The organism is Alicyclobacillus kakegawensis NBRC 103104 (assembly GCF_001552655.1).
GTDB lineage: Bacteria > Bacillota > Bacilli > Alicyclobacillales > Alicyclobacillaceae > Alicyclobacillus_G > Alicyclobacillus_G kakegawensis.
In genome coordinates this window covers 1-57,671 of the sequence record NZ_BCRP01000016.1, presented here as the reverse complement: position 1 = coordinate 57,671, position 57,671 = coordinate 1, and the positions used below count along the sequence as shown (strand labels likewise).

Sequence of the window (57,671 nt, the reverse complement as noted above, 5' to 3'; positions counted from 1 at the left end):
CAAGGAGTCAGGGCGAGCACGCCGTCATATTTCCAGGCGCGGATGAACGTTGGGATATCCCTGTCATAGGGGATGCCGCAGGCCAGCGGCACACGCCCCAGCCGGGTCTGCAGGCAGCCTTTCCAGACCCGTGGCTGCAGGGCGGCGAGGCGCTGGACGCAAAACAGGCAGAATCGGCTGCCATCCGAACGCGCCGCATCCACCATCGCCGGGCCGGGCAACGGGCGGTGGCAAAGAGGGCAAATGGGCGAAGCATCCGGATACAACCACGACAATGCTGCCCGCATCAGGAGGCGTGCCCGAAAACGAGGTGTCAGGCGGGCCGGGGCACGCTCTCGCGACCTTCCCCAGCCCCCCGCGCGGCCACGAAGCAGGATGCCCGCCGGGCAACGCGGGAACCAGGGTTTGCCGGCGCTCATCGTCCATCCCACCGGGATGAGAGCCGCGGGTAATAGACCAAGGCGAGCACCCCCGGACCGGTGTGCGTGCCGATGACCGGGCCCAGTTCGCTAATGTCCGCCTGGATGTTGGGGTAGCGGGCGAGCAGGTCCTGTCTGAGCCTCTCCGCGTCTTCCAGACGCCGCGAATGCACCACCCCCACCTGGAGCGGGCGACCGTCCCTGGCATCCTCGTCAAAGCGCGCCAACATCCTCTCCATCGCTCGCCGGTGCGTGCGTACCTTTTCGAACAGGTCAATCCGCCCGTCGTTTATCGTTAAAATCGGCTTAATCTGCAGCAGCGCCCCGAATACCGCAGACGCTCCGCCAATGCGCCCGCCTTTGTGCAGGTATTCCAGTGTGTCGATGACAAAGTAAGCGTGCATCTCTTCCAACTCACGCCGCCAAAGATTCAGCACATCCTCTTTGCTGCCTCCCTGGCGTGCCAGCGCCGCCCCGTCCAACAGCGGCCCGGCGATGCCGTAACTGGCAATCCGGGAATCGACAACGGTCACGTCGCCTCCGACCTGCTTGGCCGCTATTTCAGCCGACTGCGTCGTGCCGCTCAGACCGCTGGAGAGCAAGAGGCACAGCACACTGTCATGGTCTTTCAGGAGCCGTTCAAACACCTTCGCAAACTCCCCCGGGGTCGGCTGTGAAGTGGTCGGCAGCTTGTCTGCCTCCGCCAGCCGGGCGTAAAACTCTTCTGCAGTCAGATCCACGCCTTCGCGGAACGTCTCACTGCCGAACAAGACGGACAGCGGCACCACCTCAATCCCATACTCGTTTGCCTGCTCTGGTGTCAGATACGCCGTGCTGTCGGTGACAAAAGCAATATTCCCCATGCATTGGACCTCCTATCTCCCCGAGACGGTGCGCCGGACCTGAAGACCCGCATCAGGGATGAAATTTCCATTGATGTATATATATTCTTTCCAATATAGGGCTAGGATTTCTCGTCAGTATCCTGTAAAATCCCATTAGTATTCTGTCTTCTATCTTGTATTCCTGAAGATTCTATCCGATCCGCCCCCACGGCCCGCCATAAACACACAAAGGAATACACAGAAAGAACACTCAAGAAAAACACTCAAGACATCGGCAAAGGGTTGGTGAACTTTTCCATGACCTCCATCGGCGCAAAGGTCCGTGAAATCCGGCAACAGCGCGGGATGACGCAGGCGGAGCTGGCGAACGGCATTGTCACTTCGAGCATGATCAGCCAGATTGAATCCGACAAGGCGCGTCCATCCTATGCCCTGCTGTGTCAGTTGGCCAATCGCCTGGGGACCTCGGTCGAGTACTTTTTAGGAGAACTGGGCGATCCCTACACCCCGACGGCGATGCTGCGCACCGCCGAGTACTGGTTGCTGGCCGGCCAGCCGAACAAAGCCCTGGAGACGCTGCACCAACTACCCGTGCCCAATCCGCCAGGATACGAGTACCTGGAATACCACCTGCTGCTCGTCCAGGCGAAACGCATGCTGGGCGATTACAACGAGGTTGTACCGCTCCTGGAGCAACTGCGCGAATACGCCCTGCAGACGCAGGAGCAGCGAGCCTTGCTGCGCATCTACAGAGAGTCCGGGCAGGTCGAGTATGCCATGAACAACCCGGACGGAGCAATTCATGAATGGGAAAACGCGGTAATCTTAGGAGAACGCTTAGCGAATAAATCAGAATACTCGCGCACACAGGTGGAGACGGACCTGACCGAGATCTACCTGTTGCTCTACCAACTGTTGACGGAGCAGGGACGGGAAACGGAAGCAGCCGCGTGGGTGGAACGCGCGCTCCGCCGATCCCCCCGTCTTCACCGCCTGCACAGGATGGCCGACTCGCTGGCGAAAGATGCAGACCGGGCTCTCGCCCGCAACGACCCAGGTGGGGCCCGCGCGCTCATGGACAAGGCGATTGCCTTTTTGGAAGCTGCGCGTCACCTGGAGGGCCAGATGATGTTGGAATCCATCGGAGGCCGGCAGGAGCGGTGGCCTTCCCCCTGGCTGCGCGCTGGTCTCACCATGGCCAAAGACGCCGAATCCCTGGTCAGGATAGAGGAACTCTTGATTCAACACTTGTTGGATGAAGGGCGGATTCAGGAAGCGCTGGAACGAACCGAGGAGTGTCTTGCGTCCGTGGTCGGACATGTGCCGGAAGAGGCGCCGGCTGAACGCAAGCCGGACCTGACCATCCGCTTGCGTCTGCTGCGGGCGCGAGCCTGGTATGAACTCGGAGACACAGACAAGGCCCTGCGCGAGGTCATGGAAGTTGCCCAGGCAGCCGAGGCGTGTGGGGACAACGACGGACTGCTCGACGCCCTCGACGCCTATGAATACCTGCTGACCTGGTTATCGAAAACCGAAGCCGATGCGCAGACGGTATTCGCATGGAGCGAGCGCGCGGACAAGCTGATTGACAAACTCAGTGACAACAGAATCGGATCATATCTTCTGTGACGTCCCGCAGCTTCCGAACCGCCCGCAAATCGTAGATGCAGCCGACAAACGGCTCGGTGAGGCAGGTCCGCGTCAAGATGCGGCGAACCTCGTCTTCAGTTTCCGCCCGCTGCCAATGGATGCAGTCACGCTCCTCGGCAAGGCGTTCGAGGATGAGTGGGGTATCATCCGCAGACGCCGAATCAATCACAAGCACCCGCCGGGGCCGCGCAGACCACGCTGTCCGCAGGGTTAGGGAGCGCAGCACGCCCTCGATGTGCGCCTCAGCATCTTGCACAATGAGGACAAACGTCAACGGACTGGAAGCCAAGCGGCGCTTGAGCCGCTGGCTCACCTGCCAGACGAGAACCACGGCCCCATACAGGGCAAGTCCCCAAAATACCAGGGCCTCCACCATGCCCTCACCCCCTGCAGCAATATATGCGGGGAGGGAAAAGGAGGAACCTTCCCGAAGGTCGGGAACTCGCAATCTTACGACGGAATCCAGCGCCGCTTCATGGCCATCACCACGGCTTGTGTGCGGTCGGTCACGCCCAATTTGGCCAAGATATTGGAAATATGGTCTTTGACAGTCTTTTCCGTGATGCCAAGGGCTTGCGCAATCTCTTCATTGGATTTGCCCTGCCCCAACTCGCGCAGGACATCCATCTCCCGATTGGTCAGCGTCTCTTTCCATTCGTCGCTGAGCAGGGCCAGGTCGTGAAACTGCGAAATAATGGTGTGCGTCACCTGCGGATGTACCATCCCGCGGCCCGCCGCGACCTCACGGATGGCGCCCACCACCTCGGTGACAGATCCGTCCTTGACCAGGTACCCGGCGGCGCCGGCCTTCAACGTCTCAAGCACGTAGCCTTCATCGTCGTACATGCTGAGGATGATGATCTTGAGATCCGGATGTGTGACCTGTAGCCGGTGTGTCGCCTCGACTCCATTCAGCACAGGCATGTTGATGTCCAACAGCAACACGTCCGGCTGCACGTGTTCCAAGCCCTCCACCGCGTCGGCACCGTTTTTCCACATGGCGATGACCTGGAGATCGGATTCGTAGCTGAGTACCTCGCGCAGTGTCTCGCGAAATTGGTCATTGTCATCCGCGATGGCCACGCGAATGGGTTGCTGCGTTTCCAACCATTCCCCCTCCTTCTGCCTGCACACGAGTGAAATCGCTGCGCCGCAGGGGCAGGTGAATGATCACTTCGGTCCCTCCGTTCTCTCGCCGCTGCACGTCCAGGCTCCCCTGCAGCAACTGCAAGCGTTGATTGACCATCGTCAGGCCAATGCGCCCCTCCTGCAGCCAGCCTGACCAATCGACCACCGCCAGACCCACGCCGTCGTCGCGCACACGCACCAACAGCGTATCCAGTCCGTAGACCACGAAGATGTCCACCTTTCGCGCGTGGGCGTGCTGTTCCACATTGTGGAGCGCTTCCTGAACGGATCGAAACACCGCCATCTTTTCTGCCGCCCCCAGAGGCACCTCAATGCCGCTGAGATGAATCTTGGCCTGGACTTGGGTCCACTCGGTCCACTGTTGGACGTATCGCTTAAGCGCTGGAATCAACCCTAAGTCGTCGATGAGCGGCGGACGCAGGTCAAACGCTACCCGACGCAGATCTTGGATCACCGCGCGCAGCTGCCCCTGCACCTCCTGCTTGATGTCGCCGTCCAAGTGACTATGGGCCTCCAGCCGCATGGCGACGCTGGCCAGCAACTGCATCGGGCCGTCGTGCAGCACCTGCGCCAAAAAGCGCCGTTCCTCCTCCTGCATCTGCAACATCTGGAAGCCCAGCAAAGTCTGCAGGTGGGCTAATTCCAGCGTAGTGGAGAGACCGGCCAGGCCGTTGGCGAGATAGTCGCGGACGTGGTCGAACTTCATCAGCAACGATTCGGCGTTGTGCAGGGTCACCTGCATAGTCTTCAACTGGCGGGCCAATTCGTCGCGCCGCCAGCGCAGGTTGGCCTCGCGTTCGCGCCAGAGCTTCAGGTCGGTCTGCGCGTTTTCGGCTGCCGTATAAGCCTCGCGCATCTTTTCCTCCGCCTCGGGTCCTTCCAGCCGGCTCATTTCGGCCAACCGTGTGCGCGCCCGGCGCGCTTGCATCTCGGCCTGTGCCACCTCGGCAATGGCCTTCATGCAGGCATCCTTCGCCTGCTCGTACTCCGACTCCAGGCGTTGCAGTTCCCGAGACGTGGATTCGACAATCTGCCCGACTTGCCCGCGCCCTTCGGAAACAGCTGCCAGGGTCTTGTCAATAGCCTCCTGCAGCGCAGCGAAATTGGGATTCAACTCACACGTCGCCCTTCCGTTCAGTGTGGTCTATCCTTGCGGACCTGTTCCCAACGGGAGAATCATAGGTACGAATCGCAGTGTATTATGAATAATTCTGGATACCTTTATGATTTTCCTGCTGAACTTTGGCGAACAAAAGCAAAAGATGGATAAAAAAGAAATGGCGTCGGCCGGGTTCCCAACCAACGCCCAAACATGGGGTAAGGGTGATGCTATATCCTTCGCGCTGGACGATCCGCTTGTGGGGGTGGGCTGTTGCCTCAAAGCGCTTGGCGCAACGCCTCCGCCTTGTCCGTCCGCTCCCAGGGCAAATCCAAATCCAGCCGCCCGAAGTGTCCGTACGCTGCCGTCTGGCGATAAATCGGCCGCCGCAGGTCCAGGTCGCGAATGATGGCGGCGGGCCGCAAGTCGAAGTGCTCGCGGATGAGTTCGACGATTTTTTCCTCCGAGACCACACCCGTCCCGTAGGTGTCCACCGAGATGGACACCGGCCGGGCGACGCCAATCGCGTAGGCCACTTGCACCTCGCACTTGCGCGCCAGCCCCGCGGCCACCACGTTTTTGGCCACGTAGCGGGCGGCATAAGCGGCACTGCGGTCGACCTTGGTCGGGTCCTTGCCGGAGAACGCCCCGCCTCCATGGCGCGCGTAGCCGCCGTAGGTATCGACGATGATCTTGCGCCCAGTGAGACCCGCGTCCCCCTGCGGGCCGCCGATGACAAACCGCCCGGTCGGGTTGATGAAGTACTTCGTATTGGCGTCCAGCCACTGTTCAGGCACCACATGAGCAATCACGTGCTCCTTGATGTCCCGTTCAATGGTTGCCAAGTCCGCCTCCTCGCCGTGCTGGGTGGAGACGACAATGGTATCGATGCGCACCGGCTTGTCCCCATCATACTCGACAGTAACCTGGGTCTTGCCGTCCGGGCGCAGGTAGGTCAACGTCCCGTCCTTTCGCAACTCACTGAGCCGGCGCGCCAACCTGTGGCTGAGCGAGATCGGCAACGGCATCAACTCGGGCGTTTCGTCACAGGCAAAGCCGAACATCAGGCCCTGGTCGCCGGCACCGATAGCGTCCAGCTCGGCGTCAGTCATGTTCTTCTCGCGCGCTTCCAGCGCCCGGTTGACGCCGGCCGCGATGTCGGGCGACTGTTCGTCAATCGACGTGATGACCGCACAGGTTTCAGCGTCGAAGCCAAACTTTGCGCGTGTATAGCCAATCTCCGCGACGGTGCGGCGGACGATTTTCGGAATATCCACATAACAAGTCGTGCTGATTTCACCGGAGACCAGCACCAAGCCGGTGGTCACCGCCGTCTCGCAGGCGACGCGCGCGTTCGGATCATCCGCGAGGATGGCGTCCAACACCGCATCGGAGACTTGGTCACAGATTTTGTCCGGGTGGCCTTCGGTCACCGACTCAGATGTAAACAACCGACGTGCCGCCATCATTGTTCCCCCTTTGCGGATGGTGGATCACGCCAACCAATCCGAAAAAGCTTCGGACTCTCGGAAAAAAACCGATATGGATCGCAATCCGTATCCAAAACAACGTAATGGTATTATATTTGGCTGTATCCGTCAATCAGGAACAGGCGAGACCGCTATGGGCCTCGCCTGCTGCAACAAAGTATGCCGTCTGTGTTACCTGCCGCCGGAGGCCAACACCTGCTCCGCGTAGGCGACCAAGCGTGCCGTGATGCGGCCGCCGACCGCGCCCGTATCGCGGCTGGCAATCTCTCCCCAATAATCTTCGCTGCCCTGGTATACAGGGATGCCGAGTTCGTGGGCTATCTCGTACTTTAAATCGTCGAGAGCTTTGTGGCAGCCTGGAACCACGTGCGTCTTGCTCATCCGCCAGCACCTCCCCAGAAGTGCCAGCCTTACAGGCCGGCGTGCCCCTAGGATTTGCCGCCGCGGCGGTGCGCACACGCTGCGAATCTTTCCTCTCCCGCCAGACGCGGGGAGCCTGTCCATTAGGACGCCTGACGCCGGCTTCGTATCACATGCCAGGCGAAGCGTGGCAACGCCAGTTGGCGGCGCCAGCGCGCAGGTTGACGCAGCAACCGGTACAGCCATTCCAAATTCATCCGCCGCACCCAGGCCGGGGCCCGCTTGATGGTGCCACCCCAGACGTCGATGCTGCCGCCGACCCCGATGCCGACACAGGCTGGCAGGTCGCGCAGGTGTTCAAAGATCAGTTTCTCCTGCCGCGGTTGTCCGAGCCCTACCAGCCACAGGTTAGGCCTGAACCGGGCCACCTCCTCCAGCACCTCGGGCAAATCCGCGGGCGCAAAATAGCCATGATGCCCGGCGAACCGGCACCCAGGATAGCGGCGGGCGAACTCGGCCAAACAGGCGCTCAGCGACGCAGGCGTTGCGCCGAGCACGAACACGCGCAGCGGCTGGTGCCGTTCGCAGGCGGCGGCGAGCACGTCCTCGACCAAATCGACGCCGCTCACCCGCTCCACGCCGCGCCGCCCGGCCCGCCGCGCCGCCCAGATAATCCCCACTCCGTCCGGCGTGACCAGGTCGGCCACATGGAGGATGCGCTGCAGGTCTACATCCGCCACCGCCTGCATGACCAGCTCCGGGCCGGCCGTGACCACCATGTGGCGGCTGCCTTCCGCCACCCACCCGAGGATTTGCTCCACGACGTGGGACCGCGGCATCAAGTCAAACCGCACACCCAACACGTGGACGTGTTCTGCCGCTCCCGTCGATGTGCCCAGCAACGCGTCATCCCTCTCCTGGAATCAGCCTGTCCGTACGGTTTCACCCCACAGTATACATCAGATCCGGCAACGGCTCGCGCTCAACCGGCGGCGCTCGGTCCAGCAGACAACAACGGCAGAAGCGGATTCGTCTGGGTGTGCTCCGTCGCCCTATCGACGCGCACCGAAAACAGGCTTGGCTGCTCCAGGTAAGTCGTGCGCCCGTCCGCCGTCGTCACCCAGGCGTCGACAAATCCGTACAACCCGTCATGGTAGTCAAAGGCGAAGCCGCAGTGCGCCACCGTCTTGCCGTGCCACGTGTAGGGTTGGTCCGGGCTGATGTTGATGTAGAGGGTGCGGCTGTCCGGCGGCGCCGAGTCGCGGGTCTTCGTGACCGGGAGAGGGGATCCGCTCAGACGCTGACCCGCCGTGACGGTGAGATGGAGATCCCCCGGGGTCACGCGAAAACTCTGCCACACCTGGCTGTCGCGCGGCAAAATCCGGATATAGCCGCGAAAGCCGTTCGGGATGGACAGCGTCAGGTCCAGGCCCGGGTCCGGCTGACGCGCGGCCTGGTTCATCAGGCTGCGCAGGTGCGCGTCCAATTCGCTGCGAGTGATGTGAAACGCATCGGCAAAAGCAGTGTCCGGGGCGGCGCCGGCTTCCAGCCGCTGAAAGTAGGCTGACAGGCCGCCTGTTCCTTGGTGAGTGAACAAATCCGCCACCGCGAGCCAGTCCTGCAGTTCCAGGTCGTAGGGTGGCTGTCCGCTCAGAAGCGCGGATTCACTGTTGGCCAAGGGTATCCATTTCCCCTGCGCGCTGGCGGCCACCACCGACTCGGCTAGCTGACGGGCGTACCCGGCGTAGGCCACCGACGACTCCAGGCGGCGCTGGACGGACATCCCGGTGTACACCGCCAGACCCTCGTTCATCCAGCTGGGCACCGACCCGACGTCCTGATTGAGCACGGCATGCACCAGCTCGTGCCCCAGCGTGTTGCCCAGGTCCGGCGTCGTCTCGTTTTGGTAGAGCGGAATGATGATGGTTGAGTCCTGGGTGAAGCCGCCCGTGTCCTGGCTGAGCGCGCTTGCCTGTTGCTGGGACATGCCCTCGTTCGCCAGCGCCTGCGTGTAGGCGGCCTTGCTGCTGGCGAGCAGGATGTTGACGGAGGTGCGCAAATGCAGCCCGAGCAGACCGGTCACATCGTCGAGGATGCCGCCTTTGTCCAGAAGTCGACGCACGAGGGCCAATTGGCTGGCGGTGACTCCCTTATCCACTGCCTTGACCTGAACCAACGCGGTGTCACTGGCGCCGGTGTGGCTGCCGGCCCCCTGCGCGGGTGGCGCTCCTCCCCCCGGCGCGGCCGAATTCGCCCCCTGTGCGGGAGTCGGTGCCGCGCTGCCCGGCCCTCCGCCGACCGCGTCCTGGCTCGAGTCCGGGCTCCCGCCGGGTCCAAACTGCGGCAGCCCGCCCGTCAGAAGCGGCCGGACAACGCGCAGGACTGTGTCCGGATGGTACTGATACCAGAGAGCGGCGCCCGATGCCGCCGCCAACAGCAAGGCAAACACCGAGACCGTCAGGTGAAACCCCCGTCCCGTCGCTTTGGCCATGACCACACCCCGCTCGCAAAAAATCCGCGTGTTTCTAGTCTTAGTCTGGCCGCCAGCGACAGCGGACAAACCTGATTCTCCCACGCCGCATGCAACTTTGCCGGCGCGATGTGATATACTCTTATCAGAGGGTGTGTTTGACACACCCGCGCGCCGGTGTTATATTTACATCGGCACCAAATATCTTTTAGTACGATGGTACGGCGCAGGAGTACGGAGAAGTACTTGGCTCTGGTACGATGGTACTGAGTGGGAGGCATTACGTGTGCAAGGAACTGTAAAGTGGTTCAATGCGGAGAAGGGCTATGGTTTCATCCAGATGGAGGGTGGCAACGACGTATTCGTGCACTACACCGCCATCTTGGGTGAAGGTTTCCGTACTCTTGAGGAAGGCCAGGCTGTTGAATTCGACGTCGTCGAGGGTCAGCGTGGTCCGCAGGCTGCCAACGTCCAGAAACTGTAAACTTCTCTGACTGTACTCACATGAGAATCGAATCGCCCCGCATTTGCGGGGCGTTTTTTGCGTTCCGGATGACGATTCTTGTCGAATCCGGGGCCAATTCCTCCGTAAGCCCGAGAGTCTAGTCGCCCTGAACAGGCCCTCCGGGTCATGTCGTGGCCGTCGTCAACGACGGTTCTGGGATTCAGACACAAGATTGGTCAAGACCTTGTCCAAGTTCGCGACGTTGGGCGTCCCGATGCCGGTGGCTTGATCATACCCCTGTGCGCTTTGCCAGTACCAGTTGTCACCCGCCGTGATATCGTTGAACGGACGCTGCAATCCATAGCCGGAACCGGAGCGCGCGATGGTGTAGAGCAGCGGGTTCCACAGGCCGACGCGCCCATGCACGCTCTGCTCCAACAGCGCCGCGATGCCGTTGAGCTGGGGCGCCACGAAGCTGGTCCCGCCATACCCGGCTACCCAGCCTCCATCCGGGGTCGAATAGAGGAGGTAGCCTGTCTCTGGGTCCGCGTTCATCGAGAGGTCCGGCAGATTGCGCCCGGCGAAGTGAGCCGGTAGGTCGTAGTAATCCTGCGGTGTCGATCCGCTGTTGTCCACGACGCTCTGTCCTGCCGGCGTCCTGGCGATGCCCGCAAGACCACGCTGGTACCAGGGCAGGGACCAGTACGTGCTGACCCCGCCGCCGTCCCCCACCGGGAACAAGATGGACTCGTCATACCCGAGCGGCAACAGATAATCCCAGGCCCAGGCGCGCTCCTCCTTAATGGTGACCGTGCCCTTGGACAGCGTCAGGGTGGCCGGCACCGTCGTGCCACCGGCCGCGGTCACGTACGGATCGGCCGCCGGGGAATCGACCGACACCACCTTGGAAAAGGCAGGATACGGCAGTACACCGTTGACGTCGTACGCTCCCGCGTCGCCGCTGGCCGCGAACAGAGACTGCCCCTGGACGGCTGCTTCCATAAACACTTGGTGGAATGCTTGTAACTCGCTCGTGTAGTCGACGCCGCCATTCAGCTCAGCATAGTACAGCACCTCCGGCATCCCCCAGCTGACCGACAGGCTGTCCGCCAAGTTGGCGGAGATGGCCTTGTAGAACACGTCGATGAACCCGGCATCCGTGTTCGGCGCATCGTAGACGAGGATGTCAGCGTCTGGTGCGAGTCCCCCAGCCTGCTCCACATCCAGGGCTGTCTCGCCGGATCCATCCTCGGCGCCAAGAGGCCCGCCGCCGTCCACGTGCACCTGGGTAATCCGGTTGGGCTTGTACTTGAGACCGATGGTGTCCCAATACGTGTACGCGTCGCTCGGATCAAAATCGGCCAGGGTGACGATGCCGAGCGTCTGGCCCTTGCCCGTGACGCCATGCTGGTAGAGCGGATTCACGTCATAGAGGTTGGCGACGTCGCCCACTGTGTAGTCCTGTGGGACGCCGGTGGCCGTGCTGCCGCCTTGCGGCAAAACCACACGCGTCGATTGACCGTCCACCTGCGCGGTCCGGGCGCTCATCGGCCGTGCCAGCGCCTCGGTGTCGAGCCCGACCACGGCCAAGACGATGTCAGTCAGCGCCTTCGGGATGCGCGGGAAGCGCGCGGGTGCGTAGAAGCGGCGGCCGTGCCGCAGGTAATTGTGCAACGTGGTGTCAAACACCGTATTGAACTGCTCGGCCGTCCCCTCCACCTTCAGTAGCAGGTTGTCCGGATACACCTCGCGCACGCGCAGGCCGTTCGCCTCCAGGTACCGAGTGAGGGCCGCAATCTCCGCATCGGACGGGGCATACCGGCGTTTGAACTCCGCAACCGACAGGAAGTGGCGATACTCCGGGCTGCCTGGGGTCGAAACGTCCTGGATGCAGGCGGCCAAGTCGTTCCGGTTGCGCACCTTGAGCACCAGGCTCGCGGTGATCACCTGCCCTTCGTCAGTCGGTCCCAAATCCTTGGCTCCAGCCGCAGCCACGGAGGCTTCAGTGCCCGCCTTCTCAGTGGCCGCCAGCGCCATCTGGCCGCCGGAGGGCATCAGCGCGGTGGCAACGCTCAGCGCCGCCGGTGCCGCCACAAGCGCAAACCCCTTCTTCATCACCAGGCACCCCCATCCACAAGGTCAAATCCCCGCTGTATGGATTTTCACGATAGATTTACAAACTTCATTATACCTACTGGGAAAATCGAAAAGTAGGGAAACTTGGCGAAAGGAAAAATCCTGAGGGGCGCAAGAGCGTGGGGGCCCGGACGGCCCCCAGACCACTGGCTCAATCGGCCAGCGCGGTGATCTTTTCAGCCAGTTGATTGAGCCGCTGGATTTGCGTCAGACATCCTTCCTCGTTCGGAGCCTGGGCGCCCAGGTAAAGCTTCAGCTTAGGCTCCGTGCCGGAAGGTCGAACGGCCAACCACGATCCGCCCGCAAACAGGTACCGCAGCACGTCGGAACGGGGCAACGTCAACGCCTCGACCCCGCCGCTGCCGTCGGCGCGGCGGCGCTCCCCGGCCTGATAGTCTTCCACCGTCTCCAGCACCAACCCGTCCACTTCTGGCAGACCTTGCTCGCGCAGGCGCCGCATCACCGTCAGGATGCGCGCCAGCCCGTCAGCTCCGGGCAAGGTGACGCTGACCAGCCGTTCCTGGAAGTGGCCGACACGCCCGTACAGCGCCGCCAACGCGTCCAGCAGCGTACGCCCGTGCATCTGGTGAAACGCGGCCATCTCGGCAATCAGGAGGCACGCCTGCACAGCGTCCTTGTCGCGGACAATCGGAGAAGCGAGGTAGCCGTAGCTTTCCTCGTAGCCGAACACGAACGTCTTCTCGCCCGTCGCCTCATAGTGGCGGACGCGATCCCCTATATACTTGAACCCGGTCAGCGTGTCTTCCGATTTGATGCCGTACCTTCTCGCCGCGGCCGCGCCCAGCCCGGAGGTGACGATGGTCTTGAACACCACACCGTTATCCGGCAATTGCCCACGCGCCTGTCGTTGCGACAGGACGAAATCCACCAGCAAACCACCCACCTGGTTGCCCGTCAAGAGATGGTATTCGCCGTCCTGCCCACGCACCGCGATACCCACCCGGTCAGCGTCCGGATCGGTCCCCATCACCAGGTCAGCCTGTTGTCTGCGCGCCTCGGCGATGGCCATCGCCAGCGCCTCCGGCTCTTCCGGATTGGGCGAGCGGGTGGTGGAAAACTCTCCATCCGGCGCCTCTTGCTGGGCGACTACGAACACGTTCTTGTAGCCGGACTGACTCAGCACCTGGCGCACCGGCAGGTTGCCCGTGCCGTGCAACGGAGTGTAGACAATGCGCAGCTGCTCGCGGGCCTGTGCGGCCACCGCCGGTTCGCGCACCGCGTCGACCACTGCCCCCGTGTACGCCTTGTCCATTTCTTCGCCAATCCAGGTCAGGAGCCCGGCCGCCTGCGCCTCGTCGGCATCCATACGCGGAATCGAAAACAGGTCTGTGACGGCCTCAATTTCCTTCATGACCAACTTCGCTTCATCGGGCAGAAGTTGGCCGCCGTCCTCGTTGTACACCTTGTACCCATTGTATTCCGGCGGATTGTGACTGGCGGTGATCATCACGCCAGCGGCCGCCTGCAGACGGCGTACCGCAAACGACAGCTCGGACGTCGGGCACAGGTGCTCGAACAGGTGCGCCCGCACCCCGCAAGCGGCCAAGACACACGCCACCTCAAGCGCGAACTCACGCGACATGCGGCGGCAGTCATAGCCGATGGCCACCCCGCGGGTTTTCGCGTCCTCACCTCGATTGGCCACGTACCGCGCCAGGCCCAGCGTCGTCCTGCGTACCGTGTACACGTTCATCCGGTTGGTCCCCGGCCCCAGCACCCCGCGCAGGCCACCCGTGCCAAACTCCAGATCGCGGTAAAACGCGTCGTAGAGCGCGTCAGGCTGCTCGGCCAGAGCTTCCAACTGCGCTCGGAAATCCGGCGAATGACCACTGTAACTGAGCCATTGTTGATATCGCGTCGTCACGTCCACGTCGCCATACCACCTCGTTTCGGATGCTGTTATGCGATGCGTCCACCTCAAGATCATGCCGGATTGCCGCGTCCAAGGCAACCACTGGTGGGACAAAAGTCCGATGCCCTCCGCCGAAGATTGTGTTTATATGAAACCAAGGGGAGCACACAAAAAAAGAACCACAAGCCAGAGCGCTTGCGGTCCTCTGCCAGAGCCTCACAGGTTGGTCGAGTGCGAGAAGGGAGTCGGCGGAACACACCCGTCGTTCGGCAGAATCACAAGCGCCGCCGCAAAGGCCGCGACCGTTGACAGGGCAGCCGCCAGACAGGCAAGCTTTTTCATTCCACTCACCCCTTTGTCAACCATGATTTGGGCATACCGAGAGGGGGGCCCGCACTGTGACAGACACCCATCGCGAACTGCTCGCCTTCGTCATCGGCCACCGCATCCGCAGCCTGCGCCAGCGCCGGCGACTGTCCCAAGCCGACCTGGCGCACGGCATCTCCAGCCAGTCGCTCATCAGCCTGTGCGAAAGCGGCCGCCAACTGCCCTTGCCCGATATGCTGCAGTTGATTGCCGAGCGCCTTGAGGACAAGACGCTGGCCGAGTACGCATCCGCGCTTGCCACCGGTGACCTGTCGTTCAGCCGCACCATCACCGGCAACCGAGAGCTGCTGCTGGAGGCCTTGACCTCGCTGCGCGGACACTGGCAGAACGTGCATGAACAAGTCGCGACGGAACTCTGTCAACACTACTATACGACGAAAGATTTCGATATAGTACACCAGATCGGCCGGATGATCTTGGATCACGCCCAGGACCCCCGCACCCAGGCGGCGGCATGCTTCTATTCCGGCAGCAGTTTCCTGTTCACGCACGATTACGAAGAGGCGGAGCGCTGGCTGGTGATGGCCGAGCAGCACCTGGCCGACGCCGACAGTCCGCTGCGGCCGAAGCTCCTGTACAACCTCGGCTACACGTACACGCAGCTGGATAACCCCGTGATGGCGCTGTGGTACGCCCATCAAGCGGCGGAATGCTTTCAGGCGCAACAGGACCTGCCCAGCTATGCCAAGGCAGTGGGACTGTTGGGCGTGATTCAGGTGCGAGCCAAGCGTCCGGAAGACGGGGTCAAATCCCTGCGCTTGGCGTACGACGTACTGATACGTTGGGAAAGCGAGCGCGCGGACAGGGCACGCATCGCATGCAGCCTGGCTGCCGCCTGCCTGGAACAAGGACAGCTGGAGGAGGCGAAGACGTGGGCCGAGGAGGCGCTCGCCGGGGCGGAAGCGGCCGACGACGACCTGTGCGCCTGCCTGACGCTGCGCAATCTGGCGTTATGGTGCCATCGCCAAGGCGACTTTGCACAGGGGCTGAGGTTCCTCCACCGTGCCCTTGCCATCGCTCGCGCGCACAGGCTGCACAAGACGACAGCGGAACTGTTGCTGCTTCGCGCGGAGACCGAGTGCGACGGCGCCAAGAAGCTGGCCGACGCGCGCCAGGCGTTTGAGGCCGCCCTGAACGCGCACGACCACGTCCTGATTGCGCTGTCCGCCGAGGCGGTGGCCAATTTGCTGGAAGGGACCGGAGGTTCGCCCGCGACGGATGCGGCGTACGAGGTTCAGCAGTACCGCAAGCTGGCGCTCGCCCACTACCGCGCCTACGTACGCGCCGTCTCCTACGATTATCCGGGAATAGACCGGGTGGCTCCGGCGCAGCCCAACTCCCCCTCACCCTTTGACCGATCCGGCCAGTAACCCGCGCACGAAGTACTTGCCGAGGAAAATGTAGACGATGAGTGTCGGCAAGGCGGCCATGATGGCGCCGGCCATCTGCACGTTCCACTGAACAATCTGGCTGCCGGAAAGGTTTTGCAGCGCCACCATGACCGGCTGATGCGGCGGTGTGGTCAATGTGGCCGCGAATAAGAATTCGTTCCACACCTGCGTGAATTCCCAGATGCCGATGACGACGAACGCGGGCACCGACAGAGGCAGGATGATGGAGCGGAAGAGTCCCCAGTAGCCGTTGCCGTCGATACGCCCCGCCTCCAACAAGTCATCCGGGATGCCGACATAGAAATTGCGAAAGATGAGCGTGGCTATCGGGAGCCCGTAGATCACGTGCACCAGGACCAATCCCGGCACCGAGTTGTATAGGCCAATGCTGTCCATCACCTTGAGCAGCGGGATCAACACACTCTGGTAAGGGATGAACATCCCAAACAGCAGCCACTGAAACAGGGTACGGCTGCCGGGAAACCGCCACTTGGACAGGGCATAGCCATTGCAGGCGCCGATAATGGCGACAATGATGGTGGCGGGGATGGCCAGCTCCAGGCTGGTGGCCAGTCCCGGCGACAACCTCTCAAACGCCTGCCCCCAGCTGGACAAGTCGATTCGGGTGGGAAGCTGCCACATGCGGGCGAGATCGACCTCGCTGTTGGGCTTCAGGCTGGTGATGAGGGCGACGTACACGGGCATCAGATAACCGGCGGCGAAGACGCACAGGACAAGGTAGAGAACCGCCCGGTTTACACGGCGCAGACTCATCAGGGCTTCTCCCCCCTCAGGCTGTAGGTCAGGTACGGGACGATGAAAATGGCCAACAGCAGCAGCATGATGATGGAGATCGCCGCGCCCTGGGCATAGTGGTTGCCCTGAAAGGTGGTCTGGAACATGTCCATGCTCGGCATGTCGGTCACAAACGCGGCGCCGGGGCCCGTCATCGCGTAGATGAGATCAAACGTCTTCATGGAAATGTGGATGAGCATGATGACCACAGTCACCGTGACCGCGTTCAGCTGCGGCAGGATGACGCGCCAGAAGGTTGTCCAGGCGTTGGCGCCGTCCACCGCGGCGGCCTCCTTCAAGTCATCCGGGATGGCCCGCAGCCCGGACAGGTACAACGCCATGGCAAATCCGGACATCTGCCAGACGGCGGCGATGATGACCGCGAGCAGAGCCAGCGGCAGGCCGAACTTGATGTGTCCCCAGGGAATGGAGGGGACGATGGTGATATCCACATACCACTTCGGCAGGTGCGTCAGCCCCAGCGCCTTGAGAATGAGATTAACACCGGTGGAGGGGTTGAGCAGCCACTGCCAGACGACGCCGGTGACGATGAAGGCTATCGCCATCGGGAAGATGAACAGGCTGCGAAACAGCCCTTCCAAGCGGATTTTTTGATCCACCAACACGGCGAGGAACAGCCCGATGATCATAGAGACAAGGACAAACAGGACGGTGAAGAACAACAGGTTGCGCAGGTCCGACTGGAAGCGAAAGTCTTGAAAGATGGCCCGGTAGTTGGCAAACCCGTTCCACGAGAGGTCGGGAACCAGTGTGTTCCACTTGGTAAAGGATACGACGCCGGTCCAAACGATGAACCCATACACAAACACGGCGATGGCGATGATGGACGGCAGCAGGGTCAAGATGGGATAGACGCGCTCCCACGTCCACGGCTTGCGCGCCCGTCGTGGCTGCGTAATGGTCATCTCCGCGGGCTGCATGGCCACTGGCAGCTCCCCCTTCCTGGCAGAAAGCGGGCCAGGCAAACGAAAAGTCCGCCTGGCCGCCGAGCTTTTTGGATTCCAGCCGCCATCGGTCGGAGACCGTGGCAGTCCTCACGTCCGGTTGATGAGTTACACGGGCGGGTTTTGCTGAAATGCGGACTGCAGCTGCTGGATGCAAGTATCGATGTCGCCTGTGTTGACGAACTGGTTGATGGCCTTGTTGGCCGCGTCCAGGAACCCTGGCGAGGCGGCGGCACCGTGGGCGAGGCTGGGCGTCAGCTGGTCTTTCTTAAAGTCGGTCATGGCCTGCTGGCTGTACACGTCGTACTTGCTCTTGTCCGCGTCGATGCGGGCTGGAATGGAACCCTTCAGCGGGTTGAACGCGTCCTGGCCCTGGACAGACCCGAGCACCTTCAGCCAATCCTTGGTGCCCTCAGGGTGTTTGACCCCCTTGGGCAGGCCGAAGCAGTCGACGATGACCATAAAGTCGTGCTCGGTACCGGGCGTGGTGGTCCAGCCAAAGTCAACATTGGGCTTGAGGTGCAGGTCGCTGGTGAAGTAGCCTTTGGCCCAGTCGCCCATCACATTCATGGCCGCCGTGCCTTTGGCCACCATCTGAGAAGCGTCCTGCCAGACCTTGGCCGCGTGGTCGGAGTTGACGTCGGACATCAGGTCCTTCAGCGTCTGGAGCGATTGTTTGACGCGCGGATCGTCAAACGAGATCTGACCCTTCCACAATTTGTCGTAATCCTGCGCCCCGAGTTGCCCGAGCAGAATGTCCTCCCAGAGCATCGTCGTTTCCCACTGGTCCTTGTCACCCAGGGCCAGCGGGGTGATGTTGTGCTGTTTCAGCACCTTGGCATCCTGAATCACGTCGTTCCACGTCTTGGGCGGGGTCAGGTGATATTCGTCAAAAATTTTCTTGTTGTACCACAATACGTTGCCGCGGTGCACATCGACCGGCACGGCGTACTTGTGCCCGTCGTGGCTGACCATGTCAATCAGCTGTTTGGGGAACTTGCTGTTCCAGCCTTCTTGCTGGTACAGGCTGTCGAGCGGCTCCATCTTGCCGGCGTCCACCCAAGACAGCAGCTCCTGCCCGACGTGCACCTGGAAGGTATCGGGTGGGTTGTTGTTCTGCATGCGGTTGGCCAGAACCGCCTTCGCGTTCGATCCGGCGCCGCCCGCGACGGCCGAGTTGATCACGGTGTAGCCGGGATAGTCCTTCTTGAACAGTTTGATGAGCGCTTTCAAGCCGTCCGACTCGCCAGCCCCTGTCCACCAGCTGAAGATCTCCACTTCTTTGGCACCGTCGTTGCTCGCCCGGTTCGCCGTGTTGCCGGATGCGTTGCTGCTCGTGTTGTTGCTGGACGCACTGCCGCAGGCGGTGACCGCCAGCGCCACCGCGACAACAGATGAGGCGGCCAAAACGCGACGCATCTTCACGACATTACCCCCTCGTCATGGCGCTTGGTATCTGGACTGCTCGTGTTATGGATACGTGCGCTTACATTCGGAACATGAACATGGGTATTCTCTATGGTTTGTCGTTGTAATACACTATGCCTGAGCAAGCCCAGATAGAATGAGGCCGCGCGGTTCAAGCGGGCGCCCAAAGGGGAGAGGAAGGATGGGGGATACATGGATAGGTATACGGCAGCGGTGCTGACCGCCAGCGATGGGGTCGCAGCCGGGACACGTCAGGACAAAAGCGGAGACACGCTGCAAAAGCTGTTGGAAGAGGCGGGGTTTACCGTCGCGGAACGGACGGCGGTTGCCGACGACCAGGCCCGTTTGGCGGCGGTTCTCGGGCGCTGGGCGGGCGATGCGCGGATTCACCTGGTGCTGACCACCGGGGGTACAGGTGCCGGGCCGCGTGACGTGACACCTGAAGCGACGCGTCAGGTCATCGACAAAGAGCTGCCCGGCGTCGCCGAGGCGATGCGCAGCGAGAGCCTGCGGCACACACCGTTTGCCATGACCTCGCGCCAGGTGGCGGGGATTGCGGGAGACACGATTATCATCAACCTGCCGGGGAGCGAGAAGGCGGTCCGGGAGTGCTTCGCCGTGATTCGGCCGGTTCTGCGCCACCTGGTGGATTTGGTCTGCGGCCATACGGCGCACGGCGCCTAAGCGGCCGCCGCAGAGCCTCGACGGTTGTTACCCGCCGCCTGGGGGCCGCCTGGCTGCCTCCCTCCCGAGGGGCATTAGGCCCGGACATTCGCTGTGAAGTCGCCCGGACAATACCAAGGCTCCACCGCTGGGGGGCTATCCGTTCAGGTGCTGCCGCAGCCAGCGCGCCCGTTCCACATAGGCTCGCTGGTCTTCGTTGACCTGGCAGAACTCATCCGGGTGCATCCAACGCCGCTCGGCGATTTCGGCGCTGGCGGCGAAGGGAGACTGCTTAACGAGCGACGCCAAGAGCACCACGTCGAAGGTGTACACCGCAGGTTCCGCTTCGACAATCCACTCGGGCCGAATGTCGCAACACGCCTCCTCGCGCACCTCGCGGGCGGCGGTTTCGTAGACCGACTCACCCCGTTCCATCAGGCCGCCAGGCAGGCGCCAGAACGGCTGACCGTATGTGTGGCGAAGCGTCAAAAGCCGATCCGCCCCATCAAACACCACGGCGGCCACGCCGATGGGATACTGCCCCTTGACCAGCCGGACCACCGGATTGGTCATCCACCGTGGCGCGTGGGCGTAGGTCTGCACCACAGCCCGCTGCCAAAACCCTGGACGAGCCATGCTCGGCCCCCTTTTATGCAAGAAACCCACGGATTGCGGCGAGCACTTCGTTCTCCCACGCGTGCCCGTCAAAGGTGTGGTTGGCGTCCGGTACGATGTGGATGGAGGCGCAATCACCGTACGCAAGATCGCGGTATTGCTCCGAAACCTGATACGGCACCGTTTCGTCCTTCTCGCCGTGAATCAGCAGCACCGGTCCTCGGTAGCGCGCGGCCCGCGGGAACACGTCCAATCCCCTCAGATCATCGGCAAACGCGCGACCGACCAAGTTGCCAGCGTGATCGAACACCTCGGCATCCGGCTGGACCGCTTGGCTCGACTCGATGGAACGGACGATGCCGGGCATGTTGCCGGCTGGCGCCATGAGAATCAGGCGCCACACGTCGTCCGGCCGGTCCCCGGCCACCAGACTGGCCACGAGGCCGCCCATGCTCAATCCGAGCAGCACCACGCGCTTGGCATCCACCTTCGGATGCTGTTTGACCCAATCGACCATCCTGTGCGCGTCCGCCACCTCGGTGGAAAGGGTCATATCCTCAAAGTTGCCGTCGCTCTCGCCGCTGCCCATGAAATCGAATCGAAAACTCGCGTAGCCAATGTCCTCCAGCATTCGGGAAATCTTCAAAAACATGCGGTGCGGCTCCAACCGGTTTCCCGTAAACCCGTGAAACAACAGAACCGCCGGATACTTCTCCGCCGCTTGGTCGGGGATGTGCTCCATTCCGCGCAGGGTGGCGCCGTGACTGACCAGTTCGACAGCTCGCTGCATCGGTTCGTCTCCTTCACTTTAGTCGTGAGCAGGCCTTGGGGCACGACTGATTCGTCTTCTTTCTCATCATTATGCCGGAATCGGGGGGCCATGCAAAAGGTGTCATGTCACCGCTTTGAAGCCAGCGCGGTTGAGTGCCTCGGCATCTTCCAGGTATTCGTTCGCCCAGCCGCTCTTGACGCCCCAGAAGTAGAAAATGAGCGACGACGCCGCGACCGCCAGCATGTCCCACCCGTACGGAATGATATTGTGACCACCGAACTTCGCGCTGCCGAGCGAGGACAAGAGTGCCATCCATCCCAGGTAGACAAGCAGCCAGATGCCTGCCTTCAGGTGACGGGCGAAGCCGCGGAATCCGGCTTTTGCTTGGTAGTAGAAGTAGATGGGCAGGCCAATCAGCATGATGATGATCACCTTGCCGGTCAGCGGCCAGCGCGCCCAGTAGAGAATCAGCGACGCGAGCATGAACGCCAGCGGGGCAATCACCTTAAGCCCCTGGATGCGCGACGGACGGTGCAGGTTAGGCGCCGTGCGCCGCAGCACCATGACCGTAATCGGTCCGGTCACGTACGAGATGAGCGTGGCCACCGAGATCACGTCGGCCAGTGATCCCCAGCCCCGGAACAACACCAGAAACACGTACCCCACCAGCAGATTCAGCCACATCGCCGGCCGCGGCACGCCAAAGCGCGGATGGATACGGCCGAGCGCCTTCGGGAAATAGCCGTTCTTCTCCATGCCGTAGACCATGCGCGCAGTCGAAGCGGTGTAGGTGATGCCGGTTCCAGACGGCGACACGAACGCGTCCGCGAACAGGATGACAGCCAACCAGTTCAGGTTGATGGCCAGCGCCAGATCCGCAAACGGGGAGTTCAGCACCACGTTATTCCATCCGTGCAGCAGGCTGTGCCCCGGTACGGCGCCGAGGTAGGCTATCTCAAGACCGACGTAGATCAAGCCCGCAATCAGGATGGATCCTACCACCGCGAGCGGCACGGCCCTCGCCGGGTTTTTCGCCTCACCGGCCAGGTTGATAGGGCTCTGAAATCCGTTGAACGCAAACACCACCCCCGACGTGGCGACCGCAGTCAACACCGCCGACCAACCGAACGGGGCGAACCCGCCATACTGGTGAAAGTTCCCTGCATGAAAACCGGCGACTATCAAGCTGATGAAGGTCAGCGTCGGCACAATGAACTTAAACACCGTGATGAACGTATTGGCGCGAGCAAACAGCTTGACCGTCCAATAGTTCAGCAGAAAGTAAATGAACACCAGCACCGCGGCAAAGAACAGCCCCAAGGGCTGCAGTGTATGTCCGTTGTATAAGGACTGCGCCCACGCCCACGGCCAGGAGCTCATATACTGAACCGAGGCCTCGGCCTCAATCGGGATCACCGAGACAATGGCAATCCAGTTTGCCCATCCGGCAATGTATCCGACCAGTGAGCCATGCGAATACTGGGCATAGCGGACCATTCCGCCGGCCTCGGGAAACATCGAGCCCAATTCCACGAACGTCAGACCGATGAACATAATGACGATGGCCCCGATGATCCACGCGAACACCGACGCCGGGCCGGCCACATTCGCCGCCTTCCAGGCGCCAAACAGCCAGCCGGATCCGATGATTGAGCCAAGCCCTGTCATCATCAGGGCAAATGCGCCTACATTGCGTTTGTATCCCATGGACTCTTTCACCCCTTTACTGTACATGAAACGCTTTCAACGCCATGGACCAAAGCAAAAAGGCCGTCTGCATACCCTACTATACACAAAACATCAAGCAAATTAAAAGCTTATATTACAAGAAATTGGTTGGTGGCATAATTCTGGAAAGAGACAGATTGAACTGATAATACAATCCGATTGCAGATCTATACGCGAAAAGGCGGCCGAGCGGCCGCCCTACAAACCCTGATGGACTTGGTTGAGCACAGTCATTGCAAGTAGTTCTGGACCCGCCGATAGACCTCTTCAGGCGACAACCCTTCCGCGGAGACAACCGGCACATCCGCCACGATGTCCTGCATCCCCATCAGGTTGTTGTCCCCGCCCGTCACGACCATGACCGAGGCGCCGGCTGGCGCGCTCACCGCTGCGTGGTCCAGCTCCACCACCTGGCAGCCCTGCGCCTCGAAGTAGTCTTTCACGTTGCCGAGGCCCTGTTCCACGGCGACCGTCTTCATCTTCGTCCCCCCTCGCCAGTGACTACAGGTTCAAGGTGTCCGAAGCGCCGCTCACCTATGCATCCCCCCTGTCGAGCGCGACCACCTGTGATGCCGCTCCGACGGTCAACCTCTGTGGCGGGTAGACCGTATGGACAGCCCGCGCGATAACCGCCGTCGCTGCCGCCTTCAAGGCGTCGCCCGGCAAATAGGGGTAGCAGCCGGCCACCATCGCCTTGCCGAAGCTCAAGTGCAGCGTGTGCATCAGCCAGGGAATCGCGAGCACATAATCCAGCCACGATCCGCACACCTCCACGACGACAAACAGCCCGACGAGCGACGCGACTCCGCGCCACGCCCCGCTGCCGCGGCCCCTGCTGAGTGCCTGCACGAGAGCGCCAATCCCGAACGCGCAGACCGGCCACATCCAGATGTATCCACCTGTCGGCCCCAGGATGACCCCCATGCCGCCGGAGTTGTGCAGCAGCGGCAGCCCCAGCGCTGTCAGCACCAGCACCAGCAGCATACTGAAAAACCCGTACCAGGGGCCGAGAATCGCCCCCGCCAACATGACCGCCATGTTCTCCAACGTGATGGGCACCGGCGATCCGGGAATGTGCACGCTCGCGTAGCTCATCACGACCAGCAGCGCCGCAAACAGGGCGGAGAGGACCACTCCCCGCACCGTCAAGCGAAATGACATGCCCGTTCCTCCATTCTGCTTGGTTTGTAAACTTTATGATGCTATGATGTTTACAATCGGATTCTAGCACGACCATGGGAGGATGCAAAGAGTGGACACACTGGGGGCTGGCATCCAACTTCAGCAGGTAGATGTCCTGTTTCACACCGGCGCGGGCCCCAAACCGGTGCTCCGCCAGCTGAATTTGTCCGTCGCCCGCGGGCAATGGCTGTCTGTCGTCGGCCCGAACGGAAGCGGCAAGAGCACGCTGGCCCGCGTCCTGGCCGGCCGCTTGCCGATCTCCAAAGGGCGGGCCGAACTGCTCATCGACCGGCAGCGGGTGCCGCTGGGCCAACGGGCGCAAGCGAGCGCCCAGAAACAAGGACGGGCGGATCGACAGCCAGATACGAGCCGTGCACCCGGTCCTGCTCCCGGGTCAACCTCGGCTGCGGCCGCTCCCGAATCACTGGTGCAACTGATTGGCCAGAACCCGGATGCGCAATTGGTCGGGGAAACGGTGGCCGAGGACGTCGCCTTTGGACTGGAAAACCTCGCCCTGCCGCCGCGAGAAGTCGCCCGCCGCACGCGCGCTGCCATTGGCCAGGTGGGGCTCGCCGGTCTCGAAGACCGTCCGATTTCCACCCTGTCCGGCGGGCAAAAACAACTGGTGGCTGTCGCCGGCGCGCTGGCCGTGAAACCGCGGGTCTTGATTTTCGATGAAGCCACCTCCATGCTCGATCCGTCCTCCCGCCGCAACATTCTCACGGTCGTCCGGCGGCTGCGGCAGGCCGGGGTCACCGTCGTCTGGGTGACGCAGTGGCTCGATGAACTGGCATTGGCTGACGCGGTGCTCGCCCTGCGGGACGGCGAGGCGGTGTACCACGGCAGCCCGCAGGGGTTCTTCTACGGCGATGGGGCAATTGGCGACGCCGCGGCGTCCTGGTGTCAGCGCCTCGACTTGACACCGCCCCCGGCTGTGGCGGTGGCCCTGCGGCTGCGGGCGGCCGGATGGCCCATCGGTCAACCGCTGTGCGCGGAGGCGTTGATGCGGGAGGTGGTCCAGTGCCCTTCACCGTCCGGCAATTGGAGGTGACGACGTCGTTGGCAGACCGGCCGCTCATCCAGGGAGTGAACCTGGACATTCTGGATGGGACCGTGACACTTCTCATTGGCCGTAGCGGAGCCGGCAAATCGACGCTGCTCGAAGCGCTGTCCGGGTTGACACCCCCGACGCGCGGGCAGGTCATCTGCGACGGGCGACCGCTCTGGCGGGCCGGCCGCGTCAATCCGGCGGTGCAGCGGCGGCTGAGCCTGGTGCTGCAGTCTCCGGAAGAATACCTGTTTGCCCCCAGTGTGCTCGGTGAATTTCGCTACTCCCTGAAGCCACTGCAGCTCCCGCGCGCCGAGGAGCAGCGACGGATAACGGAGGCGCTGGCCCAGGTGGGTCTGCACAAAGCCTTACTCTCCGCCTCTCCGCTCACCCTGTCCGGCGGGCAAAAGCGGCGCGTCGCGTTGGCCACCGCGATGGCCGTTCAGCCGGACTGGCTCCTGCTCGACGAGCCGACAGCCGGGCTGGATTCGGCCGCCACCGCCTCCTTCTGCCGCTGGCTGCGGGATTGGCGGGCGCAGCGGCGGGCGGGCGGCGTGATTGTGGCCACCCATGACCTGGACGCCCTGCTGCCGCTGGCGGATGCAGTGATTGTGCTGTGCGGCGGGCGGGTGCGCTTCTCCGGCGACACCGCGTCACTCCTGGAGCGGCCGCAGGTCCTCGCGGAGGCCGGGATGGACGGCTGCGAACTGATTCAGATATCCAGCTTTGTGAAGGAAGTGACAGGAGAGGTGCCGACACCCCTGACAGCGGACAATCTGGCCGCCTCCTTGCTGCAGTGGCGAAGCAGGGCGCCGGTGACAGGCGGGGACAGTCCCGGCCCGCAGCCTACACTACACGCCCTGGACTCGCCCTCGGGGCAGCTGGCCCCGACACCGCATGCCGCTTCGCTGCCGAGCGATACTGAGCTGATTCGTGCTGGGCTGAATGGTGCTGGGCCGGGCGGGGCGACATCCGATGGAACGCCGCTGGTCCATTCTGCCGAGCGGCGGGCGCCGTGGCGCGGTGTCGCTCGCCGCTTGGATGTGCGGGCCAAATGGGCGTGCTGCCTGATGCTCTCGGCCGCGTTGCTGATGCAGGACCGTGCCGCCGGCTGCGCTGTGGCCACCCTGTTGGTGGCAGGGGTGCTGCTTGCCGCCGATGTCCCGCGCCAGCAGTTCTGGCGCCTGATGAAGCCGTTGGTCGTCCTCCTGCTGGTCTCCGCGGCGCTGTCCGGTCTGCGCTGGGGCAGCACCGCCGGCGGCGCTTGGCCGGAGGGCATGGTGCACTGGGGGAGGATAGGTTTTGCGCCGTGGCAGGCGCTGGACACACTGGCGCAAACATACCGCTTCATGTTGCTGGCAGCGGTTGGAGCCGCACTGCCCGCCACCACGCCCCCGCTGGAAATGCGGCGCGGCATCGAGCGGATGTTGCGACCGCTCGCGCGGACTGGCTTCCCAAGCGAAGCCGTTTCCCTGGCCGCGTCGCTCATCCTGCGCTTCATCCCTTTGCTCCTGGGCGAGTTCCACCGCTTTGCGCGGATGGCCCGCGCCCGCGGACGCGGCCGTCCGCGCGGCGGCCTGCGGCTACGCGACCTGCCGGCGGTCATCATCCCGCTGCTCCTCTCCCTTCTGCGCCTGGCCGACGAGTTTTCAGAAGCCATGGAGATGCGGGGGTACCGCCTCGGCGGGCGACGAACCGAGATGTCGCCCCTCGTCTGGCGCCCGCTGGACACCGCCAGCGTGGCGGTGGTCGGCGCGTGCAGCCTGGCATTGATAGGCCTCAGCCTGTGGACGCCGATTCCCGGAAATTTCTTGCATTGATAACAAGACGGTTCGGTATAGATTCAGCACTTGTACAAACCGTCACTCCACCGTGAGCACAATCTTGCCCGTGTTGCGGTTTTCCTCCATATATCGGTGGGCCGCCACGACGTCTGTCCAAGGGAAGACCGTGTCCACCACCGGTCGCAGGCGGGCGCTCGCGAAGCGATCCTCCGCGAATGCCCAAAACGCTTGCGTCAGGCGGATTTTTTCGGCGACCGGGCGGGATCGCAGGGCGGTGCCGATGATTTGCAGCCGGCGGCCGAGCAGATAGCCCAGGTCCACCTCATCCACCTTCACGCCGCCCATGGTGCCGATGACCACCAGGCGTCCGTCCATCGCCAGGGACCGCAGGTTGTCGCGGAAATACGGCGCCCCGACGAAGTCCAGGATGATATCGACGCCCTGGCCGGCCGTCTGTTCGGCCACAAACGGCGCGAACGATCCATCATGGTAGTTCCATCCAGCCTCAGCCCCCAGCTCCAGGCAGCGTGCGATTTTCTCCGTCGATCCGGCCGTCACCCAGGACCGGCCGCCCCCTTCGCGCACCAGCTGGATGGCGGCAGTCCCGACGCCGCTGGCGCCGGCGTGGATGAGCACCCGGTCATGCGCGGCAAACCGGGCCAACCAGAACAGGTTGAGATAGGCGGTCAGGAACACCTCCGGGATGGCCGCGGCCTGCTCAAAGCTCAGGTTGGGTGGAATGCGCATCGCCATGCCCGCCGGAATGACGGCGTACTCTGCGTATCCACCCCCGGGCAACAGGGCGCACACGCGATCACCAATCCGCCAGTCCCCTGCCCCGGCGCCCACCTCAACCACTTCACCGGCGGCCTCGAGCCCGAGGATGTCCGGGGCTCCCGGGGGAGGTGGGTAGTGCCCCCGTCGTTGCAATAGATCGGCGCGGTTGAGCGCCGTCGCCCGCACTCGCACCAACAGCTCGCCCGGACCCAGCCGCGGGGTGGGCGCCTCCCCGATGGATAAGACGTCCGGATCGCCAAAGCCGGACATAAGCACCGCTTTCACGCGCACCCTTCCTTTCTCACACATGGAATCAATTCCATGATACCACCACGAGCCGTGTGCCAAGCGGAGCAGCGTTGGTCAAACGATGTCGGTCGGTGGCGCCGGCGTCTCCGACTGAGGCGTGGCGCCTCCCATCTGCTGGGCCAAGTCCCGGTAGCGGACGCGCAGTTCGCGTTTGAGGATCTTCCCGCTCGGGTTTTTCGGGAGCGCATCGGCGAACACCACGTACTTCGGCACTTTGAAAGAAGCCAGCCGGCGGCGGCAGAACGACAACACCTCGCCCGCGTCGGCCGCCGCGCCCGGGCGCAGGGCGAGCACGGCGGTGACCGCCTCCCCCCAATATGGATGCGGCACCCCTATCACCGCCGCTTCCTGGACCCCGGGGTGCTGGTACAACACCTCCTCCACCTCCAGGCTGCTGACGTTCTCGCCGCCGGTCTTGACCATGTCCTTCTTCCTATCCACGACGGTGAGAAACCCGTCCGCATCGAAGAAACCGAGATCGCCCGTGTGGAACCAGCCGTGCGCGAAGACGCCCTCCGTCCGCGCCTCATCCGCATAATAGCCAAGCATCACGTGCGGAGAGCGATGGACGATTTCCCCCAGCTGTCCCGGTGGCAATAGGTTTCCCTCCTCATCCATGATGGCCGTCTCCATGTTGAGGCAGGGCCGGCCCACGCTGCCAGGTTTGATACGCTGTTCCTCCGGGCGCAGGACGGTGGCGAACGGGGCCACTTCGGTCTGGCCGTAGGTGTTCCAGATGCGCACCTGGGGCAGATCGCGGGCCGCGGATTCAAGCACCTCCATCGGCGTGGCGGCCGCCCCGAAGTAGCACTTGCGTAGGGCGGTCAGGTCGGTGTGCGGGTAATCCGGGTGGTTGGTCATGGCTATCCACACCGTTGGCGGGCAAAAGAACTGGGTGACACGCGCCCCTTCAAGGGTGCGCAGGAGGCGCCCCGGTTCTGGACTGTCGAGGATGACCCCAGTGGAACCGATGTAGACCGACGGGCCGAGAAACGCGTGCAACTGGGCACTGTGGAAGAAAGGCATGGCGTGTACCAACACGTCGTCCGGCTGGAACTCGAAATCGACGATGCAGCTGGCGTACTCCCAAATCAAGTTCTGGTGAGTCAACATGACGCCCTTGGGGCGGGATTCGGTTCCGCTGGTGTAGAGAATCTGCGCCACGTCCGTATCGGAAATCTCCACGTCCAGCTCCTCGCGTGGCTGCCCAACGCAAAGCTCAGCCAGCGTCGTCCACCCCGGTACCGTTTCGGTGCTGTCGATGACAACCCGCAGGGAGGGAGCCTGGGCGGCCTCCCGTGACAAGCCGCGGCGTACGCTGTCTGCCGTCGCTGCTGGCGGCCACGCGGCCAGTACGTCCTCCGCCACCCGGAGGCGGTTGGGTGTGACGAACAGGGCTTTGGGCCGGCAATGATTGAGGATGTACAGAATATCGGTCTGTTCCAGCATGAAGTTGACGGGAACGAGGATGGCACCGGTGCGGGCCACCGCGAAGTGGACGATGACGAAGTCGAGGCAATTGGTGGCCAAAATGGACACCCTGTCTCCCTTGCGCACCCCTTGGGCCAGCAGGGCGTGGGAGAGTTGGTTGGCCCGCTCGTCCAGCTCGCCATACGAGACGCATTCATCCCGCCACAAAAGGGCCCGCTTGTGCGGGTGACGCATGCGGCTACGGTGCAGCGTGTCCCCCAAGGTTTGCCGGCGCCAGGGTGCGCTGGACTGGGTCATCAAAAATCCCCCTCTTCCGCATACCGAATATCCAACACTCAAATCGGGTTATTCTGAACTTGTTATCGAATCGTATACGTAGACTACGAACCTATCCCCTGGGGCTTCGACATTTCCTGAGAAATACCGTGCCACGTGTCGTCGCCTGTCTGTCGAAGGCTGGCGTCAATTGGACGCCCCCCTTGCCCGGCAGGCCGCGTCGCTTCCGTTTTCGTTTCGGGAAGTGCGAGCGAGCGGCCTGTGCCAGAGGCTTCACTCTTTCAGCAGCTGCAGGGCGTGCTCCAGAATGCGGGCAGTCATGCCCCAGATCACACGTCCGTCCACTTCGTAAAACAATTGCCTGGCCACCATCCTGCGCCACCGATGGCCGCGCCCGCCAGAGATCAGGTGGAAAGGAAAGTCGTCGGCCGGCGTGGGCTGCAATGACAGGTTGTAGACTTGCGGCTGCACCGCCCACAAGCGAGCCAGGGGCAGGATGAACAGCTCGGCCACCTCGGAAGGGCTCGGGACCACTCGGCTCATATCCAGGATGCGGCCCAGAAACGGGTGCACCCGCTGGCCTGACCAGGTGATGAGCACATCGAGATCGGCCAAGACCTGCAGGTTGTCCTGCGACGTCTGCAGCTCTTCGCACGTCTCGCGCAGCGCAGTGGCTCGCAAATCAGAGTCGGTCGGCTCGAAGTGCCCGCCCGGGAACGCGACCTCCCCCGAATGGCGGCGCAAAGATGTAGACCGTCGTTCAAACAGCAGCCCCCACTCGCCGCCTTCCAGTTGCACGAGCGGCACCAGGACCGCCGACACCTGCGCCGAGGCGCCCTGCGTCATGATGCCAGCCCGGCGTGGCGCCAGTACAGAATGAACATGTTGCAGCCAGGAGTCACCACGTGGAGTGTTCATGACTCTACGCTACGTCAGCGGCACGGCTTCGTCAATCCGCGGAGATGAAAAGATCGCTATCCAGGTCATTCGTTCCCGTTTTTCAGAATGACAATGTTGACGCGCCGATTCTTCTGCCGGTTGGCGTCCGAGTTGTTGGGCGCCACCGGGTGATAAGGCCCATACCCGGTGCCGGACAGCCGCTCAGGCTGGATTCCGTTGTCGGCGAAAAAATGCACAACGCCGATGGCGCGCGCCGCCGACAACTCCCAGTTGCTTGGAAACTGGGAGTTATGGATGGGGCGATTGTCAGTATACCCTTCGACCACGATGTTGTTGTCCACTTTTTTCAAAAACGGCACCAACGCCTTCAACGTACTCTTCGCATGCGGCGTCAGCGTCGCCTTCCCGGTCGGAAACAGAACCGCGTCGGGAAAGGTCACCTGCACCCCGCGTACGGTATTTAGAACCAACACCGTGTTCTGCAGGTGATGGGATTGAATGTATTCGCGAATCTGCTCGTACAATCGATTGAGGGCTTGATCCTGCTGGTTGCCCACGGCCCCCTGGGAAGTCGTAGCCACTTTGGCCGGCGCCACCAGGTGATGACCCGCATCAGTTGGATTCGCCGACTGAATAAGCGAGCTTTTGCCCGATCCGGTCAGCATGTCGTGGCTCTGGTGCAACGCCTGCGCCAAAGATTGCTCCAACGTGTAAAACTTGACCTGGTTCACCTTCGACATGGCGTACATGATGACGAAAAAGATCATCAATAGGGTGATGAGGTCCGAATACGTGATCAACCACCGCTCGTTGGACACGTGGCCTCCGTGCCGATGGGACGACCTTCTGCTACGCCTCGACGGTCTCGCCATCGACCTCACCCACCTTGTCCGCTCTCTTGTCCGACCTCTGGTGCGGAGCCAGGAACGCTTTCAGCTTTTGCCGCAGGATATTCGGGTTCTCACCCGCCTGGATGGAGAGGATGCCTTCAAGCGTCATCTCACGCAGAAGCGCCTCTTCCGCGCTCCGCCGTCTCAGTTTGCTGGCTATCGGAAGCCAGAGGATGTTGGCACTGGCGACACCGTACAGCGTGGCCGTAAACGCGGTGGCAATTTCCGGTCCCAGCTTGTCCACGTTCTGCAGGCTGCCCAGGACGTGAACCAACCCCATCACGGTGCCGATGATGCCCATGGTCGGCGCGTACCCGCCTGCGGTTTCGAACAGGCCGGCGGCGGCCGCATGCCGTTCTTCCACATAGTCCAGCTCCGTCTCCAGCATGGACTTTACGAGCTCCGGATCCACCCCGTCGACCACCAGCTGCAGCCCACGCCGCAGGAAGTCGTCATCGAAGTCTTCCAACCGCTCATCCAACGCCAAGATCCCTTCTCGCCTGGCGATGGTGGCCAGCTCTGCCAATTCCTCAATCAACTGCAGGGGATTGGAACGGCGTTGAAAGAAGGCAATCTTCAGTTGTTTGCCCACACCCATGAATTGCCGCAGGGATACGGAGGTTAAGGTGGCCCCGATGGTGCCGCCGAAGACAATCAGGGCGGCGGGCGCCTGCGCCAATGCGGAGAGACTGCCCCCGTCCGTGACAAACGACAAAATCAGGCTGCCAATGGCAAGAACGAGACCAAACAGCGTTGCAATATCCATCACCGATACCCCCATGTGCGCTGCAGCCCGACCTTACCAAGCGTCCGGGAAACATCCGCCCCCTCTTTTTTTCTGTACCAGGACTTGAATCACGGACGCCTTTACGGCTGCACGGACCCAACGATGCCCGTCTCGCACGTTTACGTTTGGTGAGGCGGCGCCGGGTCGACGTCCACAAATACATCCTCGTATGAATTTCCGGACGTCTGGGCTTTCAGATACAGCGTTTGAAACAGCCCCACGCGGCGCCGCCGGTAACTGGGCACCCCCGGGACATCGGGGGCCAGTATCAATCCCAGTTTGGCCCTCTCCCCACTGAACACCGGTTTCCCGACCAGCCGCATTTCGCCACGCACGTCATAGACCTGCAGCTTCGCGTAGGCCGGGTTCTGGTCGAGCGCGAAGTGCAGGTCATAGCTGGTCTGAACCGGAACCTGATTGATGTGCGTGATGATCTCGCCCGGCTTCAATCCCATGGTGTCGGCCAGGGAACCGGGCACCACAGCCAACAGCTTGACACCGTCCGAAACCGGAGCGTAGAGCGGATCGGCCAGAAGCTCTCGCCAGTGCACATGCCAGGTGGCAGCCTCCTGACCCAAAAGAGCAATCAGCACGCCCGCCCACGCCCAAGTCGGACCCAGGTGGACGACAGCCCACGCATCGGCAGCCAACAACGCGCCACAGACCGCGTCATAGGCGGCTCGAATGCTCGCCGCCCCTTGCGGTGTGAGTGCCGCATACAGGCCGCTTTGCCCGAGGAAGAGAGGTATACCGGCCAGCGTCGCCCCCGCCGCGCCGAGCCCGCCGAGCAACGGCCAAGGCCAGGGTGTATGTAAGAGCGGGTGACCGCCTGGAGCCACCCAAAGCACGGGCACAACGAAAGCCAGTTGGCTCGTCCACGCACCAATCGCCCGGCCTCGTTTGCTCTGGACAAAGGCAGGGGCGACGAAGCGATAGCGCCCGACAAGCAACAGGCCCACCTCCAGGAGCAAACACAGCGCCGCCGCCGCCAGCCATGGGCTGACCGGTTGGCGCGCCAAATGCAGCCACGTCTCACGGAGCCACGAAGGCCCGGAAGGCACCGGCAGCATAAGCAGCACGCGGCTGAGAGCGACGAGGATGGCAATGGCGTACACGGTAGCGCACAGGCGCAGACGGATGCAGGCGAGCAGGATGCTCAGCACCACCACCGCGCCAACGCCCCAGACGTCCAAGGTTAAACCCGACGCGACGCTGATGGCGCTGGCAATCAGCCCAGCGATGAACGCATACACCCAGCGTAACCCGACAGAACGCCAGGCGCGCGTCAGGCGAAAGCCGAAAAAACCACGCTCCTGGCGGCTCGTGCGGTACGTTTCGGCGTACATGAGCGCCGTGCCCAGGTAGAGGAGGGGGTTTTCCAGCAACATGCGCGCCCCGTCCCACAAAGCGTTTGCGATTTGCCATCCATCATAGGCACCCAACACGAAGACTCCCTTTTCCATCCGGCAAACTGGCTCCTGCGGACCCTACACATGTGATTCGATGCAACTGCCCACGCTCCTGCTTGTCATACGCGCAAGAACTTGCGGATGGACATGATGCCGCCCCAGAGGCCAATCAGGAGTCCTATGCCAAACATAATGACCGCCAGTTTTCCCAATAACGCACCCGGCTGCAGCAGGGGGAACGTCAGCGCGATGAAGCTGCCGTTCAGATGGGAGAAGATCTGACGGTAGACCACCCAGATGGCGGCAAACGGGACCACGGCCCCAATGGCGCCAATCAGCATCCCTTCCACCAGGAACGGCCAACGAATAAACCAGTTTGTAGCGCCCACCAGTTTCATGATTTCAATCTCACGGCGGCGGTTGAAGATGGCAATCTTGATGGTGTTGGAAATGAGGAACATCGCCATCAGGATGAGGGCCACCACGAATACCAGCCCGATGTTGCGCACCGTATCCATGAAACGGTAGAACTTGTCCACATACGATTTGCCGTCGAGCACCGTGTCGACGTTGCGCATGCCTTGAATCTTGTTGCTGATGGCCACCGTTTGCCGCGGGTCTTGCGCCTTGACCACCAACTTGACGGGTATGGTCTGGTTTTTCGGCAATCCATCGAGCACGTTCTTATACTGGCTGCCCAACGAGTCCTGCAGCTGCTTGAAGCCTTCCTCGTGGGTCACCAGCTGGACCGATTCCACCCCGTGAATCTGTTTGACAGCTGCGGCCGTCTGCGCCCCCTCACTGTCCGAAACCTGCGGCTTGAGAAAGACCGAAATCTCCAACTGCCCGGAGACATAGTTCGACATCTGCTGCGCGTTCATGGCCAGCACCAACGTGGATCCCAGAATCAGCAGGGTCACGGCCACAGCGCTGATGGATGCGAACGACATCCAGCCGTTGCGGATGAGACTCTTGCTGCCTTCGCGGAGGTGCCGCCCAATGCTGCTAATCCTCATATTCGTACAGTCCCTTTTGCTCGTCTCGGGCGATCCGCCCTTCTTCAATGGCAATGACACGCTTGCGCATCGTGTTGACAATGTCCCGGTTGTGCGTCGCCATCACGACGGTGGTACCTCGGTCATTAATGCGCTGAAACAGCTTCATAATGCCCCAGGAAGTGTCGGGGTCTAGATTGCCGGTCGGCTCGTCGGCGATGATGACACTGGGGTTGTTGACGAGCGCCCGCGCCACGGCCACCCGCTGCTGCTCCCCGCCAGAAAGCTGGGTGGGCAACACATCCGCCTTGTCCTCCAGCCCGACCCACGCGAGGGCTTCCGGGACGCGCCTGCGGATGTGCCGCTGCGGGGCCCCAATCACCTCCAGGGCAAACGCCACGTTCTCGTACGCGGTCAGCTTCGGCAACAACTTGAAGTCCTGAAACACCACACCAATGTGCCGCCTCAACAGCGGGATCTTCCGATGGCGCAGCCGTTCGATGTTAAACCCGTTCACAAAGATCTGCCCCTTGGTCGGCCGCTCCTCACGGTACATCAGCTTGATGAAGGTCGATTTCCCAGCGCCGCTGGGCCCGACCACATAGACAAATTCACCTTTCTTGATATTTATCGTGATGCCGCTGAGCGCCATCGTCCCATTTGGGTATTGCTTCCAGACGTCCTGCATCTCAATCACTCAGGCATCGCTCCTCGCAGAAGGGTCAGATCACTCGACGAGAATCGTGGATGATTGACAACCGGGTGCAATCCGGCTCCATTCATCGCGCGAGACCACGAGCGTTTACCCGCCGCGCCTTACCAGTTCGACACCGTGCGCCAAAAATCCTGTCGGGAATTGCTGTAAAGAAATTCAATGGAGGCGTGTGAAGCCGGAGCGGATGGACCAGAGCACCGCCTGCGTGCGGTCGTTCACACCAAGCTTGCGGATCAACGTGGACCACATGCCACGCACCGTCTTTTCCGTCACACCAAACACTTCGGCAATCGCCCGGTTGTTCAGTCCGTCCGTGGCCAGCTGCAGGAGCATCTGCTCCCGCTCATTCAAAGGCACGTCAATTTCTGCTGTGAACACGGCCTGATCCGGCCGTCGAATCTCAGCCAAGACCAACGGGGTCAGGTGAGTCTGGATGTACGCCTTCCCTTCCAGCACCGTGTTCACCGCCTGCTCCAGCACTTCGACCGGCGCCGTTTGAAACAGGTATGCGTCGGCGCCCCAGCGAAACGCCTGCACAATCACGGCGGCGTCGTCGGTCTCCGGAATCAGGTGAACAACCGCCAACTGCGGCCGCAATTGCCGAAGTTCAGCCATAAACCGCGGCGTCGTCCGCGCATCCGGCGTGATGTCGGTGATAAGGACGTCCATCAACTCGTCTTCCGGGCCACGCAGCCCATGCAGGAGGTCTTCCAAGCCGTGAAACGAGTTCCCGGATTCAAAGTTCGGTCGCTGGGAAAACAAGGACCTCACGGCGACATCAAACAGCGGATGGGTCATCAAAGTGTGAACGCGCACTCTCCCCTGCGACACAACCGGAGCGGAGACGGAAGACCCGCGATGGGTCTGCGGGAGGGTTAGATGTTGCAGCAAGTGGTTCATGTCAACCTCCTTGGAGTGTTCATCTGTCCGGTTGATCGTGAAAAGGGACCCATACCAGCGCTTACACTGTCATTTGAGCGCGAAAAGAATCTACCACTCGCGGATCGTAGAGATGGTAGCGACTTGATGCCAATTCTCGCATGGCCTCGTCATGAGACAGCCCATACAGTTCCATCAGCTCCACGTAATCCAGCGACAAGCCGAGGCACTCCGCCATCAACCGGTCTTCGTCCGTCAACCCCGACACGTCCGCACCCTTGCGGCATGCCGGAATCAGATAGCGATAGTTTTCGCTGTGCGGGTACGCCTCAAGCAGGCGAACGCCGAGCTGCCCAATCTCAGGGATGGAGGACCGATCACTGAGAATGGAGGCAGCTTCCTCTTCATTCGACGTCATGACAGTCAACCCAAGATACACCAAGCGCCCTGCCACCTGCAACCGCCGTATATCATCCCACGGCGCGTCCGGCACGATCCGCTCGTACAACTGCGCGGCCAGATTGGCCTCGTACCGCGGCATGTGCGCAAACCGCGGGAACATGGTCTCAAAGCTGTCGATGAGGCTCAACTCATCCAGAAACTGATGCCAGAGCGGCCAGTCAAAAGTGTCTTCGGGAATGACAATGTCGCGCTGGCTAACCCAAGAATCAAAATCGCGGACTTTAAGCCATTCGTTCCAGTAACAAGCCTGGCCAAGGTAGATCTCGGCCTTCTCCACGCATCGCGCGCTCAAATCTCTCTGGGCAGCATAATACGCAAACAACCCAATCAGGTACAGATTGTCTGCTAGCTTGACATTTCCGTCAGCCATAGAATTTCCCCATACGCTGCGATAGAATTCCGAAGTATATTGAATCGCTTCTGCTGGTCGTTCGAGATATAGGTACATACGCGCAATGCCTTGATAGGGCCCGGACGCGGGATCGACCTGAGCGGCCTTATGAAAATGACACAGGGCCTCTTCAAATTTTCCCATGGCTTCTGCCGCGCAACCCACATTGTAGCGGAGCAGCCCCTCCAAGACCCGTTGCAGACCAGGATCAGCAATCAAGCGAATCATCTCTAGGACAGCAGGAAACAATTCCAAGGCCTGCTCGTACAGCTCCGAGCGTATTAGCGAATATATGTAGGTGCTTAATAACGCAGACGACTCATAAGGAAATTGATTGGAGGTCTGTTCCAAAACGGCTTGGCACACGCGCAACGCTTCATCGACATGGCCTGCATTGCCCAAGACGAGAGCGAGGTTCGCTGTACACTTCAATCTAAGAGCTATTACATGATCCCCATTCTCATTTCCCAACAGGGACAGTGCCTGCTCGTAGTAGGGCCGAGCCGCTTCAGGGGACTTGAGGCGAAATACAGTGGCACCCACAGAATTTAAGAATGAAGCGCGTTCCACGCTATCAGTAGCCTCTTGGGCATATTGCTGGCATGAATGGATCGCGGCATAGTAATTGCCTCGTTGAAAGTGGGCAAATCCAAGCCTCCATTTCTCATTCATCCGCTGCGGGCACCTCGCATGTGACCAGGGTCCCGTGGCCAGGTTGCGACTGGACCATAACGCGGCCTCCCACTAGCTCCATCCGCTCTTTCATACCCTGCAAACCGTAGGACGCCGACGACGATACGTCTGTCGCAAAGCCCTTTCCATCATCCTTTACGAGTGCCTGATAGACGCCATTCCTATGGAGCAACCGTATTTCAATTGTCGTGGCTTTGGCGTGTTTATGAATGTTATTCAGCGCCTCTTGAACTACTCGAAATACCGCGACCGCCGCGCTACGGGATAGATTAGGCTGTCCCCACTCACTATCTACCGTCACCGGCAGACCAGACATTTGCGAAAACCGTTCAGCATATAAGCGGATGGCGTCGGATACGCCGCGCTCCAAAAACGAGGGGCGCAGGTCGAAGATGAGGCGCCGCACATCGTTAATCGCGGTCCTGAGGATAGACTTCAGGCGCTCAATCTCCTGAATCGAATCCTCCAGGCGTCCGTTTTCAAGCATGCGTTCTGTAACCTCCAGGCGCATAGTCACGTTGGTCAAGCTCTGGGCTGGCCCATCGTGAATGTCCCTGGCCATACGTTTGCGTTCCTCTTCGAGCAGTTCGATTATGCGTTCAGAGTTGAAATTCTCCACAGGCACACCCCTGACCACCATCAATGTCCTCGCATTTTGGTTGCATCCTGTCAGAATATCTCTTCTCTATCATAACCGAAAAACGATAATCACAAAAATATCAATAGAGCGTTGACAGTCAGGTGGATTCATAGTTAAAATCATCCACAAGGAAATACGACACATTTCGCGCTCAAACAGGCGGCCCCCGGGGGCAAAGGACGAGGTGATACATTGTGATGAAGAAGCTGATTGCGCTTGCGTCTGTCGTAGTCGCCATGTCAGCTATCGCACCGTTGGCCTACACAGCATTATCCAGCACGCTCTCAGTCTCATCAACGTTCACAGCGCACCCTGACGGGTTTCCCATTGGCGAATCGTTTTTCTAAGATCCCCAGCACATTCGGACTCTACTGAAGCATTCCATATCACCCCGGGAGCACACCCAGGCGGCAAGCGGTTTCGCCTGGGTGTTTTTTGTCGTCTGCCGTCAAAAGTTCGCGATGCGTGACGCCGTCCTTGCAGCCTTCGGCCGCCTGTCGGTTGCCGCCCTGTCTCACTCGGCGTCTTTCCCTGCATCCCCTTTGTTCGCGGCGGTTTTCAATGCGCCCAGCGCCCCCAGGACGCCGACAGCCTCTGATGGGATGAACAGCGTCGTGGCCGATCCGTTCGCCATCCCCTGCAATGCCTCGAATGACTGATACGTCAGCACATTGGCGTCCAATTGCGCCTGGCGAATCATCTCGATGCGGTTGCGCTCCGCCTCCGCGACCAGACGGATGGCCTGGGCGCGCCCTTCCGCTTCCAGGCGCTGCGCCTCGCGCACGCCCTCTGCCTCGCGAATGCGCGACTCCCGAAGCCCTTCCGCGCGCAGGATGGCGCTTTGCTTCTCGCCCTCAGCCTTGAGAATCGCGGCCTGCCGCTCACCCTCCGCCTGCAGGATGTTCGCCCGCTTTTCGCGCTCCGCCTTCATCTGTTTCTCCATGGCATCCTGGATCTCCGCCGGCGGTTTGATGTCGACTACTTCCACTCGGTCAATCCGCACACCCCACGACTCGGTCACCTCGTCGAGGGCGGTGCGCAGCGCCAAACTGATCTTGTCACGGCCTGCCAGCGTCTCGTCCAGCTCCATGTGACCGACCACCTGGCGAATGTTGGCGGCAGTGATGTTCTGAATCGCCTGCACCACATTGGCGATGTTGTAAGTCGCCGTGCGCGCGTCGACGATGGTATAGAAGAATACCGTGTCAATCTGGATCTGCACGTTGTCTTTCGTGATCACCATCTGCGGCGGCACGACAACCTGCTGCGTGCGCAGATCGACCACGCGCACCACCCGATCGATAAACGGAATAATCAGGTTCACGCCCGGCTGCAAGGTCGCGTGATACTTGCCCAGGCGCTCCACAATCGCCAGGCGCTGCTGCGGAATGATGCGGATGCCGCGCAAGATGAGCAGCACCACCAGCACAACCAAGATCAGGACGACTATCGTACCGACCATACCATCCACTACCCCTTTCCGGACTCAAGCCCCAGAAATTTTCACTTCTCGGCGCGGGCAAGCGTCTACTTGGCTCCCGCAGGTGGTTCCTGCATGGCCGGCCGGACAAACAGCACGCTCGATTCCGCTTGTACGATGACCACCTGACTCCCCGACTCCAGCACCGCGTCACTCTGGGCGCTCCACAGCTCGCCCCTGACACGCACGGTGGCCATGCGGCCAGGCGCGGCCCCTTTGACGACCACCGCCCGCTCCCCGACCATCCCCTCCAATCGCGTCGTGGGGTAGCGCCGCTTTTCCCGCCACTTCTGCGCCACCGGCCGCGTGGCCAGGTATAGGCCCACGCTGACCGCCGCGAAGATGAGCAGCTGAACCCACACGTCGGGCACGACCAGGCTGACCACGGACGTCACAAACGCGGCGATGGCCATCCACAGCAGGACAAAGGTCACCGTGGCCAACTCAATCACGCCAATCCCGAACGCGATGACCAACCAGATCCACCAGGCCAAAACGCCCACCCACTTTCCTGGTTCATCTTACCCTCATCTATACCAGACCTTTGCCCTCTCTGCACTATATTTTTTCCAGCGACACCAAGGACTGTCCCACAACAGAAGGCGCGGGTGGCCCAGGTTCGGCCAGTGGCCGATGCAACGGAGATGTGGTCGGTCGAGGTTCGGTATAGGCCGATTCCCAGGCGGAGAGAATGATCTCTTGAACGGCGACGTTGTGGAGGAATTCTGGATGCGTATTGCAGTGTTTTCGGAGACCTTTCTGCCGGGGACCGACGGCGTGGTCACGCGTTTGTGCGCGACACTGGACCACCTGGCCGATCAAGATCATGAGATTTTGCTCTTCGCGCCCGAGGGCGCGCCGCCCCAGTACGCGTCGGCGCGGGTCATCGGTGTGCCTTCCTTTCGCTTTTACCTGTATCCGGAAAAGCGATTTGCGCGGCCCTTTCCGCGTGTCGGGCGGATCCTGCGCGAATTTCAGCCCGATGTCATCCACTCGGTCAACCCCGGATTTCTCAGTTTCGCCGCCATTTACTATTCGCGGTGGCTGCGGGTGCCGTTGATTGCCTCCTACCACACCCACATCCCGGCCTATGCCCGCTATTACCGGCTGCACTGGTTGGAACCGATGCTGTGGTGGTGTTTTCGCACCATCCACAACCGGGCGGCCATCAATCTATGCCCCTCCGAAGCGACCATGGCCGAGCTGAGGGCGCGGGGCTTCCGCAACCTCGCACTGTGGGACCGAGGCGTAGACCTGCGCCGGTTTTCACCGGATCATAGGTCCGTCGAGATGCGCCGACGGCTGCTGGGCCAGCCGGATGCCGATGCGAAAAACGTGCGCGACGCCCGCATCCTGCTCTACGTAGGACGCTTGGCCGCGGAAAAGGGGATTGAACGGTTGCGTCCCTGCCTGGGCGAGCTGCCGGACATCCACCTGGCCATCGTCGGGGACGGCCCGCACCGTTCGGCGCTTGAGCAGACCTTCGCGGGAACCAACACCACCTTCACCGGCTACCTGTTCGGCGACGAACTCGCGCAAGCCTACGCGTCGGCGGATGGATTCGTCTTCCCCTCCACGACCGAGACGCTCGGCCTGGTGTTGTACGAAGCGATGGCGAGCGGGCTGCCCATCATGGCCGCGGAGAGCCCCGCGACGCTCGAGGTCCTCGAGCACGGGCGGGCAGGTTGGTTGTTCAATCCGCTGAGCCCAGAATCCATTCTCGCCACGCTGACCGATTTGTTCAGCAACCAGCGCCGCCGACAGGCGGTTCGGCAACGCGCGCTGGAGTTGGTCTCGCATCTGGACTGGAGCGGTCCTACGCAGCAGCTCATTGATCACTATTACCGACTGTTTCACATGCAGGATCCGGCCGGCTAAAGCGCGAATGTACAACCTGCCCAACAGGCACAAGTCGGACGAGAGGATGTGGCCATGAACACCCTGTTCCTGGTGAATCCGGCGGCTGGTCGGGGCCGCAGCTTCCGGCGCTGGCGGGTCATGGCCCGCGTGCTGCGCGAAGGAGCGAAATTTCCGTTTGACGTCGTCTTCACAGAGGCTCCCGGACAACCGGAGGCATGCGCGCGCGAGGCCGCCGGCAGCTATGAGCGCATCGTCGTGGTCGGGGGCGATGGCACCGTGAACGAAGTGGTCAACGGCGCCTTCGGGCGCAATGTCCGCATCGGCATCATCCCGTGCGGGACAGGCAACGACCTGGCGCGCGCCTTGGGGTTGCCCAAGTCCACCCGACGTCTGCTCAACATGCTCAATCAGCCGAGCGAAGTGGAAGTCGACGTGGCCACACTCAACCATCGCCGCTTCATCATCGCCGCCGGCATGGGCTTCGACGCCATTGTCGCCGATTACATCAACCGCCACAGCGCTGTTAAGCACCTCGGCCCCCTGGGCTACGCGTACAGCGCGCTGCGCATTCTGGCCACCTTCGCGCCGACCGAGGTCCAGCTGCGCATTGATGGCGAAAGCCTGCGGCTTACGGATGTATGGATGTTGGTCGTCGGCAATTGCCCCTACTACGCGGGCGGCATGAAGCTGTTTCCGAACGCCCGCTTCAATGACGGGGTGCTCAATATCTGCGTGGTCTCCAAGCTGGACAAGCTGAAGTTTCTACGCCTGTTTCCACTGGTATACAGCGGCCAGCATATCCGCCGCACCGACGTTGTCACCGCACTGCGCGGGCAGGCGATTGATGTGGAATTTCCGGCCGACACCTACGCGCACGTCGATGGCGAACCGCTGGCCATCCAAACCCTGCGCATCCGTCTCGAGGAGACGCCGATGCGCTTCATCAAGCCATCAGTCCCGGAGGCGTCACAGCGCCTCTAGAAGCGAACGCAAACCTCTGCTCATCCGGATGCGAATCAGCTGCTCCCCTCCGGGGCCCGGGTCTCATACTCGCCGTGCGGCTCCTCCTGCAGAGGAGCCGACAACGCGGGCGCAGGGCGGGCCTTGATGCCCCTGCCCCATGCCCTATCACGTGTTTGCACCCGAGCCAACAGGTCGTCCACGACCGCCATCACCTGCCGCGACAGAGCCCGGTAATCCGCCCGCTCATAGGGCCTAACCACAATCGGCCGGCCGATGAGGATGTAGTTGCGCCGGAAAACCCAGCGTGGGTGCAGGGCGATGGCCACAGGCAGGATGACGCTGCCCGTGCGCACGGCCAGAAACCCGACTCCCGGCTTGGCGGGCAGGAGCCCTTGTCCGCGGTTGCGCGTCCCTTCTGGGAAGATGCCGACCACGCCTTGCTGCTCCAGAATCCGCAATCCGGTGCGGATGGCGCCGATGCCGATGCCGCGTCGATGGACCGGAAACGCACCCATGCGCCGGATGAGCCAAGAGACCCCAGGGACGCGGAACAGCTCCTCCTTCGCCATGAAGCGAATGGAGGGACTGAGGAAGGCCGAGAGCAGGACCGGATCGTTCATGGAGACATGATTGCCGGCCACCAGCAACGGGCCTTGCTGAAGACGCCAGAGCCGGTGCCGGCCGATAATACGGACGCGATAGAACACCCGGTAGTACAGCCGAACGAGACAGGCGGCCGTGCGTATCAGCCCGTGCTTCATGCTGCGCGTGTCTCCTTCTTGAGGTGGCATCGAAATTCACGATACGTAGCGTATCCCATGCCCTGCCCGTGCATGCGGTCGCTGGGGGTTCTCCCGTCCCGGCTCCGGATATACTGGTAGCAATCCCGTAATCAGGAGGACCATCTATGCGAGTGCGGACAGAGTCGCCTATCGTCGTCATCGTCGGTGGATCTGGCGGCATCGGCCGAGCGGTGGCGGCCCAACTGACGGAACAGGGCGCCAGCGTGGTGCTCGTGGCCCGCGGAAAACCGGCGCTGGAGGCGGCGGCAGATGAGATTGAGCGCCGCACAGGCAGAAAGGCAGCGGTCTATGCCGCCGACTGCACTGAGGCGGAAGAAGTCGCCGGGCTCTCGCGGTGGCTGGCGCAAACGTACGGGCGGGTGGACATCCTCGTCTACGCGGCCGCCGTGTTTTCGCTCGCCCCGGCGCAGTCGCTCGACGTGGAAGAGGCGAAACAGGCGATGGAGATCAACTATTGGGGGGCGGTGAGAACCACCCAGGCCCTGCTGCCGCTCATCCGGCGCAGCCAGGTGCGCTGCATTTACTACGTGTCCTCGGTCTCTGTGCAGTGTACGCCCGCGTTTTTCACCGCCTACGCGGCCAGTAAACACGCCCTGCGCGGGTTCGCGTTGGCCCTGCGGCAGGAGCTGCGACCCCAAGGCATCCATGTCGGCATCCTTTCGCCCGGCCCCGTCTTGACACCGCTGATTCAAGGACACATTCACAGCGGCATGTACCGCGTTCCGCCCGGTGTGCCGGTGCTGCACCCGGATACCGCGGCGCGCCAAATCGTGCGCGCCATCCACAAAAGGCGCGCGGACGTCACCATCCCGCGCCGCCTCGCACCAGCGGCGCGCATCGCCCACGTGTTCCCGCGACTGATGGAGGCCTATTACCGGCTCACCATTCGCGGCTGGGACCAGCTCGTTTTGGAACAAACGCATCAGCAACGCGATTTCACGCCCCATCGCTGACGCCGGGCGTAGGATGCGCCGCGCACGCAAGCGCCGCATCCTACGCCATAGGCACCTGCGGGATCACCTTGCCGTCAATCCGCTCGAAGATGTCGTCCAAGTCGGGCCCGGTGATGGTCATGCCGTGGTTTTTGAGTCCGATGATGGCACGCGCCGGGTCCTTCGCGCGACGCACCTCGTTGGCCACCGCGCGCGCCAACTCCACCGTGCCGCACGGGTAGTTGATCTGCGTCGACGGGATGCCCTCTATCCAGGCGTGGATGTGCACAATGGCGCCTACGTCGGGATGCTCGGTGTAAATCATCCAGTGTTCTATCGCGTCCACCGATACCCGCCTCGGCGTCACGTGCGGGGGTACGCTCAACTGCATCGCCTTGCGCCGTTCGTCAAACTGCTTGACGAGCAGGATATCCTCCCCCACGGTCCGCAGGTTGGCCTTGTTGACACCGCTGGCGCTCATCCAAAAGCGCCGCCTGTCCTTTCTGGCGCTCAGATTGCCGTAGCTGAGCCCGCCGATACCGTACAGCCGCTTGACGTGGCGCAAGTCCTCCGGCGGTAGGATCTCCTGAATCGGAAACGGGGCCGGCCATAGCTCCATCGCCTCAATCTGCTTCGCGGCTCGGCTGACCTGGCGGGTAATGTCGTCGCCTTCCCAAAGTTCCTCGGGTAAATCGGGGTGGAAATCGTTGTTGATGATGAGGTTGGAGGTGGCCAGCGGCTCCAAGCGCTGGTACACGCGCGCGAAGTAATCGTCATCGTGCCCCGTGGGCGGCACGCGGTAAAATCCTTGCTCTAAGGTTACAAAGTAGGTGTCAAAGTCGTCTGGTGTGTTGACCAGCAAAAGCAGCAGATTGGACAGAGACCGCACCAGAATCGGGTAGCCCGCGCGCAGGATGCTCTCCGGACGCTCGTCCAGCTCCGCCACGGTGACGACGTAGGTAGCCTGCGCCTTGCGCCGGTAGGGACGCGGGTGGTCCGAATCGGCAAAGTTGAGCACCATCCGCAGGTCCTCGTCTCCCGGCTCAACCCGCGTGTGGCCCCGGTGCTGAAGCGTTCTGTCCAGCCCGTCGGCCAGCCAGCGCTGGCGCGGGCTCAGGCGTTCTCCGACGATAGCGAAACGCATCGATGTACACCTCCGACGGCCGGTGGCCATCCGCACGAGGTCAGATGTCCCGCTCGTCCCACGCGGTGTGTTGGTTTTGGCGCGGGGACACGGACACTCGCGACCTGTGCGCTGGGCGCCGGGAAACGGCCTCGAAGTACATCGAAGATCGTCCCGTGTCGATCTCTTCCCCAATGAAAAACGCCAACAAGGCGTCCACGATGTTCAACTTCACGCCCATTCCCCCATTCTGCGCGCCACCGGTTCACTGCTCAGCAGTGTTTCCCCAAGTGGCAGAATATATGTGCGGGTGGCTCCACTGCGCCCTGGCCCATCATCCGATGCGCCCCTGCCGCGTCACGTGCGCCTCCTCCACCGTCCACTTTTCCAGCCGATCTGTCCGCACGCGCTCCCCCACTCCAGCCAGCCGCTCCACGGCCAGAAAGCCCGGCCGGGCAAAGGTGACAGGCGGATCGATAACATCCTCGGCGAAGTAGCGGGCGCTTGGGGCGGTGTCCCCAGGCAGCGTAAAGCCGGGCAGCGCGGTGATGGCGATGTTGTGCAGGCGGCCGATGCCGGTCTCCAGCATGCCGCCGCACCAGAGCGGGATGTCGTGCGCCTGGCACACCTGGTGAATCGCCAGCGCCTCGCCAAACCCGCCGACGCGCCCTAGCTTCAGGTTGATGATGCGGCAGGCCCCCAACTCAATCGCCTTGCGCGCGTCCTCGGCGTGGTGGATGCTCTCGTCCAGACAAATCGGGGTCGCCAACCGCCGCTGCAATGCGGCGTGGTCCACCATGTCATCGTGGGCCAGCGGTTGCTCTATCATCGTCAGGCCCAGACTGTCCAGGCGCTGGAACGTGTCCAAATCCGCCAGAGTGTAGGCGCTGTTGGCGTCGGCCATCAGCGGGATGTCGCCGAACTCGCGGCGCAAGGCTATGAGCGGTTCCACATCGTACCCGGGCTTGATCTTCACCTTGATGCGCTGGAAGCCCTGCTCGAGGTAGCCTTCCACCTTTTTTAGCAGCGCCTCCGTGCTCGGCTGGATGCCGACGCTGATGCCGACCGGGATGGCCGCTTTCTCGGCGCCGAGCAGGTCCGTCAGGGGCGTTCCCGTATCGGCGGAGAACGCGTCCCACAGGGCCATCTCCAGCGCGGCCTTGGCCATCTGGTTGCCCTTGAAGTGGGCAAAGTGGCGGCGAACCTGGTGCAGGTCCTCCAGGCTGGAGAAATCCATCAAGTCGGGCGCTCGCAACAGATGCGGGATCAAAAACTCGGTCAATACATGCCAGGCGGTGCCGGTGGTCTCTTCGGAATAAAGAGGAGCCGCCATGGCCACACATTCCGCGTACCCGACGGCCCCGCTCTCGGTTTCGAGTTGGACAATGATGACATCTTTGTCCGTTTCGACGCCAAACGACGTCTCGAACGGCTCCTGCATCGGCAACCGCAGGCGGCGCAAGCGAACAGATCTCACCTTCATGTGAACAACCCTGCTTTCAGTGATGTAGGCCGGGCATACCGTGTTGGATCAAAGGACCCTAGTTAGCCCAAATCGGCGTTCAATCACCACCAACGTTCCGATGGCCAGAACAACGAATATTACAGAAACGGCGTTCACGCTGGGATCAAAGGTTTGCTGTATGTAGTTATAAATTCGTACTGGAATTGTGATGGTCTGTGGCCCGTTCACCAGCAGACTAACTGAAACCTCGCCAAATGACGTCACGGATGCGAATACAGCACCCGCGATGATACCAGGACGCATCAGCGGCAGCGTCACTTGGCGAAAGGTTACCACCGGCCCAGCACCCAAATTCATGGAAGCATCCTCCAGAGTTCGATCCAACCCGGCAAGGCTCACGCTCACCGTCCGCACTACGTAAGGAAAGGCAACCAGTGTATGTCCAATCACGAGCGCCCATATTGTCCCTACAAACCCAAATAGGGTAAAAGCGTATAGAAGCATAATGCCTAACGTGATTTCAGGCATCATCAACGGAGATAACATTAAAGCCTGAATCACTTGTCGGCCTCGAAACTCCAGCCTGGATATGCCGTACGCGGCTAAGGTCCCTAAAATCACCGTGACTGGCGTCACAATCACGAGCAAAATCAAACTGATGCGGAAGGCATCCATCCACTCGGAGTTGTTGAGTACAGCCAAAAACCATTTGATCGACACATGTGTCGGTGGAAACTGAGGAAATGGGGTTGGACTGAATGCCGACAAGACGACCACAATCACGGGCAGGGCAAGAAACGCGTAGATGAGCACCGTGCATGTCCACAACAAGATGTTTATCCAATTTACCTTCTTTGGACTTGTTACTCCAGTAGAAGCACCATGTTCAACCATAAACCCTCTTCTCCCATCGTCTCAGTACATATCCAAGTGCCATTATGATAATGAGCACAGTGAAAAGTAATAGCAAAGACATGGCAGCAGCCAAAGGAAGGTCGTCGATCTGGATTGCCTGTTGATAGATATTGAGTGACCACAAGGGCTGAGCGCTTCCACCTATCAATAAAGGTGTAATGTAACTTCCAGCCGCAAGTGAGAACACAATCATAGAGCCCGAAATTAAACCCGGGATAGTGAGAGGCAACGTAATTCGCAGGAAAGTCTGTAATCGTCCTGCCCCCAAGCTCATCGACACATGTCGAAGCGAAGGATGAATATCTGCCAAGGAGGTGGAAATAGGTAACACAGCGAATGGCAGCAGGACTTGTACATAAGCGACAATGACGGCCTTCATGTTCCACAGTAAGCTCAAGGGATGATTAATCACACCAAGCCAATGCAAAAATTGATTGATCAATCCGTTATTCGATAACAAAACAATCCATGCGAACGTCCGTACGACGACGCTATTGAGCAAGGGAGAGACCAAGATAATATAGAGAATCGTTCGAACCAGTCGGTTGGGTGCCCGAACCAAACCGTAGGCGGCCGGATATGCAAGCAAAATGCAAATCACAGCTGTCAATGCCGCTACACGGAGGCCGTCGATCATCATGTGTCCATAGATAGGACTCGTAAAAATTTGCATATATTGATCCAAACCAAAACTGGGGAGTATATCCAGCATTCTATCGACTTTTCGAAAGCTGACTTCCACCAGCAGGATTAATGGAAGAAGAAAGAACAGGACAAGGAACAAAATCGCAGGGATGAGTAACAACCAGTATAGAGATTTCAGCCACCGCTGGTTCATATCAAGCCTTATTCCCCTTCAGAGATTGGTACCAAAGCCGACGGTTCCCATGATAGATGCAGTTGTTGATTGGGTGCAATTCCCTCTGAAAAAAGGTCAATGTCCGAGGTGGTCACCAGAAATTCTCCCCCTCCCTGCAGTCGGACACGAAGGCGGAGAAGACTACCGGCATACGAACAGTCCACGACTTCTGCGTTGGTCTGATTGTAACCTCTCTGATCTGTCGCCTTGCCCACCTGGATGTGCTCTGGGCGGAGCATGAAGGTGACGATTGATTTTTTTCCAAATGAATAAGACCCCGGTTGAACAGCCAAGTGGAGAGGGTCTCGATGCCCTTCACTGGGAACAGTGAATGTCAAATAACCATTTTCTCTGGTTTGATGGGAATCTAATGTCGCCGTGATAAAATTCGCTTCACCAATGAATTCCGCGACAAACCGATTGAACGGCCGGCGATAGATCTCTACAGGCGTACCAACTTGTTGCAGACGACCATGTCCCATGACACCGATGCGATCCGACAACGCCAGTGCTTCCTCTTGATCATGCGTCACGAGAATTGTCGTGATACCTACCCGTCGCTGGAGACTGCGAAGTTCGCTTTGCATACTCTTTCGGAGCTTGGCATCCAAATTGCTTAAAGGCTCATCCATCAGCAACACCGCAGGACGGATAGCGAGTGCGCGGGCGATGGCCACGCGCTGTTGCTGGCCACCGCTCAATTGATGAGGCATTCTGTCGGCGTACTGTTCTAACTGAACGATGGAAAGTACTTCGTCGACCCGTCGTTTGACCTCTCCATGAGACAGCTTCCGCAGCGTCAGACCATAGGCCACGTTCTGAAACACATTTAAATGCGGGAACAGGGCGTAGTTCTGAAATACCATCCCAATATCCCTACGATACGGCGGCAATTGGGTAATGTTCCGATCTCCCAGCCAGACCGATCCCCTCGTGGGTGCAAGAAAACCAGCGATAATGTTGAGCAAGGTAGTCTTTCCACAACCAGACGGGCCCAAAAGGGAGAAAAGCTCTCCCTCTTGGACCTCAAGACTTACTTGGTCCAGGACCGTGACTGAGCTAAACTGACGGCTAACATTCTCAATACGAATGTTGCTCATTTGCCCTCACCCATCACCTGCGACCACTCGTTCGTCCACTGTGCCAGATTCGGTGTCACTACTGAATAATCTACCCACAGCAACTTGTTGTAATATGCGTCGCCGACGTGAATTTTCTTTTTGAAATCTGAACTATATTGAACATCTTTGTTACTCATCCCGTAGAACGACTGCTGAGCGAACTTTCCTTCCACTTGGGGGCTCAGCAAGTAATTCAAAAGCTTGTATGCGTTGGCGAGATTCGGGCTTCCTTTCATGATGGCCCAGCTGGATATGGCGGCGACAGGTCCATCCTTCGGGTAGACAAAACCGACGTCCAGCCCCTGCTGCTGCAAAGCATATGCCCGTCCATCCCACTCGGGAACGAGCCAAGCATTGCCTCTCTGCAAGAGTGTCTGAATGGTGCCGGGATCACTTGGATAAGCCACCACATTGTTGCGCAATTGACCGAGTTTTTGAAATGCCTTTTGAACGTCGCTTGGATTGCTTAATTGGCCGCCGGTCGCGTGTACGATACCCGCAAAAAATTGTAGACCGGCTGCATATGTAAGGGGTGACACCGCGACATGCCCTTTATATCTCGGATTCCACAGATTGGTCCACTTGCTCGGCGGTACATGAACATAATCTTTCCGATACGCTATGCCCAATTGTCCATAACTGAATCCAGCAGCATATACTTTCCCATCCTTCGTGAAGTGGTCGGTAGCGCTGGCGTACAGGTGTGCAAGGTTCGGAACATGTTTCGAATCAAGAGGCTGCAGCAAATTTGCTCCCTCTAAACGGTTGATGGTGTCCGGTTGCAGAACCAAGATATCGTACGGTGGATTCTTCCCATTCGCTGCACGCACCTTGGCAAACCAGTCCGCATCCGTTCCGGGGACCACGACGACCTTTATACCTGTGCGCTTCTGGAAATCATTAAGTGCCGCCGAGCGAATTTCCTGCTCCCAGCTGCCTCCATAGACACCGATGATGACTTTATTGGTCTTAGCGCCGTTGTTTGTACTCGTTTGAGCGCTACTAGATTGGGAATTGGTCGAAGCGGTTCCGCATCCACTGACCACGACCGTCAACAGGGCGGCGAAGATTGCACCTAAGTATCTCTGTTTTCTCATAGATGATCCTCCTTAGAGCCGAATCTGAGTTGCTCCCACATTTTGTGAACCGTTTCAGCTTGAACGGGTCCATCAAGTTGAATGCTGCGTGACATCTCATGAATCCTATGTTTCCAATATGAACGTTGCGCTGCAGGCAAGGTGATTAAGAGCTGTGCAAGAGCATCGCTCGCCTCGGACGACCAGCGCCGCTCGTACTCCTCCCGAGCGAACCCGAAGTCCCAAAGTCCTTCAGAATCCTGGGAAGCAGTAAGCATGCCACGAAGACTCGTAGTGGCTACCTCATCTACTTCAAGTGCGTCACCTCCTTTCCGAATGACGACACCGTAACTCGCTTTCGCCTCATCAGAACTCAATAGACCTGATTCCACATCTTCGAGCACTCGCCTTGGATCCCGGTGATACGGACTGCCCCAACCGCCTCCTCCCGGCGAACGAATGCTTACGACATCGCCGGGATCTGGCATAAGAACATCAATCTTGGACAGGCGTTGCTCATTTGGCAGACCCGGGTTCAACAGGACACTTCCCAGGGAACCCGCTCGGCCACCTCGGAGACCCCACGGTTGAAAGTGTACACGCTCCATCCCTCGGGCAGTCACAATGGATCCTGGTTTTAGAATTTCAAAATCGAGACGGATTGCGTGCCCGCCGCGATGCATACCTGGCCCCGCACTGTCGGGCAACAATTCATATCGTGTCACAAGCACGTCAATGTGATGCTCTAAGCTTTCAATGGGCGTGTTCTTTAGGAATCCTGACGCGTGATCAATTCCATCCACGCCGTCCATGTCATACTGGCCGCCACCACCTCCTCCCATCGGTTCAACGACGGTCACATTCCTAGCACCAGTTAGTTCATCGGGCGTCGAAAGCACCACAATCGCAGCCTGTCCCGCGCCTGCGGCAGGAATTTTGTCAGGTATGGCCTGAGCGAGCGCTCCAAGAATCGCGTTGTACATCCGCATGGTGATGGTGTGTCTGACACCGACAGCCGCGGGATATTCCGCGTTGACCACTGTCCCCTTGGGAGCGACGACATGAATCGGGTGTGCGATGCCGCCGTTGACGGGGATGTACGGATCGGAACTAATAATGTAATTGATTAGACCTTGAAATAGAAACGAGTGCCGGGAACCATTCGTTACCAAGTTAAATGCCGTTGCCGTTTGTGGATCACAATTCGACAAATCTAAAGTGATGTCGCTCCCAGATACTTGTAATTTCACAGAAAGGCGAATCGGGACCTCAGACATCATGTCGCTGTCCAGATAATCGGAAAAGGTATATGTTCCATCCGGAATGTCCGAGATGACTCGACGTGCCCGCTCCTCGGCCTGTTCCAAAAGGTCCTCCATGGACTGCTGAACTATCTGTAAGCCAAACTTTCTAACCATCTCATGCAACCGGGCTTCGGCGGTGTTTACGGCCGCAACCATGGAGTTGATGTCGCCTTCGTTCAGATCCGGGATTCTGCAGTTGGCCATAAACAGCTTCTGCACTTCTTCATTCAGTTTGCCCTGGCGATACAATTTGACCGGAGGGATCCGGAGTCCTTCCTGATGAATTTCCGTGGCGGTAGGAGAGATGCTAGCCGGAACAAGCCCACCGACATCGCTGCAATGTACAAATGCCCACGCATAACTGATTAATGTGCCATCCACAAAAATCGGTTTGATGATATGCACATCCGGCAGGTGAGTCGCCAAACCATCCGTCGAATACGGATCGTTTGTGATGATGATGTCGCCTGGATTCAAATGTCCGCATTCTCGAATGGCCCGTTCTAAGCTAAGTCCGACAAAGATAGTTACACCTACTGTACGAGGATAGACAAAAAACTCCCCGGACGGCGTCGCCAATGCCGTCGCAAAGTCAGCAGATTCCTTGACAAACGTGGTAAAGGAGGTCCGCTCAATGACATGTCCCATCCCCGCGGCAATAGCGTTGAAATAGCTCCTTAGAATTTCCAAAGTGGCGGGATCAGTTCGCACAGTGGCTCCTCCTTAATGTGAACCAAAATTCGTTTGTTGAGGCCTTGTAATCAGTAGATTCCCATATGTATCAACACGGGCTTCCCACCCGGGCAGGATGAGTACCGTTGTATCACTTTGTTCCACAATGGCCGGACCACGGAAGTGATGTCCTGCCCGGAGTCCAGACCTTGGATACACCTCGGCGGCGTACGTCTTTCCACGGAAAAGGATCTGGCGTGACGCAGACGGCCTCGGACTTGCTGTTGCCGGAGAAACGGTGCTCAACGGCGGTTTGTGTGTATTGCCTATTATCCGAACCCGAAGGTTGATGACTTCGACAGTCCCTCCCGCATTGTAATGTCCATACTGCTTACGATAAACATCATGGAAACGCTCCATGATTTTCGCATGGGTCGGCTCTTCAAGCCATTTTGGATCCAGTTGGAGTTCGATGTCATAGGCTTGTCCTTTGTATCGGGCATCGAGTGAATACACAAGTTCCATGGACTGCACGTGAGACCCGTGCTGTTGTTCCAACCACGTCTTTGCTTGCTCTGCCAAACGGAGGAATTCGCCACGGAGCTCCTCCGTGGAAATTTCACTCAAGACGGATTGCCGCGACCTAATGGCATCGTACATAAAATCCGCAGTAAGCGAACCAAGAGCGCACAAGGTGCCTGGATGGAGAGGCACCAGCACGCTATTAGCCTGTATTTCGTCGGCCAAAAAGTTGGCAGTGACAGGGCCGGCTCCGCCAAAAGCCACTAAAGTAAATTCCCGAGGATCAAAGCCTTGTTGCTCCATGACACTGCTCACGTCAGTATACATGTTGGCCACTGCCACCTGAATGATTCGATCCGACGCCATTTCCACACTTTGATGGAGATACTCCGCAATCGGACGCATGGCTTCGGCTGACCGTTGCGGATCCAGTTTCATAAGGCCCCCAGCAAATTGATCTGGGTTCAAATAGCCACAAAGAAGAAATGCATCTGTTAAGGTCGGTTGCATACCACGGCCATAACAAGCTGGCCCGGGATCCGCCCCTACGGAGTCTGGCCCTACCTTCAGGATGCCCCCTTTATCGATCCAGGCGACGGACCCACCACCGGCGCCTATGGAAGACACGAAGATTGTCGGCAACATAATTGGAAATCCATCCAGTTCACTTGATGGAGTGTATTTCGGCCGCCCATTTTGAATGATGGAAATATCTGCACTCGTCCCCCCCATGTCGATTGTGATCACATTATCGAACCCAGCGGCCTTCGCGACACGGGCAGCTCCGATCACGCCGGCCGCTGGACCGGAAAGCAGGGTTCGGATGGGAGCCTCCGAGGCAGCCTGAAGGTCCATAATCCCACCATTGGATTGAGTGATGTAAGGAGTGACAGTGATTCTCGCCCTTTCAAGTTCAGACTTCAGGTTACGGAAGTACTGTAGCATTCGACGTTGAATATAAAGATTCAAGACGGTCATTGTCGCGCGTTCGTACTCTCGCATCTGAGGCCAAACCGACGACGAGATGACCACGGGTATCTCTGGAACACGCTCATGAATAGCTGCCGCGGCCATTTCCTCGTGAATCGGATTTTTATAACTGTGCAAGAAACAAATTGCGATACCTTCCACCTTTTCCTCAATGGCAGCATCAATCGCCGCATTCAGCGTGTCGAAGTCGAGAGGCAACCTCGTCGTGCCGTCTTTCCACAGACGCTCTCGAATTGGGAACACTCTCTTCCGCGGCACCAGGGGTTCAGGAAGGCGAGAGCGAAAATCGTATGGAACAGGAAGTCGCAAACGCTGCAAGGCTAATAGATCGCGAAAGCCTTCCGTGACAAATAGAGCAATTTTACTCCCATTTCGCTGTAGGAGCGTGTTCAACCCTATGGTCGTTCCGTGGACAAAATAGGTAATATCGGAGGGCTGTACCTCCTTCTGTTCAACCAGGTATGTTAGGCCATTCAGAACACCCTTCGCCGGATCATGAGGAACTGTAGGTGTCTTATGCGAGAAAATCTCTCCTGTTTCTTGATCCAGAAGGGTGAAATCAGTAAAAGTCCCTCCGATGTCGATTCCAAGCCGGTACTTCGGTGACACTCATTCCACCTCATTCGAAATACACATTTTACATAATATAGGAATGATAAGTAGGTATAGAGGCGCTAAGTGTTCGCAGGTATCTCTCCACCATCGGAGCTATATGCGGAGGATCGAACATAGCGACTAGACGGCTTCGTAAAACGAAGTAAATATATATAATTAATCTGTTTATCGAGCACGTAATTATATTTATATGCAGATTTGCGCTTGCTGTCAATCGTCCTTCCCTATTGTTTAATCTACCTATTGTAAATACTTGCGTATCATAGACTTGTATAGCTCAATGGAGCGCAAAAACCGTTCCACCTCAATCGATTCGTCTGGCTGATGGGACAGTCTGTCATCACCACTACCAATAATCACAAATGGCTTGTTGTGGCCTGGGGGAATCAGCTCCGCGGCGTCTGTGTACCCATTCGTGCCGCGGATGGTCGGCTCGGCATTGAATACCTCCTTATATCCCTCCGTCACCGTCGCGAGAAAGGGATCGTCTGAGCGTGTTCTAACCGATGGCAAGTCGTTTAGCACTCGCAGTTCTGCATGGAGGCCGGGACAATCCGGTTCTACGGAAGCAATCAGCGCATTCAACTCCTGTAAAATGCGCTCGTGCTTCTGTGAGGGTACTGTACGAAAGTCGATTTGAACGCGGCAATGATCAGGCACCACGTTCGTGTTCACGCCACCTTGGATGATCGCGATGTTGCTCGTGGGATGTCCGAGCAGGTCATCCGGCGTATACTCCATCCGAAAGCGATTCAGGAAGGCATCGATGATTCGGTGCATGTGGACGATGGCGTTGACCCCGAGTTCTGGAGACGAACCGTGGGCGGTCTTTCCGAAACACGTGATCTCTACCCACAACGCGCCTTTCTGCCCGACGACGATGTGATCCCGCGTGGGCTCGGCGATAATCAGAGCCGTCACTTCATCCATTTCTCCGGCGGCAAACAGTCGCTTCGCTCCAACTGACCCCGCCTCCTCCCCGGCAGACGCCAAGAGTTTCACATCCCCATTGAGACGTGCACCTTCCTCTTTCAGCTCAATCATGGCAAAGGCGAGGGCTGCGAGTCCGCCTTTCATGTCACTGGTTCCTCGACCGTAGATCCGCCCGTTCTCTTCAACGGCAGAAAACGGATCATAACACCATGGCACCTGTCCGGGCGGCACGACATCCATGTGTCCGGACAGACCGAGTATGCGCTTGCCGCCACCACTGTGATTGCCGCGCAGCCAGGCGACCAGGTTGGCGCGCCCCCCGTCAAAATCCGTCCGACGCGTCTCCAACCCGTACCTTTCCAAGAGCACTTGCAACGCCAGCGCTACCTCTCGTTCGTTCCCCGGCGGATTGACAGAGGGAATTCGAACAATCTGCTTCAAAAACTCGACCGGTTCCCGGCTCATTCCAACGCACCTCCTGAGATCAAGGCTTCCAAGTCCGCCTACAAACTTGGCTCCTGTTCTATAAATTAAATTAAATGGCCATCGATTGTCGCGCTGTCAAGTCTCTCTCCCACTGGACCTTCCATCCTTCCTGGCTGCCCCATCTTCCTCGCGGCGGGTTATGCCGGTGTCGGGGGCAAACACGTCCCACAGGGCCATCTCCAGCGCGGCTTTGGCGATCCGTGCGACGTGTGGACCACACCAGCCCGGTATGAACTTCCCTCAGGATTATTGTAAACTTGATAACGTATCATAGTTTACACACGAGGCAACAAGGAGGAACTGGGTACAATGACAATTGACGGAAGGTGGAGCGAACTGGCTGAAGCTGTGCTGTCGGGGCGCCCCGTCACGCGCGAGGACGCGTTGGCGATGCTGCGTGCGGACAATGGCGAAGTGCTCGCCCTGCTGGACGGCGCTTATCGGCTGCGCCGGCACTACTACGGGAACACGGTCAAACTGAACCTCATTGTGAATGCGAAATCGGGCCTGTGTCCAGAAGACTGCGCCTACTGTTCCCAATCCATCCTCTCGACGGCCCCCATCGAGAAGTACCCGCTGTTGACGCGCAAACAGCTCGTGGAAGGCGCGAAGGCGGCGCTCGAACGAAAAGCTTCGACTTATTGCATCGTTATGTCAGGCCGGCGTCCATCCAACCGGGAGGTGGACGAAGTGGCCGCCGCTGTGCGCGAGATTCGTAACACCACCAACCTGCGCATCTGTTGCTGTCTCGGCCTGGTCACCCCCGAACAAGCAACCAAGCTTGCTGAGGCGGGTGTGCACCGCTACAATCACAACCTCAACACGAGTTTCACACGCTACGGGGAAATTTGCACCACGCACACCTATGAAGACAGAGTGGAAACCATCGAACACACGCGATCCGCTCGACTGTCCCCTTGCTCAGGCGCCATCTTTGGAATGGGAGAAACGGACGTGGAGCGGGTGGACATCGCGTTCGCGTTGCGCGAGCTGGACGTGGACTCGATTCCCTGCAACTTCCTGACCCCGATAGAAGGAACTCCACTCGCCGGGCATCACGAACTCACACCCTACGAGTGCCTCAAAATCCTGGCTATGATGCGGTTTGTCAACCCCAGCAAGGAAATTCGCATCGCCGGCGGGCGGGAACACCACCTGCGGAGCCTGCAGCCCCTGGGACTCTACGCGGCGAACTCGATTTTCGTCGGCGATTACCTGACGACGCCGGGCCAAGCGGCGGAAGCGGATTGGCAGATGATTGAGGATTTGGGGTTTGAGATTGAGCACGTCCAATAACGACAAAA

At 60.1% G+C, this 57,671-nt stretch carries 54 protein-coding genes (1 of these 54 running past the window's edge); 10 read left to right on the top strand and 44 right to left on the bottom strand.

Annotation, left to right across the window (positions count from 1 at the left end):
• Nucleotides 1–419, bottom strand: the 5' end (the start) of a protein-coding gene (locus AK2_RS12190; protein WP_067934774.1) for a ComF family protein. Its footprint begins 448 nt before the window's first position; only the first 419 of its 867 coding nucleotides appear in the window; the start codon lies at nucleotides 417–419; its stop codon lies beyond the left edge, outside the window.
• Nucleotides 416–1,282 (bottom strand): DegV family protein, encoded by an 867-nt coding sequence (locus tag AK2_RS12185; RefSeq protein ID WP_067934772.1) that lies wholly within the window; start codon nucleotides 1,280–1,282, stop codon nucleotides 416–418. The genes AK2_RS12190 and AK2_RS12185 overlap by 4 nt, the downstream gene beginning before the upstream one ends.
• A gap of 279 nt (nucleotides 1,283–1,561) precedes the next feature.
• Here AK2_RS12185 and AK2_RS12180 point away from each other — a divergent pair, with 279 nt between their 5' ends.
• Complete coding sequence (locus tag AK2_RS12180) at nucleotides 1,562–2,893, top strand: helix-turn-helix domain-containing protein (protein ID WP_067934770.1); 1,332 nt, start codon at nucleotides 1,562–1,564, stop codon at nucleotides 2,891–2,893.
• Here AK2_RS12180 and AK2_RS12175 read toward each other — a convergent pair.
• The 7 genes from AK2_RS12175 to AK2_RS12145 all read right to left on the bottom strand — a co-directional run bounded on the left by AK2_RS12175 (nucleotide 2,859) and on the right by AK2_RS12145 (nucleotide 9,572).
• Nucleotides 2,859–3,290 carry a glycosyltransferase family protein gene (locus AK2_RS12175; protein WP_067934768.1) on the bottom strand — a complete coding sequence of 144 codons (432 nt, stop codon included), beginning with the start codon at nucleotides 3,288–3,290 and terminating at the stop codon, nucleotides 2,859–2,861. The genes AK2_RS12180 and AK2_RS12175 overlap by 35 nt on opposite strands.
• Before the next feature lie 74 nt (nucleotides 3,291–3,364).
• Complete coding sequence (locus AK2_RS12170) at nucleotides 3,365–4,021, bottom strand: response regulator (protein ID WP_067934765.1); 657 nt, start codon at nucleotides 4,019–4,021, stop codon at nucleotides 3,365–3,367.
• Complete coding sequence (locus tag AK2_RS12165) at nucleotides 3,981–5,177, bottom strand: sensor histidine kinase (RefSeq protein ID WP_067934763.1); 1,197 nt, start codon at nucleotides 5,175–5,177, stop codon at nucleotides 3,981–3,983. Before AK2_RS12165 ends, AK2_RS12170 begins: the two co-directional genes overlap by 41 nt.
• Nucleotides 5,178–5,440: 263 nt before the next feature.
• Nucleotides 5,441–6,631 carry a methionine adenosyltransferase gene (gene metK, locus AK2_RS12160; protein ID WP_174521158.1) on the bottom strand — a complete coding sequence of 397 codons (1,191 nt, stop codon included), beginning with the start codon at nucleotides 6,629–6,631 and terminating at the stop codon, nucleotides 5,441–5,443.
• Nucleotides 6,632–6,823: 192 nt separating this feature from the next.
• Nucleotides 6,824–7,033: an alpha/beta-type small acid-soluble spore protein gene (locus AK2_RS12155; RefSeq protein ID WP_067934759.1), complete on the bottom strand. Its 210-nt coding sequence runs from the start codon at nucleotides 7,031–7,033 to the stop codon at nucleotides 6,824–6,826.
• 122 nt (nucleotides 7,034–7,155) lie between these two features.
• Nucleotides 7,156–7,914, bottom strand: coding sequence for a WecB/TagA/CpsF family glycosyltransferase (locus tag AK2_RS12150; RefSeq protein ID WP_245632894.1), 759 nt, complete (start codon nucleotides 7,912–7,914; stop codon nucleotides 7,156–7,158).
• A gap of 80 nt (nucleotides 7,915–7,994) precedes the next feature.
• Entirely contained in the window at nucleotides 7,995–9,572 is a 1,578-nt protein-coding gene (locus tag AK2_RS12145; protein WP_067934757.1) for a gluzincin family metallopeptidase, read from the bottom strand.
• A 196-nt stretch (nucleotides 9,573–9,768) separates the two neighbouring features.
• On the opposite strand from AK2_RS12145, the gene AK2_RS12140 reads away from it, so the two are divergent.
• Nucleotides 9,769–9,966 carry a cold shock domain-containing protein gene (locus AK2_RS12140; RefSeq protein WP_026962745.1) on the top strand — a complete coding sequence of 66 codons (198 nt, stop codon included), beginning with the start codon at nucleotides 9,769–9,771 and terminating at the stop codon, nucleotides 9,964–9,966.
• A gap of 162 nt (nucleotides 9,967–10,128) precedes the next feature.
• Here the strand turns inward: AK2_RS12140 and AK2_RS12135 are convergent, their stop codons facing one another.
• The 3 genes from AK2_RS12135 to AK2_RS17670 all read right to left on the bottom strand — a co-directional run bounded on the left by AK2_RS12135 (nucleotide 10,129) and on the right by AK2_RS17670 (nucleotide 14,278).
• Nucleotides 10,129–12,042, bottom strand: coding sequence for a S53 family peptidase (locus AK2_RS12135; protein ID WP_217994700.1), 1,914 nt, complete (start codon nucleotides 12,040–12,042; stop codon nucleotides 10,129–10,131).
• Nucleotides 12,043–12,214: 172 nt separating this feature from the next.
• Nucleotides 12,215–13,954: a phospho-sugar mutase gene (locus AK2_RS12130; protein ID WP_067934755.1), complete on the bottom strand. Its 1,740-nt coding sequence runs from the start codon at nucleotides 13,952–13,954 to the stop codon at nucleotides 12,215–12,217.
• A 198-nt stretch (nucleotides 13,955–14,152) separates the two neighbouring features.
• Nucleotides 14,153–14,278: a hypothetical protein gene (locus tag AK2_RS17670; RefSeq protein ID WP_281180660.1), complete on the bottom strand. Its 126-nt coding sequence runs from the start codon at nucleotides 14,276–14,278 to the stop codon at nucleotides 14,153–14,155.
• Nucleotides 14,279–14,334: 56 nt separating this feature from the next.
• On the opposite strand from AK2_RS17670, the gene AK2_RS12125 reads away from it, so the two are divergent.
• Nucleotides 14,335–15,693, top strand: coding sequence for a helix-turn-helix domain-containing protein (locus AK2_RS12125; RefSeq protein ID WP_067934754.1), 1,359 nt, complete (start codon nucleotides 14,335–14,337; stop codon nucleotides 15,691–15,693).
• Here the strand turns inward: AK2_RS12125 and AK2_RS12120 are convergent.
• The 3 genes from AK2_RS12120 to AK2_RS12110 form a co-directional block, all read right to left on the bottom strand.
• Complete coding sequence (locus AK2_RS12120; protein WP_067934751.1) at nucleotides 15,667–16,488, bottom strand: carbohydrate ABC transporter permease; 822 nt, start codon at nucleotides 16,486–16,488, stop codon at nucleotides 15,667–15,669. The genes AK2_RS12125 and AK2_RS12120 overlap by 27 nt on opposite strands.
• Nucleotides 16,488–17,450 (bottom strand): carbohydrate ABC transporter permease, encoded by a 963-nt coding sequence (locus tag AK2_RS12115; RefSeq protein WP_067934803.1) that lies wholly within the window; start codon nucleotides 17,448–17,450, stop codon nucleotides 16,488–16,490. Before AK2_RS12115 ends, AK2_RS12120 begins: the two co-directional genes overlap by 1 nt.
• Before the next feature lie 132 nt (nucleotides 17,451–17,582).
• Entirely contained in the window at nucleotides 17,583–18,893 is a 1,311-nt protein-coding gene (locus tag AK2_RS12110) for an ABC transporter substrate-binding protein (protein ID WP_067934801.1), read from the bottom strand.
• A gap of 201 nt (nucleotides 18,894–19,094) precedes the next feature.
• On the opposite strand from AK2_RS12110, the gene AK2_RS12105 reads away from it, so the two are divergent.
• Entirely contained in the window at nucleotides 19,095–19,586 is a 492-nt protein-coding gene (locus tag AK2_RS12105) for a MogA/MoaB family molybdenum cofactor biosynthesis protein (protein ID WP_067934749.1), read from the top strand.
• Between the two features lie 135 nt (nucleotides 19,587–19,721).
• On the opposite strand, the gene AK2_RS12100 is transcribed toward AK2_RS12105, so the two are convergent.
• The 5 genes from AK2_RS12100 to AK2_RS12080 all read right to left on the bottom strand — a co-directional run bounded on the left by AK2_RS12100 (nucleotide 19,722) and on the right by AK2_RS12080 (nucleotide 23,841).
• The gene (locus AK2_RS12100) at nucleotides 19,722–20,201 is read right to left on the bottom strand and encodes an NUDIX hydrolase (RefSeq protein WP_067934747.1); all 480 of its coding nucleotides are present in this window, start codon (nucleotides 20,199–20,201) and stop codon (nucleotides 19,722–19,724) included.
• Nucleotides 20,202–20,214: 13 nt separating this feature from the next.
• Nucleotides 20,215–20,970, bottom strand: a complete 756-nt coding sequence (locus AK2_RS12095; protein WP_067934746.1) for an alpha/beta hydrolase family protein — start codon at nucleotides 20,968–20,970, stop codon at nucleotides 20,215–20,217.
• Nucleotides 20,971–21,072: 102 nt separating this feature from the next.
• Complete coding sequence (locus AK2_RS12090) at nucleotides 21,073–22,659, bottom strand: APC family permease (protein ID WP_067934744.1); 1,587 nt, start codon at nucleotides 22,657–22,659, stop codon at nucleotides 21,073–21,075.
• A 251-nt stretch (nucleotides 22,660–22,910) separates the two neighbouring features.
• Nucleotides 22,911–23,159, bottom strand: coding sequence for a YkuS family protein (locus AK2_RS12085; protein WP_067934741.1), 249 nt, complete (start codon nucleotides 23,157–23,159; stop codon nucleotides 22,911–22,913).
• Between the two features lie 55 nt (nucleotides 23,160–23,214).
• Entirely contained in the window at nucleotides 23,215–23,841 is a 627-nt protein-coding gene (locus AK2_RS12080; protein WP_067934739.1) for a biotin transporter BioY, read from the bottom strand.
• Between the two features lie 91 nt (nucleotides 23,842–23,932).
• On the opposite strand from AK2_RS12080, the gene AK2_RS12075 reads away from it, so the two are divergent.
• Together AK2_RS12075 and AK2_RS12070 are read left to right on the top strand one after the other, a co-directional pair.
• Nucleotides 23,933–24,913 (top strand): ATP-binding cassette domain-containing protein, encoded by a 981-nt coding sequence (locus AK2_RS12075; protein ID WP_067934736.1) that lies wholly within the window; start codon nucleotides 23,933–23,935, stop codon nucleotides 24,911–24,913.
• Nucleotides 24,883–26,730, top strand: a complete 1,848-nt coding sequence (locus AK2_RS12070; protein WP_067934734.1) for an ATP-binding cassette domain-containing protein — start codon at nucleotides 24,883–24,885, stop codon at nucleotides 26,728–26,730. Before AK2_RS12075 ends, AK2_RS12070 begins: the two co-directional genes overlap by 31 nt.
• 42 nt (nucleotides 26,731–26,772) lie before the next feature.
• Here AK2_RS12070 and AK2_RS12065 read toward each other — a convergent pair whose 3' ends face one another.
• From AK2_RS12065 to AK2_RS12005, 13 genes are all read right to left on the bottom strand, one after another.
• Nucleotides 26,773–27,756: an NAD(P)H-quinone oxidoreductase gene (locus tag AK2_RS12065; protein ID WP_067934731.1), complete on the bottom strand. Its 984-nt coding sequence runs from the start codon at nucleotides 27,754–27,756 to the stop codon at nucleotides 26,773–26,775.
• Nucleotides 27,757–27,834: 78 nt separating this feature from the next.
• The gene (locus tag AK2_RS12060; RefSeq protein ID WP_067934729.1) at nucleotides 27,835–29,508 is read right to left on the bottom strand and encodes a fatty acyl-CoA synthetase; all 1,674 of its coding nucleotides are present in this window, start codon (nucleotides 29,506–29,508) and stop codon (nucleotides 27,835–27,837) included.
• 252 nt (nucleotides 29,509–29,760) lie between these two features.
• Nucleotides 29,761–30,405 (bottom strand): NUDIX hydrolase, encoded by a 645-nt coding sequence (locus AK2_RS12055; protein ID WP_067934727.1) that lies wholly within the window; start codon nucleotides 30,403–30,405, stop codon nucleotides 29,761–29,763.
• 65 nt (nucleotides 30,406–30,470) lie between these two features.
• Nucleotides 30,471–31,259 (bottom strand): OmpA family protein, encoded by a 789-nt coding sequence (locus AK2_RS12050; RefSeq protein WP_083521158.1) that lies wholly within the window; start codon nucleotides 31,257–31,259, stop codon nucleotides 30,471–30,473.
• Nucleotides 31,237–32,043, bottom strand: coding sequence for a flagellar motor protein (locus AK2_RS12045; RefSeq protein ID WP_067934722.1), 807 nt, complete (start codon nucleotides 32,041–32,043; stop codon nucleotides 31,237–31,239). The genes AK2_RS12050 and AK2_RS12045 overlap by 23 nt, the downstream gene beginning before the upstream one ends.
• Nucleotides 32,044–32,183: 140 nt before the next feature.
• A complete protein-coding gene (locus tag AK2_RS12040; RefSeq protein ID WP_067934719.1) occupies nucleotides 32,184–33,527 on the bottom strand; it encodes a PDZ domain-containing protein in 1,344 nt (447 codons plus the stop codon).
• 65 nt (nucleotides 33,528–33,592) lie between these two features.
• A complete protein-coding gene (gene ftsX / locus AK2_RS12035) occupies nucleotides 33,593–34,489 on the bottom strand; it encodes a permease-like cell division protein FtsX (RefSeq protein ID WP_217994699.1) in 897 nt (298 codons plus the stop codon).
• Entirely contained in the window at nucleotides 34,479–35,165 is a 687-nt protein-coding gene (ftsE, locus tag AK2_RS12030; RefSeq protein WP_067928559.1) for a cell division ATP-binding protein FtsE, read from the bottom strand. The genes ftsX and ftsE overlap by 11 nt, the downstream gene beginning before the upstream one ends.
• Nucleotides 35,166–35,339: 174 nt before the next feature.
• Nucleotides 35,340–36,083: a response regulator transcription factor gene (locus tag AK2_RS12025; RefSeq protein WP_067934717.1), complete on the bottom strand. Its 744-nt coding sequence runs from the start codon at nucleotides 36,081–36,083 to the stop codon at nucleotides 35,340–35,342.
• Nucleotides 36,084–36,144: 61 nt separating this feature from the next.
• Entirely contained in the window at nucleotides 36,145–36,894 is a 750-nt protein-coding gene (locus AK2_RS17175) for a hypothetical protein (protein WP_169794788.1), read from the bottom strand.
• A gap of 685 nt (nucleotides 36,895–37,579) precedes the next feature.
• Nucleotides 37,580–38,227 carry a sensor histidine kinase gene (locus tag AK2_RS12015; RefSeq protein WP_169794787.1) on the bottom strand — a complete coding sequence of 216 codons (648 nt, stop codon included), beginning with the start codon at nucleotides 38,225–38,227 and terminating at the stop codon, nucleotides 37,580–37,582.
• A gap of 535 nt (nucleotides 38,228–38,762) precedes the next feature.
• Complete coding sequence (locus AK2_RS12010) at nucleotides 38,763–39,710, bottom strand: SPFH domain-containing protein (protein ID WP_067934710.1); 948 nt, start codon at nucleotides 39,708–39,710, stop codon at nucleotides 38,763–38,765.
• A 65-nt stretch (nucleotides 39,711–39,775) separates the two neighbouring features.
• Nucleotides 39,776–40,222: an NfeD family protein gene (locus tag AK2_RS12005; protein ID WP_169794786.1), complete on the bottom strand. Its 447-nt coding sequence runs from the start codon at nucleotides 40,220–40,222 to the stop codon at nucleotides 39,776–39,778.
• A gap of 235 nt (nucleotides 40,223–40,457) precedes the next feature.
• Here AK2_RS12005 and AK2_RS12000 point away from each other — a divergent pair, with 235 nt between their 5' ends.
• Together AK2_RS12000 and AK2_RS11995 are read left to right on the top strand one after the other, a co-directional pair.
• On the top strand, nucleotides 40,458–41,606 hold the full coding sequence (locus AK2_RS12000) for a glycosyltransferase family 4 protein (RefSeq protein WP_067934797.1): 1,149 nt from the start codon (nucleotides 40,458–40,460) through the stop codon (nucleotides 41,604–41,606).
• Nucleotides 41,607–41,660: 54 nt separating this feature from the next.
• On the top strand, nucleotides 41,661–42,569 hold the full coding sequence (locus AK2_RS11995) for a diacylglycerol/lipid kinase family protein (RefSeq protein WP_067934705.1): 909 nt from the start codon (nucleotides 41,661–41,663) through the stop codon (nucleotides 42,567–42,569).
• Nucleotides 42,570–42,604: 35 nt separating this feature from the next.
• On the opposite strand, the gene AK2_RS11990 is transcribed toward AK2_RS11995, so the two are convergent.
• Entirely contained in the window at nucleotides 42,605–43,312 is a 708-nt protein-coding gene (locus tag AK2_RS11990) for a lysophospholipid acyltransferase family protein (protein ID WP_067934702.1), read from the bottom strand.
• A gap of 146 nt (nucleotides 43,313–43,458) precedes the next feature.
• On the opposite strand from AK2_RS11990, the gene AK2_RS11985 reads away from it, so the two are divergent.
• Nucleotides 43,459–44,307 carry an SDR family NAD(P)-dependent oxidoreductase gene (locus AK2_RS11985; protein ID WP_067934700.1) on the top strand — a complete coding sequence of 283 codons (849 nt, stop codon included), beginning with the start codon at nucleotides 43,459–43,461 and terminating at the stop codon, nucleotides 44,305–44,307.
• A 40-nt stretch (nucleotides 44,308–44,347) separates the two neighbouring features.
• On the opposite strand, the gene AK2_RS11980 is transcribed toward AK2_RS11985, so the two are convergent.
• The 10 genes from AK2_RS11980 to AK2_RS11940 form a co-directional block, all read right to left on the bottom strand.
• Nucleotides 44,348–45,430: a class II aldolase/adducin family protein gene (locus tag AK2_RS11980; protein WP_067934698.1), complete on the bottom strand. Its 1,083-nt coding sequence runs from the start codon at nucleotides 45,428–45,430 to the stop codon at nucleotides 44,348–44,350.
• A 40-nt stretch (nucleotides 45,431–45,470) separates the two neighbouring features.
• A complete protein-coding gene (locus AK2_RS16935; RefSeq protein WP_157076327.1) occupies nucleotides 45,471–45,644 on the bottom strand; it encodes a hypothetical protein in 174 nt (57 codons plus the stop codon).
• Between the two features lie 99 nt (nucleotides 45,645–45,743).
• Nucleotides 45,744–46,892, bottom strand: a complete 1,149-nt coding sequence (gene menC / locus AK2_RS11975; RefSeq protein ID WP_067934697.1) for an o-succinylbenzoate synthase — start codon at nucleotides 46,890–46,892, stop codon at nucleotides 45,744–45,746.
• Between the two features lie 48 nt (nucleotides 46,893–46,940).
• Nucleotides 46,941–47,768 carry an ABC transporter permease gene (locus AK2_RS11970; RefSeq protein WP_067934694.1) on the bottom strand — a complete coding sequence of 276 codons (828 nt, stop codon included), beginning with the start codon at nucleotides 47,766–47,768 and terminating at the stop codon, nucleotides 46,941–46,943.
• Nucleotides 47,761–48,627 (bottom strand): ABC transporter permease, encoded by an 867-nt coding sequence (locus AK2_RS11965; protein ID WP_067934692.1) that lies wholly within the window; start codon nucleotides 48,625–48,627, stop codon nucleotides 47,761–47,763. Before AK2_RS11965 ends, AK2_RS11970 begins: the two co-directional genes overlap by 8 nt.
• Nucleotides 48,628–48,635: 8 nt before the next feature.
• Entirely contained in the window at nucleotides 48,636–49,748 is a 1,113-nt protein-coding gene (locus AK2_RS11960; RefSeq protein ID WP_067934689.1) for an ABC transporter ATP-binding protein, read from the bottom strand.
• On the bottom strand, nucleotides 49,745–50,866 hold the full coding sequence (locus AK2_RS11955; RefSeq protein ID WP_067934687.1) for an ABC transporter substrate-binding protein: 1,122 nt from the start codon (nucleotides 50,864–50,866) through the stop codon (nucleotides 49,745–49,747). The genes AK2_RS11960 and AK2_RS11955 overlap by 4 nt, the downstream gene beginning before the upstream one ends.
• Nucleotides 50,863–52,860, bottom strand: a complete 1,998-nt coding sequence (locus tag AK2_RS11950) for a hydantoinase B/oxoprolinase family protein (protein WP_067934685.1) — start codon at nucleotides 52,858–52,860, stop codon at nucleotides 50,863–50,865. The genes AK2_RS11955 and AK2_RS11950 overlap by 4 nt, the downstream gene beginning before the upstream one ends.
• 12 nt (nucleotides 52,861–52,872) lie before the next feature.
• Nucleotides 52,873–54,942 (bottom strand): hydantoinase/oxoprolinase family protein, encoded by a 2,070-nt coding sequence (locus AK2_RS11945; protein WP_067934683.1) that lies wholly within the window; start codon nucleotides 54,940–54,942, stop codon nucleotides 52,873–52,875.
• Between the two features lie 246 nt (nucleotides 54,943–55,188).
• Entirely contained in the window at nucleotides 55,189–56,346 is a 1,158-nt protein-coding gene (locus AK2_RS11940) for a M20 family metallopeptidase (protein WP_067934682.1), read from the bottom strand.
• A 330-nt stretch (nucleotides 56,347–56,676) separates the two neighbouring features.
• On the opposite strand from AK2_RS11940, the gene bioB reads away from it, so the two are divergent.
• Nucleotides 56,677–57,663, top strand: a complete 987-nt coding sequence (gene bioB / locus AK2_RS11935; protein WP_067934680.1) for a biotin synthase BioB — start codon at nucleotides 56,677–56,679, stop codon at nucleotides 57,661–57,663.
• The last annotated feature ends 8 nt before the right edge of the window (nucleotides 57,664–57,671 follow it).

What these genes read in the sequence shown, in the direction of transcription:
- AK2_RS17175 (WP_169794788.1), bottom strand. Translation starts at nt 36,894, where the DNA reads ATGGCTGACGGAAATGTCAAGCTAGCAGACAATCTGTACCTGATTGGG.
- AK2_RS12000 (WP_067934797.1), top strand. Translation starts at nt 40,458, where the DNA reads ATGCGTATTGCAGTGTTTTCGGAGACCTTTCTGCCGGGGACCGACGGC.
- AK2_RS12025 (WP_067934717.1), bottom strand. Translation starts at nt 36,083, where the DNA reads ATGAACCACTTGCTGCAACATCTAACCCTCCCGCAGACCCATCGCGGG.
- AK2_RS12175 (WP_067934768.1), bottom strand. Translation starts at nt 3,290, where the DNA reads ATGGTGGAGGCCCTGGTATTTTGGGGACTTGCCCTGTATGGGGCCGTG.
- AK2_RS11955 (WP_067934687.1), bottom strand. Translation starts at nt 50,866, where the DNA reads ATGAGAAAACAGAGATACTTAGGTGCAATCTTCGCCGCCCTGTTGACG.
- AK2_RS12180 (WP_067934770.1), top strand. Translation starts at nt 1,562, where the DNA reads ATGACCTCCATCGGCGCAAAGGTCCGTGAAATCCGGCAACAGCGCGGG.
- AK2_RS11990 (WP_067934702.1), bottom strand. Translation starts at nt 43,312, where the DNA reads ATGAAGCACGGGCTGATACGCACGGCCGCCTGTCTCGTTCGGCTGTAC.
- AK2_RS12045 (WP_067934722.1), bottom strand. Translation starts at nt 32,043, where the DNA reads ATGGATATTGCAACGCTGTTTGGTCTCGTTCTTGCCATTGGCAGCCTG.
- AK2_RS11980 (WP_067934698.1), bottom strand. Translation starts at nt 45,430, where the DNA reads ATGCGTTTCGCTATCGTCGGAGAACGCCTGAGCCCGCGCCAGCGCTGG.
- AK2_RS12010 (WP_067934710.1), bottom strand. Translation starts at nt 39,710, where the DNA reads ATGGTCGGTACGATAGTCGTCCTGATCTTGGTTGTGCTGGTGGTGCTG.
- AK2_RS12090 (WP_067934744.1), bottom strand. Translation starts at nt 22,659, where the DNA reads ATGGGATACAAACGCAATGTAGGCGCATTTGCCCTGATGATGACAGGG.
- AK2_RS12085 (WP_067934741.1), bottom strand. Translation starts at nt 23,159, where the DNA reads ATGAAGACGGTCGCCGTGGAACAGGGCCTCGGCAACGTGAAAGACTAC.
- AK2_RS12135 (WP_217994700.1), bottom strand. Translation starts at nt 12,042, where the DNA reads ATGAAGAAGGGGTTTGCGCTTGTGGCGGCACCGGCGGCGCTGAGCGTT.
- AK2_RS11985 (WP_067934700.1), top strand. Translation starts at nt 43,459, where the DNA reads ATGCGAGTGCGGACAGAGTCGCCTATCGTCGTCATCGTCGGTGGATCT.
- AK2_RS11995 (WP_067934705.1), top strand. Translation starts at nt 41,661, where the DNA reads ATGAACACCCTGTTCCTGGTGAATCCGGCGGCTGGTCGGGGCCGCAGC.
- AK2_RS11940 (WP_067934682.1), bottom strand. Translation starts at nt 56,346, where the DNA reads ATGAGCCGGGAACCGGTCGAGTTTTTGAAGCAGATTGTTCGAATTCCC.
- ftsX (WP_217994699.1), bottom strand. Translation starts at nt 34,489, where the DNA reads ATGAGGATTAGCAGCATTGGGCGGCACCTCCGCGAAGGCAGCAAGAGT.
- AK2_RS12105 (WP_067934749.1), top strand. Translation starts at nt 19,095, where the DNA reads ATGGATAGGTATACGGCAGCGGTGCTGACCGCCAGCGATGGGGTCGCA.
- AK2_RS12095 (WP_067934746.1), bottom strand. Translation starts at nt 20,970, where the DNA reads ATGCAGCGAGCTGTCGAACTGGTCAGTCACGGCGCCACCCTGCGCGGA.
- AK2_RS11960 (WP_067934689.1), bottom strand. Translation starts at nt 49,748, where the DNA reads ATGAGCAACATTCGTATTGAGAATGTTAGCCGTCAGTTTAGCTCAGTC.
- AK2_RS11965 (WP_067934692.1), bottom strand. Translation starts at nt 48,627, where the DNA reads ATGAACCAGCGGTGGCTGAAATCTCTATACTGGTTGTTACTCATCCCT.
- menC (WP_067934697.1), bottom strand. Translation starts at nt 46,892, where the DNA reads ATGAAGGTGAGATCTGTTCGCTTGCGCCGCCTGCGGTTGCCGATGCAG.
- AK2_RS12100 (WP_067934747.1), bottom strand. Translation starts at nt 20,201, where the DNA reads ATGGCTCGTCCAGGGTTTTGGCAGCGGGCTGTGGTGCAGACCTACGCC.
- AK2_RS12050 (WP_083521158.1), bottom strand. Translation starts at nt 31,259, where the DNA reads ATGGCGAGACCGTCGAGGCGTAGCAGAAGGTCGTCCCATCGGCACGGA.
- AK2_RS12060 (WP_067934729.1), bottom strand. Translation starts at nt 29,508, where the DNA reads ATGACCCAGTCCAGCGCACCCTGGCGCCGGCAAACCTTGGGGGACACG.
- AK2_RS12155 (WP_067934759.1), bottom strand. Translation starts at nt 7,033, where the DNA reads ATGAGCAAGACGCACGTGGTTCCAGGCTGCCACAAAGCTCTCGACGAT.
- AK2_RS17670 (WP_281180660.1), bottom strand. Translation starts at nt 14,278, where the DNA reads ATGAAAAAGCTTGCCTGTCTGGCGGCTGCCCTGTCAACGGTCGCGGCC.
- AK2_RS12120 (WP_067934751.1), bottom strand. Translation starts at nt 16,488, where the DNA reads ATGAGTCTGCGCCGTGTAAACCGGGCGGTTCTCTACCTTGTCCTGTGC.
- AK2_RS11970 (WP_067934694.1), bottom strand. Translation starts at nt 47,768, where the DNA reads ATGGTTGAACATGGTGCTTCTACTGGAGTAACAAGTCCAAAGAAGGTA.
- AK2_RS12055 (WP_067934727.1), bottom strand. Translation starts at nt 30,405, where the DNA reads ATGAACACTCCACGTGGTGACTCCTGGCTGCAACATGTTCATTCTGTA.
- AK2_RS12115 (WP_067934803.1), bottom strand. Translation starts at nt 17,450, where the DNA reads ATGCAGCCCGCGGAGATGACCATTACGCAGCCACGACGGGCGCGCAAG.
- AK2_RS12080 (WP_067934739.1), bottom strand. Translation starts at nt 23,841, where the DNA reads ATGTCATTTCGCTTGACGGTGCGGGGAGTGGTCCTCTCCGCCCTGTTT.
- bioB (WP_067934680.1), top strand. Translation starts at nt 56,677, where the DNA reads ATGACAATTGACGGAAGGTGGAGCGAACTGGCTGAAGCTGTGCTGTCG.
- AK2_RS12185 (WP_067934772.1), bottom strand. Translation starts at nt 1,282, where the DNA reads ATGGGGAATATTGCTTTTGTCACCGACAGCACGGCGTATCTGACACCA.
- metK (WP_174521158.1), bottom strand. Translation starts at nt 6,631, where the DNA reads ATGATGGCGGCACGTCGGTTGTTTACATCTGAGTCGGTGACCGAAGGC.
- AK2_RS12040 (WP_067934719.1), bottom strand. Translation starts at nt 33,527, where the DNA reads ATGGAAAAGGGAGTCTTCGTGTTGGGTGCCTATGATGGATGGCAAATC.
- AK2_RS12110 (WP_067934801.1), bottom strand. Translation starts at nt 18,893, where the DNA reads ATGCGTCGCGTTTTGGCCGCCTCATCTGTTGTCGCGGTGGCGCTGGCG.